Genomic DNA, 56538 nt, shown 5'->3' on the forward strand with positions numbered 1-56538 from the left:
GCGTCATCGGCAACACGGCCGAGGTGCGGCGTTACGCCAATGCGCTCGCCCGCCAGAATATCGTCATCCGCAAGATCAGGAACGACCTGCGCGGCTATGGCTGCTCGTCCGGCAGCGTCATCGTCTATGGCAATCCCAATGCCGGTATCTGCGCCGAAATCGGCGATGCGCTGGCGGAAGCGGAAAGCGAGCGCGACGCCATCATCCGTGACCGCGACGACGCCATGGCGGCCGCGCGTAGCGACGACGGCGACATCAGGCGTCAGCGCATTCTCGCCGCCCTCGATGCCAATGGCTGCAACACCCTGCCGCAGACGGAAACGCAATTGCCGCCGCCTCCGGATGTGACGCGTTATCCCGACGCCTTTCGGCAGAACGGCGACGAACCGGGACAGGCGGGGCTTTCGCCCTACCCCAACGCCGCCGCCGAGGGCGGGCTGCGGACGCTGTGCGTGCGCACCTGCGACGGCTCGTTTTTCCCCATCGCTTCCAATGCCTCACCGCTCGATTTCCGCGCCCAGGCGGAGCAGTGCGAGAAAATGTGCCCGGGGACCGAGACGGAGCTTTATTTCCACTCCATGACGGAGCAGGAAACCGCCGACATGGTGTCTGCGGAAACAGGCAAGCCCTACAAGGATCTGCCAACCGCCTTCGCTTACAGAAACGCGCACGGCAAAGCGCCGGGCTGCGCCTGCAACATGGCCGCCTATCACAAGGAAATGCAAAAGCAGGAAGAGGCCGCCCGGCCGCAGCCCGAAAAACCCTATTCCGGCATCACCACCATTCCATCACCGCAAGGTGACAAGGCTGAGAAACCCGCCGAACAGCAGCAGGCCGCCAAGCCGCCGGAACAGCCCGTTCCCGAACGCGACTATGACCCGAACGACAGCCGCGTCCGCGTCATCGGTCCGAAATTCCTGCCCGACCAGACGGGCCGGATCGACCTGAAGAACCCGGCATTGAAGGGCATTCAGCCGCAGCAATAATGACGGCGCCACCAGCCCTTGCATATTCCAATGCACCAAACGCGATGCGTCACTTCCGTACAGGCCGCGCCCATCCCCGTGGCCTGCTTCGAGCCCTCCGCAGCCATGGATAAACACATTCTTCACCTCATTTGCCGACAAATATTCATATAGAAGTTGTATACGTGAACGCGATTGACTTCGCTGTAAGAGTGCATATTATTAAAAAATCCACTTAAAGTGGATCAGCATCCCATGCAAAATATATATACGCCGTGCGGCTTTAGCCGCGCGCGCCTTTCATGCATCTCCAGACGAACATGTAGCCCACCTCGAACCCGAGTGGACGATCAGAGTTTCATTGACCTATGAAGCCCACAACCATCAGGAGTATAGCCATGACATCCATTCAGATCACCGCAACCGGCGTCAAATTGCTCGATCCTTTCGTCCCGGTCATCGCAACTTTGCCGACAGGCGAAGCGAAGGAATCCTATTCCATCTCGGTTTCCGGCATGGGACAGCTGACCGGCATTTCCTATACCGTGCCGGCGCATACCACGGGAAAAATCAAGGCCCAGCTGCAAATCTCGGCCCTTTCCAGCCAGGATGTGAAGGACCTCAACACGCTTGCGCTCGGAATGCTTGATGCTTCCTACCGCGAGGAGATCAACGAATACGAAAAGACCACGGCCAGCGCCAATCTTTCAGTCTGGACGTGGTTCTTCGGCGGCGGCGGCGCTTCCGCCTCTTATGAAAAGACCAAACAGGAAATGCGCTCCAAGGGCCTGACGGATCAGCAGATCACCATGCTGATGGACGCCTTCCTGGAGCGCGCAAAAAACATGTCGACGGTCGAGATCGAGTTCTATGTGAACAATCAGAGCAACGACTACGCCGTCTCCGGCGACGTCTATCTCTACACGGTTTCCGGCACCATCAGCACTGAAAAAGGCACCTCCCAATACCGCATGCTGGCCGATCAGGCGGCGGCCGGCGGTCCTCCGCCGGCCGGCGGCGGCGCTCCCTCCAGCGGCAAGATCATTCCGCTGAATTGAGGGCTCGCAGGCATGGGCAGCGCAGCCCTTCACCCCCGGGGCGCGCCGCCCCTTTTGAGCATTTCCCGGAAAAGCGGAGCCCGGTTTTCCGTCCGGAAATGCGTGAAAACAAAGAGTTAGAGTGTTTTCGTGATTCGAAGAAAAGCGAAAAACTCTAAAAAACCGGACATCCGTCCTTCACCCCCTTTTCCATGAGGCAAGCGAATGACTTTCGAGGAACTCACGGCGCTCAAGGAGCGGCACTACCATCAGCTGACAGGCATACCCGGTGTCACGGCGATCGGCGTCGGGTTGCTTGAGGACGCCGCCGGCGAACTGACACAGGAGCTTGGCCTGATCCTTTACCACCGCGCGCCGGACCCGTCGCTGAAGGCGGGTCTGATGACGACGCTCGACGGCGCGCCGCTGCAGGTGCGGGAAGGCTCCTTCGACCGCCCGAGCGAGGCGGTGCGAGAACTGCCCGCGCCCGGGACGGCATGGAAGGATCACCCCAGACGCCTCTCCGACAACCCGCGCGAAAAAGTCGTGGAACCGATGGTCGGCGGCATCAGCGGCAGCCCGGATTACTGGTCCTGGACGGATACCGTCGGCACCATCGGGCTGGTCGTGCGGGCCGCCAACGGAACGCCGATGATCATGAGCAATGCGCATGTCATCTGCCGGGACAATGCCCAGGTCGGCGATGACGTCTCGCAGCCGGCGCGCACCTGGTTCGGCGATCTTGCCGCCAATATCGTCGCGTTCCAGAAGGGCAACATCGTCTATCAGGGAACGACCTATGGCGTCGATGCGGCTGTCGCCAGCCCGGCGAATGGCCGGCTCGCCACCATCGGCGCAATCTACAACCTCCCCTCGCCGGTGGGGGCGGCCGTTGCGGCGCTCAACATGAATGTTACGAAATCGGGTGTGACGACCAATATCACCAATGGCGTCGTTTCCGGCTTTTACGACGTGCAGCAGCCGAATATGCGCAACCAGATCGGCATATCGCCGCGCCGCGCCGGCGAGGTCTTCAGCCAGCCGGGCGATAGCGGCAGCGCCGTCATCGACACCGCCGGCAATAATGTCGTCGGATTGTTCTGGGGTGCAAGCGGCGCGATCAGCCTCGCCAGCCCCATTCACCCCATCCTCAATCTTTTTAACTGCACCGTCGTTTGAAGAGACGATGACCATCCTTCCCGGCCCACCTTCCCGGCTTCGTCCGGGAGGGATGGATCCGCCCGGTCAACCGCCCCAGCGGTTACGAAACACCAGTTCCTCCAGCGGCACGCGCTGCCGCCAGCCTTTCACCGCCAGTTCCGGCTCGTTATAGAGCGCATCGACCCGGCCGAGGCAAAGCCAGGCGACGATTTCGATATGGTCGGGAATATCGAGAATGGCGCGAATGTCGCTATCGTGGAAAATGCTGACCCAGCCGACGCCGATGCCTTCGGCGCGCGCCGCGAGCCAGAGATTCTGGATGGCGCAGACTGTGGAGTAGACATCCGTGCGTGGATTATGGGTGCGGCCCAGCACCACCTTGCCGCCGCGCGTCGGATCACAGGTGACGCAGATGCTGAGCGGCGCCTTGCGGATGCCTTCGAGCTTGAGACTGCGATAAAGCGCCTGCTGCTCGCCCGTAAACATCGCCGCCGCCTCCTCATTGGCCCGGCTGAAGGCCACGAAGGCCGCCTGACGGACAGCGCCATCGGTGACGAGGGTAAAATTCCACGGCTGCATGAAACCGACCGAGGGCGCGGAATGGGCCGCCTTCAAAAGACGCTCCACCAGATCCTCCGGCAGCGGGTCCGGCAGAAACTGGTCGCGCACGTCGCGACGGGTCTCGATGGCGCGGTAAATCACCTCGCGTTCCTCACCGGAAAACGGGCGGGCGGGCGAGAGCGCATGATCGAACGAACTGGCGCCGGGCGGATTGCTCACGGACGGATCGGCTGGCATCGTTTATCCCCAACAATGCGAAGGCCGGGCGCAAATGCGCACCCCGCCTCGACAACAACCTGCCGCCGTCCGCGCGGTTCGGTCTATTTCGTCAGGCCGGTCTTCTGACTCGGCTTCATCCGCCCTTTTCGCCTTCCCGAATTGCTCCAGTGGCTTTTTAAAAAGAACGTCCGCCTCACAGCGCTGGGCACGTTCCGGTCTTTCACCGGATTCCCGATTCTCCCGCCGCATGGGCAGGCACCTGACAGGGAAGCTATGGGCAAGAAAGCTTGCGGATGCAAGCTTCTTTGCGGGCGGTGCGACGATGTGACCATGGCACCCCTCACCTCCGTCATTCCGGCCTTGAGCCGGAATGACGGCCCTCCTTTTACCGCATCACTCCACGGGGAAATACCTGACATAAGCGAACTCATCCCCGTCAGGCGACCAGTTGGGCGAATTCATCGTACCCTGCCCGCCGAAAAGTTCGAACAGCGTCTCGGCATTGCCGCCATCCATATCCATCAGCCGCACTCGCACATCGAGATCGCGCGGATGGTCGAAAACGTCGCCGTCATAGGAAACGAACACCACCTTGTCTCCTTTCGGAGACGGGTGCGGAAACCAGTCGCCATAGGGGCTGTCGGTGATGCGCTCGACGGCGGAGCCATCCACCCGCACGCGCCAGATCTGCATTCGCCCGGTGCGGCTGGAATTGAAATAGATCCACTCACCGTCAGGCGAATAATCCGGCCCGTCATTGCGGCCCTCGCCATGGGTCAGCCGCGTCTCGACGCCGCTTGTTATATCCATCGAATAGATATCGAAGACCTGATCGCGAATGCCGCAATAGGCAAAACCTTTCCCATCCGGCGACCAGCCATGCCAGTAAGAGGGAAGATTTTTCGTCATCAGCCGCGGCACGCCGCCCGCCGAGGCCATGAGATAAATGGCGCTCTTGCCGAATTCCACCTTGTCGGAAATGGCGTAAAGCGAACCATCCGGCGAAATGCCGTGATCGTTGTTGCAGAGCGTGGCAAAGCCGGTATCGACCTTTTCCGGCGACGCATTGCCGGCAAGAGACAGGCGATAAAGCAGCCCTTCGCTGTTCAGCAGCAGGTATTTTCCATCCGGCGACCAGTTCGGCGCTTCGAATAGATCGGGCGTCTGCCACACCACCCGCATCTGCCGGGTGCGGATGTTGAAGATTTCGATGGAGCTGCGCATTCTGCCTCCCGGGCGTGTCCGTGTCTCGTTCAAAGCGCCCGACAATGCAGACATTCCGTTTGCATCCGCCATCGCCTCGATTATGATCCTAGGGCGGCAGGCACCGTCCTGCAAATTCAAACCGGAAAAAACGCCAGCGCTCCGGCACCGTCCGTGACCTTTGCCGTTTCTCCCAGATCCGAGGTTCCGCGATGAATACCATCGCCGATCACGGCATCCGCTTCGGCCGGATCGCCGCAATGCTTCCTGTCAAAAATATCGAAAAGGCCCATGATTTTTACGTTGGCGTGCTGGGCTTCGAAAAGACCTTCGAAAACGGCACCCCTGTCGGTTTCATGATCCTCAAACAGGGCAATGCCGAGCTGCACCTGACATTGCAGCCCAGCCACAAGGCAGCGCCCTTCAATGTGGCGCATATGATGGTGAGCGATGTGGACGCGCTGCATGCGCTCTGCAAGAGCCAGGGCTTGCGCATCATCAAGGGCCTGCAGGACAAGGATTACGGTCTAAGGGCCTTTGTGTTTGAAGACCCGGATGGCAACCGCATCGATGTGGGGCAGGTTATTTAAGGCAAGTGAACGGCGCGGCGTGTCCGCGCCGTCTGTTTAAACACGAAGCCCCACTGTGGAACGAGCGCATGCCACTTGTTTCTTCTCCCCACAGGGGGAAGTCCGCGGCAGCGGGATGAGGGGGCGACGGTAGAGATAAATCGAGAGGTTGCCCCCTCATCCGACCCTTCGGGCCACCTTCTCCCCGACGGGGAGAAGAAACGGCGGCAACGCCGGGCAAAACATCCGCTACCAGCGCCTTCCTTCAATCACCGATCCCTGAACCGGTTGGTGATCGGATAACGCCGGTCACGCCCAAAGTTCTTCTTGGTGATCTTCACGCCCGGGGCCGATTGCCGGCGCTTGTATTCGGCGAGATAGAGCAGATGCTCTACCCGGTGCACGGTGGCGACATCATGGCCGCGCGCGAGAATCTCCTCGACCGACATTTCCTTCTCGACGAGGCATTCGAGAATATCGTCCAGCACCGGATAGGGCGGCAGCGAATCCTGGTCGGTCTGGTTGGGGCGCAATTCGGCCGAAGGGGCCTTGGAAATGATATTGGCCGGGATCACCTCGCCGGAAGGGCCGAGCGCGCCGGGCGGCACATGGGCATTGCGCCAGCTGGAAATGGCATAGACCTGCATCTTGTAGAGGTCCTTGATGGGGTTGAAACCGCCATTCATGTCGCCATAAAGCGTGGCATAACCCACCGACATTTCCGACTTGTTGCCCGTCGTCACCACCATGGAGCCGAACTTGTTCGAAACGGCCATCAAAATGGTGCCGCGCGTGCGGCTCTGCAGGTTTTCCTCGGTAATGCCCTCTTCCGTGCCCTCGAAGAGATCGGAAAGCGCCGAAAGGAAACCCTCCACCGGTTCGACGATCGGCACGATATCGTAACGGCAGCCCAGCGCCTTGGCGCAATCGGCCGCGTCCTTCAGCGATTCTTCCGATGTATAACGGTAAGGCAGCATGATGCAGCGCACCCGCTCCTCGCCAAGTGCATCAACGGCTAGGGCGGCACAGATCGCCGAATCGATGCCGCCGGAAAGGCCGAGAACCACGCTCTTGAAGCCGTTCTTGTTGACGTAATCGCGAAAGCCCAGCATGCAGGCGCGGTAATCCGCCTCCTCGCCTTCGGGAATCTTCGAGAAAGGCCCGCTGTCGCAATGCCAGCCATCGGCCGTACGTTTCCAGTCGGTAACGGCAAGTGTGGCCTCGAACTGGCTCATCTGGAAGGCAAGCGTCTTGTCGGCATTAAAGCCGAAGCTCGCGCCGTCGAACACCAGCTCGTCCTGCCCGCCCAGCTGGTTGGCGAAGACGAGAGGCAGGCCGCTTTCGATAACCTGCCGCAACGCCACCTGATGGCGCACATCCAGCTTGCCACGATAATAGGGCGAACCGTTCGGCACCAGCAGGATTTCCGCGCCGCTTTCGGCGAGCGTCTCGCACACGCCCATATCGTTCCAGATTTCCTCGCAGATCGGAATACCGATCCGCACACCCCGGAAATTATAGGGACCGGAAATCGAACCTTCGGAGAAAACACGCTTCTCGTCGAATTCGCCGTAATTCGGCAGGTCGATCTTGTCGCGCAGCGCGATGATCTTGCCGCCATCCAGAAGCGCTACGGAATTGTGCCGGCCCGTCTCACCCTGTCGTGGAAAACCGATGACGACGCCCGGCCCGCCATCGGCGGTTTCCGCCGCCAGCTCTTCCACGGCCTTCAGGCATGCTTTCAGGAAAGCCGGCTTCAGCACCAGATCTTCCGGCGGATAGCCGGATATGAACAGCTCCGTCAGCAGCAGAAGATCGGCGCCCTGCGTCGCCGCATCGGCCCTCGCCTCGCGCGCCCTGGCGAGATTGCCCGCCACGTCGCCAACAGTGGGATTGAACTGCCCAACGGCAATCCGGAGATGGTTCTCTATATCGTGTCTGTCGCTCATGGCTTTTCAATACCGCGCCCTTGCCCGCTCCGCAACGCGGCAATTGCATGGCGGCGTCCGTTACGCTTCGTCCGCGCGCGTTCACGCTAAGGTTATCGCCGCACCCGCCAGACTCTTCAAAGTTCATGTCGCGTTCATCGCGCTTATGTGACAGTTACATGACACTTTTGCGACACCCGATTCACCTCCCCGGATCGGCCGTGCCGCCTGCAATACCGGAGTATGGGTTTGAGAGATTCGGCGCCAAAAACAACGGCTTCCGAAAAGGCTGGTTTCGTCTTTTCGCCTGCATGGACAAGGAGCCTTTCCAAGCTTTCGGGCATCGCCTATCCGCTTGCCAATCTGACGGTCGCGTCCGTCGTGCTGGTCGTGGCGCTAGAGTGGATCGCCCGCGGTTCGCTCAGGGATGTCGGCGCTTTCCTCACCTCCTCCGCCCGCCCCGGCATGACCACCATTGCCGCCGTGCTTGCCCTCCTCGTGGCGCTGGATGCACTTCTTGGCAGGCGTTACCTGTCGCTGATCGCGCTTGCGCCGCTCTGCGCGCTGACGGGGCTGATTTCGGCGCAGAAACAGACCTATCTTTCCGATCCGCTTTACCCCTCCGACCTGCTGTTCGGCCGCCAGATCCTCGAGCTTCTGCCGACCATGCTGAAGGCCCAGCCGCTGACGGCAGCCCTGGTCGCTCTCGGCATCTGCGCCACGATTGCCGCTCTCGCAGCGCTGTGGCTGCTGGCGCGCCGCCATTCACCGGGCTTGAGCTGGCGCGAACGCGCCGCTGGTCTCGCGCTGGCGCTGCCGCTTCTTGCCGGTCTTGCCTCGCTTATGGACTATTCGCATTATTCCTGGGTGCGCGATCGCCTCAACATCATTCCCATGATGTGGGATCAGCAGGAAAACTACCGCCATAACGGCTTCCTGATGGCCTTTGCCTTCAATATTCCGATGGCCAATGTCTCGGCGCCGCAGGGTTACGGCGAAAACACCATTGCCGACCTGACCTCCGAGCCCGCCGCCTTCGCCGCCAACAAGGGCGATTACCCCGATGTCATCATGCTGATGAGCGAATCGCTGTGGGATCCGACGCGGCTGGAAAATGTGAAGCTCTCCGCCGATCCCATGCCGACGATCCGCGCCAAACAGTCCGGCAACGTCTTTTCCCCGGAATTCGGCGGCATGACGGCGAATGTGGAATTCGAGGCGCTGACCGGCTTTTCCAACGCCTTCCTGCCCTATGGCAGCATTCCCTATCAGCAATATATCCGCCGCCCCGTGCCCTCGCTCGCCAGCTTCTTCCGTGGCGAAGGTTATTCCGCCATCGCCATGCACCCGTTCCAGGAATGGTTCTGGAACCGCAAGCAGGTCTATCAGAATTTCGGCTTCGAGGAATTCCGCTCCGAAGAGACGCTGCCCGCCATGGAAAAACGCGGCAACTTCGCCTCCGACGATGCGCTGATGGACCAGATCATGGCGGCGGCCGAGAAGGCGCAGAACCCGCTCTTCCTCTTCGCCGTCACCCTTCAGGGACATGGTCCCTACGAGGCGACCCGTTATGCCGAGAACACCATTGGCGTCGAAGGCGCCCTTTCCGCCTCGGCCTCGCAGGCGCTCGCCACCTATTCTCAAGGCGTGGCGGAAGCCGACGAAGCGCTGCTGAAACTGATGCGCTGGGCGAAGAAGCGCGACCGTGAAACCATCATCGTCCTCTTCGGCGATCACCTGCCGCCGCTCGGCCAGACCTTCGTGGAAAGCGGCTATATGCCCGGCATGGTGGCCAGCCGCCGCGCGCCGCTGGAGGTAATGAAGAAGGAACACGAGACGCCGCTCGTCGTCTGGTCCTCAAAGAAGGGCGTGCGCAAGAATATCGGCACCATCAGCCCGGCGCTTTTGCCCTATCACGTGCTGAAAACGGCGGGCTTCTCCGATCCCTTCTATACCGGCACGCTTGGCGAAGTGCAGCAGGCCTTTTCCGTCATCGACCGGCATATGCTGGTGACGACCGACGGCAAGGCCCTGCCCGACTGGTCGATCGCGCCCAATGCCGTTCCCGACGTGGTGCGCGATTACCGCCTGCTGGAATTCGACATGATGTTCGGCCAGCAATATGGCCGCGAACGCTTCTTCCCCGGTTTCAACTGGCTGCACGAGGGCGCGCCATCGGTCTGATGTTTTTCGGCGGGGACGCCTGAACCGCATGGCGGTGGAAATCGTTTGAATTCCACCGCCATGCGGGTTTATCTCGGGAAACATCCGCATCGCCCCATCAGAACCGGAGACACACCGTGTCAGATATCTCCGACTATATCGTTTCGCATTTCAAGCGTTCCTCTCGCGAAATCGGCGAAGTGGAGCGGCGCATTCTGGAACTGTCGCACCAGAAGAAACTGATTTCACGCGACACCAATGCTGAATTTTCCGCTGGTGCGAGTTTCGGCGACAGGCTGGCCGACAATATCGCCAAGGTCGGCGGCTCCTGGGGTTTTATCCTCGGCTTCTGCTTTTTCCTGATCTTCTGGGCTGTCATCAACACCATCATCCTGACGACCGGCGCTTTCGATCCCTACCCCTTTATCTTCCTCAACCTGCTGCTTTCCATGCTGGCGGCCATTCAGGCGCCGATCATCATGATGTCGCAGAACCGCCAGGCCGCCCGCGACCGTTTCGAGGCCGCCAAGGACTACGAGGTGAACCTGAAGGCCGAGCTTGAGGTTCTTTCCCTGCATGAAAAGATCGATGTGAAGGTGCTGGCCGAACTGGCCGCGCTCCGTCAGGACCTTGCCGCACTGCACCGCCATGTCACCCGCAAGGAAGACTGACGCCGGAAAATTCATCCCCGCTTTTCCCCACTCCGCGACGCGCTGTTAGATTAAACGCAGTCCCGCCGGGTGGACGCCAGACGTGGCGGAAACCGAGGGACGGTTCTGATAGGGACGGTGGCGCGTTCGTGACGACAGGACCATTTCGCAAAGCGCGGTGCACGGCCCTTTGCGAAATACGGCATGGTGAAAGACCCGGCTGCGCAACGCATCCGACCCACACCAACCTCAACCGAAGCGCAGCCGGGCAATCGCCCCACGCACCCTGACCCATCCCCGACCGGCAGCGCCGGGCGGGATGAAGCTGTTGGGAGGTTTAGAGTATTTTCTGGAAAAGTCGACCGAAGTGCGTGGGGCTTACCCCCTCTGCCCTGCCGGGCATCTCCCCCTCAAGGGGGAGATCGGCAGGAGGTGCAAACATCACTTCATTCGCAAATATCGAGATGGGCGAAACCTGCCCGCAGATCGATCTCCCCCTTGAGGGGGAGATGCCCGGCAGGGCAGAGGGGGGTAAGCCCCACGCTCCTCCGTCCACCATGAATCGCACAACCTCCTGAAACCTCACCCCCAGTTACGAATCCGTCAGATTCTTGCGCTACAGATTGACGCAGGCGTTTGTTGCATTGCACTCTTGCGGGCAAGGCTGAAGGGGGAATCACTCCCCATCGTCAAAATGGCATCACGACCATTTCGCGGCGACGCCATGCCGGATGCGACATCCGGTCATTGCAATAATTCTGTTCCGGGGTTTTTCATGCACCAGTTCGATCTGATTGTTGTCGGCAGCGGTCCGGCGGGAAGACGGGCCGCCATTCAGGCCGCCAAGCTCGAAAAGAGGGTTCTGGTCATCGAGAAGGGCAGCCGCGTCGGCGGCGTTTCGGTGCACACCGGCACCATTCCATCGAAGACCCTGCGCGAAACGGCGCTCAACCTCACAGGCTGGCGCGAGCGTGGTTTTTACGGCCGCGCCTATCGCGTCAAGCAGGAGATCGATGCGGAAGATCTCCGCCGCCGCCTGCTCATCACGCTGGATCACGAAGTGGAAGTGCTGGAACACCAGTTCGCCCGCAACCGCGTGCAGCACATTCGCGGCACGGCGAGCTTCATCGACGCCAATACGATGAAGGTGGTGAAGAGCGACGGCGAGATCATGACCGTGACGGGCACCTCCATCCTGCTGACCATCGGCACCCGCCCCTACCGGCCGCCGCATATTCCCTTCGATGGCGAGGCGGTGCTCGACTCGGACGAGATTCTCGAGATCAAGGAACTGCCGCGCTCCATGGTCGTGGTCGGCGCCGGCGTCATCGGCATCGAATATGCCACCATCTTCAGCGCGCTCGACACGCAGGTGACGGTGGTGGAGCCGCGCGAGACCATGCTGGAATTCATCGACAAGGAAATCGTCGAGGATTTCACCTATCAGCTGCGCGACCGCAACATGAAGCTGATCTTCGGCCAGAAGGCGGAAAAAGTGGAGCGCGACGAAAGCGGCAAATGCCTCGTCTCGCTCGGCAATGGCCGCGTGCTGAAGGCCGAGACGGTGCTGTTTGCCGCCGGGCCGCGTCGGCGCCACCGATACGCTCAATCTTTCGGCCTGCGGGCTGGAGGCCGACAGCCGCGGCCGCCTGAAGGTCGATCCCGAAACCTTCCAGACCTCGGTGCCGAACATCTATGCCGCCGGCGACATCATCGGTTTCCCGAGCCTTGCCTCCACCTCCATGGAACAGGGCCGCATCGCCGCCCGCCACGCCGTCGGCGCACCGGCCGGCGAACCGCCGCAATTCTTCCCCTATGGCATCTATGCCGTGCCGGAAATCTCCACCTGCGGCCTGACGGAAGAAGAAGTCATTGAACGCGGCATTCCCTATGAATGCGGCATCGCCCATTTCCGCGAAACCTCGCGCGGCCACATCATGGGTCTCGACAGCGGGCTGTTGAAGATGATCTTCTCGCTCAAAACCCGCCGCCTGCTCGGCGTCCACATCGTCGGCGAAGGCGCGACCGAACTGGTGCATATCGGCCAGGCGGTGCTGAACCTGAAAGGCACGGTGGAGTATTTCGTGGAGAATACGTTCAACTATCCGACCCTTGCCGAAGCCTACAAGATTGCGGGGCTGGATGCGTGGAACCGCATGGGTGAGATCAAGAAGGATTAGGCTTTGCTGCGGGTAAAAAGATCACCTGCAATGTGCGAACCTCTCCTGCCGTCATGCTCGGGCCTGTCCCGAGCATCTGCAACGTTTCGATTTATGAGACGTGATTAGATCCTTGGGACAAGCCCAAGGATGACGCGGCGTCTGGAGCGAGGATGCCGATCACTCGCACCCGGTCCCTTGACGATAGGTGACGCCTACCCTCACCACCGAATACTATACCGCGCACTCACCCCCGGCCGGAAATGATCCGCATAACCCTGATCGAGCGTCCCCCGCACCGTCAGGTGATCGCCCAGTTTCTGCTCCACCGCCACGCCGCTGCTGAACTCGTTGAAACTGTTACGGCTCGCCCCCGTCAGCACAAAGGCCGTGCCGGTCTCGGAGCGGGAAAGGCGCAGCGACTGCGACACATCCAGCCCGTTCCATTGCTGTGCCGTGCCGTCATAACGCACGGTGAAATTGCGGTTCGCCTCGATATCCAGCTCCGGCGTAACGATGCGCTTCTGCTGCGAGGTCACGGAAACGCTGCTCGATCCCGTCAGCGCATTGAAGATGACACCGACATCACGGGCAAGTGAAACGCCTGGCAACTGTTCGGCCAGCAGCGTGACATTACCCCATACCCGCACCGGCGTATCCACCACCTGCCCCGTTTTGGAAGCGCTCATGCCCATTTCCAGCCCCGCGCGAATGGGCGTATCGACCGGCAGTTTCGCACCGATGCGCGCCGTATAGGAACGGTCGGAATTCTTGACCGGCTTCCAGATCAGCCCGGCCTCATCGGCGTGTGCCGCGGTGCCAGCGGCGGTGAAAAAAGACAATAGAAGGGTAAAACCCGCTTGTGGCGACATATCTTGTCCCCTTGCAAATTAAGGGCGCACCGGGAGAACCCGGCAGGCACGGTAAAAGCTTAAGGCCAATGGTTTGGCAGCGATAAGGCCGCACAAGAGCGGCACACAATGCCCGAACGACCGCATGCAGCGGCCGGGGCAAATCATGCTGCGCAGGGTGCCAGATGAACGGGAGATGAACAAGAGCAGATGCAGCAAAAAATCATGCTGCACTGCATTGTGATCGGGACGAAGGTAGGGAAGCCCGCGCGACCGCCCAGAAACCGGACGCCCAAAACAAAAAGGCCGCAGCTTTCGCTACGGCCCCTTGTTCAATCAGCTTGCACTGAAGAAGATTATTCGGCGTCGCCTTCAGCGGCCTTCTTCTTGGCCGGAGCCTTCTTCTTCGGAGCGGCTTCTTCGCCTTCAGCAGCGTCGTCAGCCTTGGCAGCGGCCTTTTTCTTGGCCGGGGCCTTCTTCTTGGTTTCCGTTGCTTCTTCGGCGTCGTCAGCCAGAAGCTCTTCCTTGGAAACGGTCTTGTCCGTTACCGAGATTTCGGAAAGCAGCTTGTCGATAACCTTTTCTTCGAAGATCGGAGCGCGCAGCGAAGCGGAAGCGCCGGGGGTGTTGCGGAAGAAATCGAGGATTTCCTTCTGCTGGCCCGGGAACTGCTGCAGCTGCTGGAACAGCGCACGCTGCATTTCTTCTTCGGTCACTTCAACGCCGGCCTTTTCGCCGATTTCGGAGAGAACGAGGCCGAGACGGACGCGGCGTTCAGCCAGCTTGCGATATTCTTCGCGGGCTTCTTCTTCGGTCGTGTCTTCGTCAGCGAAAGTCTTGCCGGACTGGGCGAGATCGGTGTTGATCTGGCGCCAGATGTTGTCGAACTCGGCGTCAACCAGGCCAGCCGGCGTGTCGAACTTGTACATTTCGTCCAGCTGGTCGAGGATCTGACGCTTGACCTTCTGGCGGGTGACGTTGCCGTACTGGCTTTCGATCTGGCCCTTGACGATTTCCTTCAGCTTTTCAGCCGATTCGAGGCCGAGCTTTTCAGCCAGTTCGTCGTTGATTTCAACGGCAGCAGCGGCAGCAACTTCCTTGACGGTGATGTCGAAGTTGGCGTCCTTGCCTGCGAGGTTCGCAGCCGGGTAGTCGGCCGGGAAGGTCACGGTGATGGTCTTTTCGTCGCCGGCCTTGACGCCAACGAGCTGGTCTTCGAAGCCGGGGATGAAGCGGCCCGAACCGAGAACCAGTTCAGCATCTTCAGCAGCGCCGCCGTCGAAGGCAACGCCGTCAACCTTGCCGAGATAGTTCATGGTGACGCGGTCGCCGTCAGCGGCCTTGCCCTTCTTGGTCTCGTAGGTGCGGGCGCTTTCAGCGATCTTGAGGATCTGCTCGTTGATTTCGTCTTCGGAGACTTCAACGACTTCGCGGGTAACCTTGATGCCGTCATTGGCCTTCAGTTCGATGGCCGGGATGATTTCATAGGCAACGGTGAATTCGAAATCGGATTCGGCCGACAGGATCTTTTCGGCTTCCTGCTCGTCTTCGGTCATGGAGATGGCCGGCTGCGTCGCAGACTTTTCGCCGCGGCTGGAGAGGATCTCGGTCGGCTTTTCACGAACCAGCTCGTTGACGAGGTCAGCCATGATGGACTTGCCGTACATCTTCTTCAGGTGGCCCATCGGCACCTTGCCGGGACGGAAACCGTTGATGCGAACCTTGTCCTTGGCGTCAACCAGGCGCTCGTCCAGACGGGCCTTCATGTCGGCGGCCGGAATAACGACCTTGAGTTCGCGCTTCAGCCCTTCAGCGAGCGTTTCGATAACCTGCATTTTCCTAACCTTCACATCATGGCGGCGGTGCTCAGACAGCCGTTGGTTTACTTTCGAGCACTGCGCCGGAAACATCGTTCCCCGGCCGTGGCTTCCCTTATTTCTTTACACAAGCGCCTGCCGGACACCATTTAGCCTGCACCGGAGAAAAAGACCAAAGGGGAGAAATGAACCCCGAAGCTCCCCGCATCTTATAAAGATGCACTCTGGCGCAAGCGTGGCGCAGCCATGCCTTGCTTGTGGTGCGGGTAGAGAGACTCGAACTCCCACGCCGAAGCGTTGGTACCTAAAACCAATGCGTCTACCAATTCCGCCATACCCGCACGTTGGGCGGCGGTATGTCACAATGTTCAGAAAGGGTCAAGCACGCCTTATCGCCGCCTTTCGTTTCCTCCGGACTTTTCTCATCCCCGCGCCGGTGGCAGAAGCCGGCCGCCCTCTCCGCTTATTCGCCGCCCGCACCGGGGGACAGGGCGCAACAGCCGGGCGGAGGCGATTCCGGGCGGAAAACGGCAAGCCGCATCACATCCGCCTGCCATCGACTTCCCGATCCGCCTCACCCGGCATATCGCATGCAGGCAGGCGCGGAAAACTGGCAATATTTATGCGGCTACATTGACATTATATATAGCGCGCGCCGCAGTCCAATTGCCAGATTGCCGGCCCATGCTCCAAACCAGCGATTCAGGGGCTTCCGCACCCTGCCCCGCCCCTTATCCGGTCATCCCTCACGCCTTCGCACTGCCGAAGCCCCGGACGATCACCAAAAGCACACAAATTGGTCACAAATTATGCATGAATCGCCGCAATCGGCCTGATTTACCGGCTTGCATTGCAATTCGTGCATAGGTGACATCTTGCTTTGTCTGTTTTTGTTTTGATTAAACCGATTATATTCATGGTCATACAGAGATCGAGTTCAGCCCCGGACCAAAGCCTCCCAAGACTGGCCGCAGAGACTGAACAGCACGAAGAGGAAGATGAAAATGAACATTGCACGCTCGCTCACCAACTGGCGCAAGTATCGTCAGACCGTAACCGAACTCGGCCGCATGACCGACCGCGAACTGAGTGACCTCGGCATTGGCCGTCAGGACATCCGCCGCGTCGCCAAGACCGCCGTCGGCTTCTGATTATACGCCCCGCCGCTCCTTGCGGCGGATGCGAGACGACCTACCCAAAAAGGCCTGAGGCTCCCGCCTCCGGCCTTTTTTCGTTTTGGGCGGTTGTTCGGGTAGAAGCGGCACTGCCACAGCCGCTCGCGGGGTCGGCAGATGAAAAATGCATCGATTGCCGACCATTTCCGCGGCGCCCGGATAGCGTCCGAGCCCCTCCCGATGCGCCGTTTCACGCCGGAAAGCCTCTTTAGCGCCACCAAAGGTCGCCAAACCCGTCAAAACCGCCTGAAACACAGGCATTTCCGCTCATATTTTGTCCAGATGATATTCAAAGCCGCAAATTTAGCCGACATACTGCACAAATGCATGGCAGTAGCCTAAATTCTGCACTGCACAACATGGCTCAATGTCTATATATAAACCTCAACAGCCGAGAGCACAGAGAAACGCTGAGCCGGCAGACGAAATCAACAGAGATAGATTGAGGAAACGACCATGAACCCCATCCGCATCGCAAAGAACTGGATCTCCTACCGCCGCACGATCAACGAACTTGGCAGCCTTTCCAACCAGGCTCTGAGCGACATCGGCCTGACCCGTTACGACATCCGTAACGTAGCAGCCCGTTCGTTCCGCTAAGGCGTAAACGATCGTCCCGCTGCCCGACCTCCAGGGCGCGACGATTGAGCGACAGGTAAAAAAGCGGCGCCTCTGGCGCCGTTTTTGATTCTGGCAGGATCTACTGGAAATTCTCGCCAGTCGGCGATTGACGAACATCGGCCCGGCGCACCACGCCATGCGGCACCGCCCCCCTTTCTTGTCGGTGGCTGGTTCGCTACGCTCCTCTCCCGTCATGCCGGTCCCCGGAACAAGCCCGAGGATGATCCGGCATCCAGTCACGGCGCGTCTGCGCTGTGGGAAGAGTCCTTTCAGCCCAAAGACTTGGGCTGGCTGGATTCCGGCTCAAGGCCGGAATGACGGAGGAAGATGGTCCACTACCAAAACGCTGCCAACCATCACAGCAAATTACACATCCAGGACGGAAACGAGATCGCTCGTTACATTCGGGCGGCTCGCGGGCATAAAGACCACATCCTCTCTCACATCCCTATCCTCAAAAACATTTGGCTGCCCCGGCCATGCATGCTAGTGCATCCGCAAACAATGCCGCGTCCTTCGGGACCCGCGCGGAACAATCACTCGAAAGACAGCCGCCGAACGGGAGCCTTTGCCCCGCGGCCGCCCATGGACGCCAGCATGCAAGACAAGACCACTTCTCCCATTCACGTCGTGGGCGGCGGACTGGCCGGTTCGGAAGCCGCATGGCAGATCGCGCAAAGCGGTGTGCCCGTCATCCTGCATGAAATGCGCGGCGTGCGCGGCACGGACGCGCATAAGGGCGATACGCTGGCGGAACTGGTCTGTTCCAATTCCTTCCGCTCAGACGATGCGACGGCCAATGCGGTCGGCGTCATCCATGCCGAAATGCGGCTTGCCGGCTCGCTGATCATGGCCTGCGCCGACAGGCACCAGGTGCCGGCCGGCGGCGCGCTTGCCGTCGATCGCGACGGGTTTTCCGAGGCCGTGACGAAAGAGCTGGAAAGTCACCCCCTGGTGACGATCGTTCGCGAAGAGGTAAATGGCCTGCCGCCGAAGGAATGGGGCAACTCGATCATCGCCACCGGCCCGCTGACCTCGCCGGATCTCGCAGCCGCCATTCAGGCAGAGACGGGTGAAGATGCGCTTGCCTTCTTCGACGCCATTGCCCCCATCGTCCACCGCGACAGCATCAATATGGATATCTGCTGGTACCAGTCGCGTTACGACAAGGTCGGCCCCGGCGGCACCGGCAAGGATTATATCAACTGCCCACTGAACGAGGAGCAGTATAACGCCTTCATCGACGCGCTGATCGCCGGCGACACGGTGGGTTTCAAGGAATGGGAGGGTACGCCCTATTTCGATGGCTGCCTGCCGATCGAGATCATGGCAGAGCGCGGCCGCGAAACGCTGCGCCATGGCCCGATGAAGCCGATGGGCCTGACCAACGCCCATAACCCCACGGTCAAGGCCTATGCCGTCGTGCAGCTTCGACAGGACAATGCGCTCGGCACGCTCTACAACATGGTCGGTTTCCAGACCAAGCTGAAATATGGCGTTCAGGCGGATGTATTCCGCATGATACCGGGCCTCGAAAATGCGGAATTCGCCCGCCTCGGCGGCCTGCACCGCAACACCTATATCGATTCCCCGATCCTGCTCGACCGCTCGCTGAGGCTGAAATCCCGGCCGGACCTGCGTTTCGCCGGCCAGATCACCGGCTGCGAGGGTTACGTGGAAAGCGCCTCCGTCGGCCTCCTCGCCGGCCGCTTCGCCGCCGCCGAACAGAAGGGCGAGACCCCCAGCCTGCCGCCGGCCACCACCGCGCTCGGCTCGCTCCTCAACCACATCACCGGCGGCCACCTTTCCTCCGATGATGAGCCGGGCAAACGCTCCTTCCAGCCGATGAACATCAATTTCGGCCTCTTCCCGGAACTGGCGCCGGGTTCAATCGTCAAGCCGGAAGGCGTGAAGCGTTTCCGCGGCAAGGACAAGACGATCATGAAACGCCAGCTCATTGCCGCGCGGGCGTTGAAGGATTGCGCGGCGTGGCTCGGAACTGACGAAACGGCACCGGAGACCGACAACGTTCAACATCGTTGAGCGAACTATCGCTATGAAAAGCCTGTAGCCCATTCCATCAGCGAACATTCCAGAACGACCAGTCCGACTTGCCCTTCTGATATTTGTAATGTCGGGAGAAATACGGGTTGACTGCCGTCACATACTCGAACTCGATGGTCGTGTCGCTCAGCAACGAAATGATCGGGCGATATTTGTAGCGACCCGAAATCACGATTGCCGTCTCTTCGGCCTTGAAGTTTCCTGCCGTCAATACCTTGTCCCACTTCACATTTTCGGCGTTGCCAAAAAAATTGTGGGGAGGAAATTCGGTCACGGGGACGTCACCCACGAGCTTGGCGCTCCTGAGCGTCAGATCGAGCTTTTCGGGATCGAGCGGCCGACCAGCTTTCATGACAAAGGATTTGACTCCGCTTCTGACGCGCTCCTCGAATTCCGGAAAGCGGGCGGACCAGCGAGCTGTATTGTCCACCAAAGTCACGAAACGGTCATAGCTTAGCCAGCCGCGCCCGAGTTCGATTGCCAGCGCCAGCACCAGAATCAGCACAGGCATCAACAGGGCGAATTCCACGGCGGCCACGCCGGAACGGGAACGCAGCAGCAGGACAGAGAGAGATTTCAGCTGCATCGCGATCACTCCGTCACCCGAACGGCGGTGATCGCCAGCGACACATTTTGTAATTGCGGATTCTTTCCAGAGCCGGAGAAAAGCAGATGGGTGGTGGGAAGAACGAATTTCCACTCATAACCAAGCGCCAGCAGATATTGTCCGGCCGCCGCGCTTGGCGTTTCGAAGCTGTTCTCAATCGGAAATTTCACCGGTGAAGCAGCAAGGTCCGCATCCGCAATGGCGGTAAGCGATATCTTCATATTCTCTTCCGTGGTGGGGAGCAGAAAATTGGACGCAATTATGTCCCTGAAGTCCACCTTACTGACGACCGTTCTGCTGGCCGCGGCCTTGCGAAGATATTCAGCGCCGGCACTGGCGGCCGTCGACATGTTGAGGCTGAAAAAAAGCGCAAGGCTAACTTCGATGGTGCCAAAGATCAGCACGAAATAGATCGGCAAAAGCAAGGCGAATTCGATGGCGCTCGCCGCCCGGATATCGGTAGCGAATGGCCCAAACAGATCGCGCAGACGGCGACGCAATGTCTCAAAGAGAGTCAAGATATGTGACCTCGAATGCAGTGATGATACCGCCCAGACTGTCGCTCGTCCCGGCAGCCGCAATCGACAATTTGTAAAGCGAATAAGTATCGACTGTGACTTTGTAGCTGCGGCGCTCCCAGCGGATTTCATCCGCCTTCTGGCTCATCTGAATGATTTTTTTGCTGGACCCGTTTGCGGACGCAGCACCTGCAGTGAAATCTCGATATCGTTCGAGCCTTCGTAATCTCGGTTACGCCCGTTATACCACACCGAGATTTCATATTTGCCGGGATGCATCTCCACATATTTGAAGATCGAGCTGTTGGCATCGCGTCTTTTTGCCCTTCCCAATGGCTGTCGAGTTCGACGGCATAGCGGGTTGGCGGTATTCGCTCGTTTTTGCTGACAAACGAAGTTTTGTCGCTGTTCTCTTCCTCTTTATCGCACTGCTGCGCCTCCGGCGGCTGGGAGGCCTTTTCCTCCCGCTTTGAGGGTTTGCTGCCGGCGGTCGATGCTTTTTCCTCGGACTTCGAGGCGTCCTTGTCATTTGGCTGCTCTTTGCCGGCGACCGTCGTGTCGGTTTTCTCTTTGGGAGTAGCGATCTGCGGCTCTGAAGTGCACGCTATCCCGGCAGTCGTCGGTTTTTCCTGTTCCTGCTCCCCATAACCCTGCCAGCCATGGTTCTTTCGGCAATCGGCATTGCTCCAGTCCTGGAGCTCGATACCCGGCCCCGTACCGCCATCCCATCCCAGTTCGGCATAGGTATAAACACCCCAGCAGCCGTTCGGTGTTTTGGCTCCTTTGCCGTTTTTCAGTATACGTTCCGTGCCGTTCAGCGATTTTTCGAAGGTGTTGTTGACGATGACCTCACCGTCATGGGGATAGGGCGGAATACCGCCGCAACGATAGGACAGCCGGTAGTCCAGTTTTTCGGTCTGAAACATCTTGCCGAACACGGTCTTGTAGCTGAACTTCGCCTCTATATCCGTCGTCAACCAATCGATCTTGACATCCCGGCTCACCACATCCTGCTTGGTGGAACGGATCATGGCATCGAAGGTGTCCAGTACGTTTTTACGGCGCACGTCGTCCAGCGGCACATTCGTTCGCGTCGGTTTCGTCGAACGCTCGCAGGCCTGTGCAATCACACGTTTGGACTGGCTGTAATAGGCCAAGGCCCGGCCACCTTCGAACAGAAGCCCAAAAAACAAAAGGAAAACCGGCAGAAGCAACGCCGTCATGATCGCGAAGGAGGCCGCGCGGTCCTTCATGAAAAGCGAAAACAGCCCTTCACGAACACCCTTTGTTCTTGTCCACTCAAACATCCTGAAAACACCATCTCATGTCGCTCATCGCGGCGGGAAAGGCGCGCTGTGAAAAGCGGTGCGCCAGGGTTTCTGCCACGCTAAAAAATATCCGGCCTACCGCCGGGTGCTAAAAATTGCCTGTCGATTGGCGACTGCTTTTTTCGCAAGCAGTTCTCGCCGACCTCTCAAAATCCACGGGGTTGTTAGCATGGAAACCGTAAACCAAAGACCAACAAAAACCGGAAAATATGCTGCAAATTCATATACTTAATTCATTTATTAATAAATTAGAACGTATGAATTATTGTGGCCGTGCCGGTCATCGCCGGGCCGTTTTCGGTAATGCAGTTTTCTTCGGGGCGACAAACTTGGGCTCGCCCCTTGTCCCTCCAGCCAAGCTCGGGCAAAACAGCCCTGTTCAATCACAAGACAATGCCAGGAGATAAGATATGGACGTTCGCGCCGCAGTTGCCATTCAGGCCGGAAAGCCGCTTGAGGTCATGACCGTTCAACTCGAAGGGCCGCGCGCCGGCGAAGTGCTGGTTGAGGTCAAGGCGACCGGCATCTGCCATACAGACGATTTCACGCTTTCCGGTGCCGATCCGGAGGGCCTGTTCCCGGCCATTCTCGGCCATGAGGGCGCGGGCGTCGTCGTCGATGTCGGACCCGGCGTTACCTCGGTCAAGAAGGGCGACCATGTCATTCCGCTCTACACGCCGGAATGCCGCGAGTGCTATTCCTGCACCTCGCGCAAGACCAATCTGTGCACCTCCATCCGCGCCACCCAGGGCCAGGGCGTGATGCCGGACGGCACCTCGCGCTTCTCCATCGGCAAGGACAAGATCCATCATTATATGGGCTGCTCGACCTTCTCGAACTATACGGTTCTGCCCGAGATCGCGCTCGCCAAGATCAATCCCGACGCACCTTTCGACAAGGTTTGTTACATCGGCTGCGGCGTGACGACCGGCATCGGTGCGGTCATCAACACCGCCAAGGTCGAGATCGGTTCCACGGCGATCGTCTTCGGTCTCGGCGGCATCGGCCTCAACGTGCTGCAGGGCCTGCGCCTTGCCGGCGCGGACATGATCATCGGCGTGGATATCAACCCCGACCGCAAGGCCTGGGGCGAAAAGTTCGGCATGACCCACTTCGTCAACCCGAAGGAAGTCGGCGACGACATCGTGCCCTATCTCGTCAACATGACGAAGCGTAATGGCGACCTGATCGGCGGCGCGGATTACACATTCGATTGCACCGGCAATACCAAGGTCATGCGTCAGGCGCTGGAAGCCTCGCATCGCGGCTGGGGCAAGTCGGTCATCATCGGCGTTGCCGGCGCCGGCCAGGAAATCTCCACGCGCCCGTTCCAGCTCGTCACCGGCCGCAACTGGATGGGCACCGCCTTTGGTGGCGCACGCGGCCGCACGGATGTGCCGAAGATCGTCGACTGGTACATGGAAGGCAAAATCCAGATCGACCCGATGATCACCCACACCATGCCGCTCGAAGACATCAACAAGGGCTTCGACCTGATGCACAAGGGCGAAAGCATCCGCGGCGTCGTGGTTTATTGATTGGATAAAACAGAGGCGGGCGCGCGCAACCGCGCGCGCCCGCCTTTCATGCAAATGTGATCGCCTCCAACCCGCTGCAGCCATTGCGATTAACGGGACGGTAAATCTATCGTCGTAAGCCGATACTGCGCGGTGGAGTTGAAAATCCCTCCCCGCCCAGAACGACGCCAGACCTGCGGAGAGCGACCCTGAAAATCGTACCGATCGACAACGGAAACCGCGTCGCCGCCGTCGCTCTTCTGGCGAAAGGCTTCCCGGAAAAAAGCGAGGCCTTCTGGTCGCGCGGGTTGTCGCTCGTCAGCGAACATCACGAGCGGCGTGAACTCGGTGCGATCGGGCAATTGCTGATGAAGGGCGACGATGCCGCAGGTGTTCTGCTGACCATCAAAAGCCGCCTGCCGGAGACCGAAAGGATCGTCGTCAACCTGTCGAGCTGGTATGTGGAGCCTTCCTGCCGCTGGTTCGCCCCGCGCATGTTGCAGATGGCCTCCTCCAATGAGGGCGAAATCTTCACCGATCTCACCCCCTCTCCCGAAGCCTGCAAGCTGAATGAGAGGCTGGGCTTTGCGACGGTGACCGATTGCACGCTTTTTTATCCGCTGCCCCTTGCAGCGCTTCGCCCGGCAAGCGCACGGCTGCGCCCGCCAGGCGAGATAAAACCGGAAATACTCTCCGCCGAAACGCACGACATGCTGGAAGACCACGCCCGTCTCGGCTGCATCGTGGCGGTGATGGAGGCGGAGAACCGCCATTACCCGCTGGTCTTCCTGAAAACCACGACCAAAAGATTGCCATCCGCGCGCCTCATCCATTGCGAAGACCGGCAGGTCGCGCAAAGGCACATATCCGCAATCGCCCGCCACCTTCTTGGCCATGGCCGGCTTGCGCTGACCATGGCGGCAACGGGCGCAGAGCGAAAGGCCGGCGGGCTTGCCGCACATAAATTTGCACCGATACAAGTAAAAGGCGCATGGAACCCACGATTTATTAACGAAGCATACTCAGAGTTGGTGTTATTGCCACCGTAGGTATTTTAGTGAGTCGTGCGCGACTTGATGGAATCTTGGCCTTTACAGAAAAAGCGCCGTTCCGGGCAGGTCATTGGGAAACACGCGGGAAATCGGAGAACGAGCATGCTTGCAGCGAAAAAGAGTGAAATCGACGTTGCCGATACCATCTATTCCTATCTCTCCAACCGTTTTCCCGCCTATGCCCCCTTTTCCGCCGACACGCTGCTGCTCGAAGGCGGCGTGATCGATTCGCTCGGCTTTCTGGAGCTGATGATCTTCCTCGGCGAAAGTTTCGGCATCATTCTCGATGACGAGCATTTCACGCCTGAAAATCTTGGCACGCCGGCCGATCTCATCGCCTTCGTCCTCAGGGAACGGAGGAGATGACACCCCATTTCCTGCTGCACCACCTGCTTACCGCACATACGCTAAACGACGATCAGGCCCTCGTCCACAAGGACCGATCGCTGAATTATCGCGAATTTTCCGCAGCGGCGGCCCGTTGCGCGGCGGCATTGCAGGAAGCCGGAGCGCAACGCGGAGACCGCGTCGTCATCTATCTACCGCGCGGCATCGAGGAATGCTGGTCGATCTTTGGCGTGAGCATGGCGTCCGGCGTCTTCGTGCCGGTGAACGCATTGCTGAAGGCGCAGCAGATTCGCCATATCGTCAGGGATTGCGGCGCAAAAATCGTCATCAGCGACGCCGCAATGATGGAAGAGCTGAAAGCGGCACTGGAAGACCTTCCCGAGGTCACGGTCCTGCTGGCGGAAGAGATAGAGGCCCGCGCCGACACACCCGCCCGGCCTTCAGCGGCAATCGGGGAAGACCTGGCCGCCATTCTTTATACCTCCGGCTCCACCGGCTCGCCGAAGGGCGTGATGCTGTCGCACCGCAATCTTCTGGCCGGCGCGCGCATCGTGCGCACCTATCTGGCAATCACCGGCAGCGACCGCATTCTGTCCCTGCTGCCCTTCAGCTTCGATTATGGCCTGAACCAGTTGCTGACGGCGGTGGAACAGGGCGCGGCCACGATCATCTCCACCTTCCGGCTGGGCGATGAGATCGTCCGCGATCTGCGCGACCATGCCATCACGGGTCTCGCCGGCGTGCCGACGATCTGGGCCATCCTGACGAAAGCGGCCCCGTCGCTCACAAAGACGCCTCTGCCGCATCTGCGTTACATCACCAATTCCGGCGGGCGCGTGCCGCAGGAAACCGTAAAAGCGCTGCGCGAGAAGCTGCCGGATACGAAAATCTACCTGATGTATGGCCTCACGGAAGCCTTCCGCTCCACCTTCCTGCCGCCTGAAGAAATCGACCGCCGCCCGACCTCCATCGGCAAGGCCATTCCCGAATGCGAAATCTTCATCGTCACCGCCGAGGGGCAGAGGGCGAAGCCGGGTGAACCCGGCATTCTCGTGCATCGCGGCCCAACCGTCTCGCTGGGTTACTGGAACCGGCCGGAGGAGACGGCAAAGGTGCTGCGCCCTCACCCCTTCATTCCGGCGGCAATGGGCGGCGAGACCGTGTGTTATTCCGGCGATCTGGCGGTGGAGGACGAGGATGGTTTCTTCAGCTTCGTCGCCCGCAACGATGCGATGATCAAATCGTCGGGCTATCGCATCAGCCCGACCGAGGTTGAGGAAAGCCTGATGTCGACAGGCCTTTTCCAGCAGGTCGCCGTCATCGGCCTGCCGGACCCCTTTGCGGGCGAGAAGGTCCATGCGGTGGCGACTGCCGCCAACCAGAATATCGATGTGACGGCGGCACTGAAGAAGGCGGCCGAAATGCTCGCCCCCTTCATGATCCCGCGCGCTATCGAACTGGTGGAACGGCTGCCGGTCACGGCCAATGGCAAGGTGGATTACCGCGCGCTGGTGCGCGAACGGACGGACAATGGCGCCAACGGATAAACCCCAGAGCCACGGCCCGGCTTTTGCAGCCGCGTTATTCGACACAAGCGAGAACGATCTGATGATCGGCGGACTTCCCGTGCGCGATATTGTCGCCGGGACCGGAACGCCTTGCTTCCTCTATGACGCCGCCGCCATGCGCCGCGCCTATCGCGATCTCGAAACCGCGCTCGGCGGCTTTGCCGATATCTATTATTCGGTGAAGGCCAATCCCCTGCCCGCCATCGTCTCGCTTTTCCGGCAGGAAGGTGCGGGTGCGGAAATCGCGTCCGTCGGTGAATACCGCGCCGCCATCAAGGCCGGTGTCGCAACGCAAAATATCATCTTCGCCGGCCCCGGCAAAGGCATGGCCGAGCTGCGCGAAGTGATCGAGGGCGGCATCGGCGAAATCCACATCGAAAGCGCCGAGGAAATTACCCGCATCGAGGCGATCGGCAAGCCGGTCAAAGCCTCGATCCGCATCAATCCGGTGCCGGATGCACAGGCCGGCGCGATGCGCATGGGCGGCAAGGCCACCGCCTTCGGTTTCGATGAGGAAGAGCTGGAAAATGTCCTGCCGCTCTTCAAGGATGCCCGATATATCGATCTCGTCGGCGTCCATATTTACGGCGGCACGCAGATTCTCGATGCCGACATGCTTGTTTCCCAATGGAGACACGGCATTTTCCTTGCCGCGCGCATGGCCGGGATGCTCGGCAAGCCGCTCGAAACCATCGATCTTGGCGGCGGTCTCGGCATTCCCTATTTCGCAGGCGAAACGCCGCTCGATCTTGAAAAAGTCAGCGCCGCCATTCCCGACCTCAAGGCGCTCGTAAAGGCGCATCCGCTGATAACCGACGCCCATGTCATCGTCGAACCCGGCCGTTTCCTCGCCGGTCCCGGCGGCGTCTATGTGGCGGAGGTGAATTCGGTAAAGACCTCGCGCGGCACCACCTTCGTGGTGATGGATGGCGGCATGCACCACCACCTCGCCGCCTCCGGCAATCTCGGCCAGATCGTCAAGCGCAACTATCCCATCGTCGCACCGGCCATGATGCTGGCGGAGCATGAAGAGACGGCAACCATCGTCGGCCCGCTCTGTACGCCGCTCGATACGCTCGCCCGCAATGCGGCGCTGCCGAAGCTCAAGGCCGGCGATCTCCTCGCCATCCTGCAATCGGGCGCCTATGGCGCCAGCGCCAGCCCAGCGGGTTTTCTGAGCCATGCGGCGGCGAAAGAGGTGCTGGTGGAGAATGGGGTGTTTCAGGTGATCGGACGCTGAGGACGTTTGGTAGCGAAAACCGTAGCCGGCTTTCCTAAGGACACACATTTGGCTGCTTACCCCGGAGCTTCCTCCAACCTTCCTCATTCCTGTGCCTGTCACAGGAATGAGGGAGGCGACTAACCCCGAAGCAACCTGTCCCCCACCGCGAATTTCGATTTCAGCAGACACTCGTCATACTCCGCCTCGGCAACGGAATCGAACACGATACCGCCGCCGACATTGAAGACGGCACGGCCGTCATCAAACAGGCTGAGCGTGCGGATCGCCACGGAGAACCGCATCTCACCACTTGGAGACATGAAGCCGATTGCGCCGCAATAGGCGTCGCGCGGCGTCGCTTCCAGCTCGCGCAGGATTTTCATCGCCCACATTTTCGGTGCGCCGGTAACGGAGCCGCAGGGAAACAGGGCGGTGAAGATATCTTCCACCGCCATGTCAGGCAGAAGTTTCGCCCGCACATGGCTGACCATCTGGTGCACGGTCGGATAGGTCTCGATATCGAACAGCCGCGGCACATCAAGGCTGCCGACTTCGGTAATGCGGGAAATATCGTTGCGCAGCAGATCGACGATCATGCGGTTTTCGGCGAGCGTCTTTTCGTCCGCCAGCATCGCCGCGATAATCGCCCGGTCTTCTTCCGCATCGGCTCCGCGCGGTGTCGTTCCCTTCATCGGATGAGTTTCGATGAAACCTTCCCCGTCAACCGAGAAGAACAGTTCCGGTGAGCGCGAGAGGATGACCGGCCCGCCGAGATCGACCAGCGCGCCATATTTCACCGGCTGCCGCTCGATCAGCGACCAGAAGGCCGTCAGCGGATCGCCGCTCCAGCCGGCATGGACCGGCATCGTCAGATTTCCCTGGTAACAGTCGCCGCGACGCAGATGGTCGTGTAACCACGCAAAACGCTGGCAATAGTCTTGAAGGGTCCATGCCGGCACGGGATCGGACAAAAACGCATCCGCATCCGGCAGATTTGCCGGCCGCGCAAACCGTCCCTCATCCGGCTGCGGGTCGGAAAAGACGCCGAAATTGAGAAACGGCACGTTGCGAGGCTCGTCCGCAAATGGCGCGAGCTTCGGCTCGAACAGGAAACCCGCTTCGTAGGACATATAGCCGGCGAGGTATTTCCCGGCCCGGCGCAGCTCTTCCATGCGCTTCAGCGCAGCAAAAAACGACGCCGGTTCATCCGCGACGATGATCTCTTCCGGCTCGGTGAAGGCTGTCACCGTGCCGGTCGTGTCATCCCGGAAAAGAACGTAAGGCGCGTGTGCCAAGGAAAAATCCGTAGAAGGAAGGTTTAGGGTGTTCAAAGCGGCGGATAGAAACCTCTCCTCCGTCATCCTCGGTCCCCGGATCAAGTCCGAGGATGTCCCGAGGATCTGCCGCTCGTTGATTTCTGCTACATTGGTAGATCCTCGGGACAAGCCCGAGGATGACGTCGAGTGTGGGGAAGCTCTGCAACCTAAACCGGGTCTATATCGCCCCGCGCCCACATTTCGATGGTTTCCGCATAAAAATCGGCGAAACGGCCTTCCTCGATAGACTTGCGGATACCCTGCATCAGCTCCTGATAATAGGCAAGATTGTGCCAGGAGAGCAGCATGCCGCCCAGCGCCTCGTTGGCGCGGGTGAGATGGTGCAGATAGGCGCGGGAATAATCGCGCGAGGCCGGGCAGTTGGATTGCTCGTCGAGCGGGCGCATATCCTCGGCGTGGCGGGCATTGCGGATATTGACCTTGCCGCGGCGGGTAAAGGCAAGCCCGTGACGGCCGGAACGGGTCGGCATCACGCAGTCGAACATGTCGATGCCGCGCGCTACCGATTTCAGGATGTCATCGGGCGTGCCGACGCCCATCAGGTAACGCGGCTTTTCGGTGGGCAGCACCGGCAGGGTGATATCGAGCATGCCGAGCATCACATCCTGCGGCTCGCCGACGGCAAGGCCGCCGACCGCATAGCCCTTGAGATCGAGCTGCTTCAGCCCTTCGGCGGAACGAATGCGCAGGTCCGGCTGGTCGCCGCCCTGCACGATGCCGAACATGGCTTTGCCGGGTTGCTCGCCAAAGGCGACGCGGCAGCGCTCGGCCCAGCGCAGCGACATTTCCATGGCGCGCTCGATTTCCTTGCGCTCGGCCGGCAGCGCGATGCATTCGTCAAGCTGCATCTGGATGTCGGAATCGAGCATGCCCTGAATTTCAATGGACCGTTCCGGCGACATGTGGTGCAGCGAACCGTCCACATGGCTCTTGAAGGTCACGCCCTGCTCGTCGAGCTTGCGCAGGCCGGAAAGCGACATCACCTGAAAACCGCCGCTGTCGGTGAGGATCGGATGCGGCCAGCGGATCAGCTCGTGCAGGCCGCCGAGGCGGGCGACACGCTCCGGACCCGGCCGCAGCATCAGGTGATAGGTATTGCCGAGAATGATATCGGCGCCCAGCTCGCGCACCTGATCGAGATACATGGCCTTGACGGTGCCGACCGTGCCGACCGGCATGAAGGCAGGCGTGCGGATGACGCCGCGCGGCATGGCGACTTCGCCGAGGCGCGCGCCGCCGCTCGTGGCTTTCAGGGTGAAGGTGAATTTGTCGTGCATCAGTTTTTCCGGAACAACAGGCTGGAATCGCCATAGGAATAGAAGCGATATCCGGTTTCGATGGCGTGCTTATAAGCGTCACGCATCGTTTCGAGACCGCAGAAAGCCGAAACCAGCATGAACAGCGTCGATTTCGGCAGGTGGAAATTCGTCATCAGAATATCGACCGCGCGAAAGCGGTATCCCGGCGTGATGAAAATGCCGGTGGCGTCGGACCATGGGTGGATAGCGCCATTCTCGTCGGCCGCACTTTCGATCAGGCGCAGCGATGTCGTACCGACACAAACGATCCGTCCGCCGCGCGCCTTTACGGCATTCAGCCGGTCGGCGGTTTCCTGCGACACATGGCCGATCTCGAAATGCATCTTGTGGTCGTCGGTATCGTCGGACTTCACCGGAAGGAAGGTGCCTGCCCCAACGTGAAGCGTCACGAAATGCCGCTCGATACCCACCTTATCAAGAGCTTCGAACAGGTCGGGCGTGAAATGCAGCCCGGCGGTGGGGGCGGCAACAGCTCCCTTTTCGCGGGCGTAGATGGTCTGGTAATCGATCTGGTCCTGCGCATCTTCCGGGCGCTTGGCGGCGATATAGGGCGGCAGGGGAATATGGCCGACGGAGGCAATCGCCTCGTCCAGTACCGGGCCGGAAACGTCGAACAGCAGCGTGATTTCGCCATCCTCGCCCTTTTCCTCGACGGTGGCTTCCAGATGGGCAAGGCCGCAGGCATTGTCGCGCTCATAACCGAACCGGATGCGGTCGCCCTGCTTGATGCGCTTGCCGGGACGCGCGAAGGCCTTCCAGCGGGATTGATCGGTACGCATGTGCAGCGTGGCCGAAACCGCCGTCTCCGGCGCGCCTTCGCGCAGCCTGACACCTTCCAGCTGGGCGGGAATGACGCGGGTGTCGTTGAACACCAGCGCATCGCCGGGCTTCAGGAAGGATGGCAGGTCGAAGACGCGGTGGTCTTCCATACGGTTTTCATTCGGATCGACGACGAGCAGGCGCGCGCTATCGCGCGGGTTCGCCGGGCGAAGGGCGATATTCTCCTCGGGCAGATCGAAATCGAACAGGTCTACACGCATTGCAAAGGCTCTCGAAAATATCAAAACCCGCCCTGCATTGCATGGGGCGGGTGGAAGGTGGTGACAAGACTTCCTCTAACGAGGCGTCATCCTCGGGCTTGTCCCGAGGATCTAACGATCCACAACGTCAACGTGGTTAGATCCTCGGGACAAGCCCGAGGATGACGACGGAGAGGTTCTGATAACCTTCTCAACATTCGAACCGCCCCGCAGTCGCCTGCGGGGCGGCGTGATTCATTATCCCTCAGGCCGCAGAAGCGAGCTTGATGGAAACGATCGAATCCGGATCCTTCACCGGCTCGCCGCGCTTGACCTTGTCAATGGCTTCCATGCCTTCGATGACCTGGCCCCAGACGGTGTACTGCTTGTTGAGCCACGGCGAATCCGTGAAGCAGATGAAGAACTGCGAGTTGGCGGAGTTCGGGTTCTGCGAACGGGCCATGGAGCAGGTGCCGCGCACGTGCGGAATGGCGGAGAATTCGGCCTTCAGGTCCGGCTTGTCGGAGCCGCCCATGCCGGCGCGGGCCGGGTTGAAGCTTTCCGCACCCTTCTTGCCGAACTTCACGTCGCCCGTCTGGGCCATGAAGTCTTCGATGACGCGGTGGAAAACGACGCCATCGTAAGCGCCTTCCGATACGAGTTCCTTGATGCGGGCGACGTGACCCGGAGCAACTTCCGGCAGCAGCTGGATCACGACCTTGCCGGTCGTCGTTTCCATGATGATGGTGTTTTCCGGATCCTTGATCTCGGCCATGATTATTCTCCTCTGTTCGGGCTCTATTGCCCTACCTTACTTCTTGCCGACGGTGACCTTGATCATCCGGTCGGGGTTGGAAACTTCGCCGTTACCGCCGGCGCCACGCTTGATCTTGTCGACGGCTTCCATGCCGGACACGACCTTGCCGACCACGGTATATTGACCGTTCAGGAACGGACCGTCGGCAAACATGATGAAGAACTGAGAATTGGCGGAATTCGGATCCTGCGAGCGGGCCATGCCGACCACGCCGCGCGTAAACGGAACCTTGGAGAATTCAGCCGGAATATCCGGCATGTCGGAACCGCCCGTACCGGCGCGCTGGGCGTTGAAGCTCTTTTCCATGTTGCCATATTGCACATCGCCGGTCTGCGCCATGAAGCCGTCGATGACGCGGTGGAAGGCGACATTGTCATAAGCGCCCTTCTTGGCCAGCGCCTCGATCTGCGCCACGTGCTTGGGCGCGACATCCGGCATCAGCTCGATGACAACGGGGCCGTCCTTCAGCTGCACGGTCAAGAGTTCGGCGGCGGAAGCGAAGGTGCTGGCGGCAAGCGCGCCTGCAAACATGGCGCCGGCAAAGGCAAATCGAACGAGTTTCATCGGATTGGCTCCAGAATGTGGGGCTGAAGTCAGCGCTTCAGCTTGGCGTTGAGGGCTTCAAGCACGGCTTTCGGCACGAAGGCGTCGACATTGCCGCCCATGGCGGCGATCTGCCGGACCAATGTGGCTGTAATGGGTCGCGACGAGGTGCCGGCGGGCAGGAATACGGTCTGGATATCGGGCGCCATCTGGCGGTTCATCCCGGCCATCTGCATTTCATAATCGAGATCGGTGCCGTCGCGCAGGCCGCGCAGCAGAAGGCGCGCGCCGTGCTGGCGGGCGGCATCGACGACAAGATTGTCGAAGGAGACGACTTCCATGCGCGCCGCTTCGCCCGGCAGATGTTCGGCAAGCGCCCGCTTTATCAGCCCTGCCCGCTCCTCGAAGCTGAACAGCGGCGCTTTTCCGGGATGAATGCCAACCGCAACGATGACTTTCGACGCCACGTTCAGCGCCTGAATAAGCACATCCAGATGTCCGTTGGTCATCGGATCGAAGGATCCTGGATAAAAGGCAATCGTCATATCGCTCTCAGGTGGTGGGCGCGTCTCGACGCTTCAGCATATGTGCCGCCTTTTGTCATGGAGAGGCACGCGGCGCAAGACTTTATAACCACCCCTCACAAGCGCGGCTGCGGCGTGAACCCCGGATGAATGGGCCGTTCAGTGCGGTTTCACAGCTATTTTGTTTAAATGCACAACATCGGGAAACCGAAACGCCCCTCACTCGTTAAGCATCCGGAGAATTGAAAATGCTGGCCTTCATGATCGTCCTTTCGATCATCGCATCATTCGCTGCCGAGTATCTTTTTCTCGAATGACGACATCAGCCAGTTTCCTGAACGCCAGATGAACGAGCCATTCAAGGAAGTTTCACAGGCGCGATGCTAATCGATTTTTACGGTTGACGCGGAACATGTCGAGACATGGCGCGTTAAGAAAGAACCAAAGGAACGGACAGATGTTTATAAGAGAAAAACAGTCTACTTCGGCGAAAATCAGCGTCATCAGCACAGCCTGGACAGTACTGGTTATCGCAATGGTAGCAACGACGTTTAGCCTTTATGAACAGAAGCCTGAAAAGCTGGGCCCGGACTATCCGCAGCTGACCGCCCGTTATCAGTATATGAATTATTACTGATAACGGAGAGAATTTTCTCAAAACTCCCGGAGACGATATCATGTTCCCATTTCTGACAATGCTTCTTGCCCTGATCAGCGTTATGTTCGTGACATCGATGGTTTCCGTGGTCGCCGAGATGCGACGTGAGGACGAGGAATTCAAGGCGATGATCCGGCGCGACCGCGCCTTCTGAGCGCGACGGGCCGGGCAGACGGCCGCTTAAAAGTGATTCTTTTCAACCGCCTGGACCTTCCGGGCGGTTTTATTTTGCGCCTCGCGGGGGCAACACGGCGAAGACGATGGTGGAAAATCCCGCCTCCAATCACACAAGCGTTTTCAAAACCCCGTTTTTCCAAGGCAAATTCCCTTCAATTTCCGTTTGGATTGATTTAAGGAACGCCGATACGTTGCGGGCCGGACAGCCGGCGACCGCGATGACGTTCCTGTGAGGTTTGCATAACGATGCTCGATTCCCTGAGAAATGCTTCTCGAACCATGGCAGCCAAGCTGCTGCTTCTCCTGCTTGTTGTCTCTTTTGGCATCTGGGGCGTTTCCGCATCGCTTGTCACCGCCAATTCCCACGCCGTCATGACGGTGGGCGACCAGACGGTCAGCCCCGAGGAATTCCGCCTCGCCTATCAGCGCCAGATTTCCGATCTCAGCCGCCAGTTCGGCACAAGGCTGACGACCGAACAGGCCAAGGCCTTCGGCATCGACCGTCAGGTCTTCAGCCAGCTTGCGGCCGGTGCAGCGCTTGACGAGCTGGCCTCGAAGATGAATCTCGGCCTTTCGGAAAACCGTCTCGCCAACCTCATTGCCGAAGACCCGGCCTTCAAGGCGGTCAACGGCCAGTTCGACCGCAATCTCTTCAGCGAGCGCCTGCGCAATTCCGGTTTCCGCGAGGATGACTATATCAAGGAACGCAGCAAGGTCGCCGTCCGCAGTCAGATCGTCGAAGCCGTCTCGGATGGTTTTGCCGCACCGCAGGTGCTGGTGGATGCGCTGAAGCAATATCGCAACGAGCAGCGCGCCGTCGATTACGTCATTCTTTCGAACGCCGTCATTCCGCCGGTCAAGGCGCCGGGCGACGACGTGCTTGCTCCCTGGTTCGAAACCAACAAGACGAAATATCGCGCGCCCGAGTTCCGCAAGTTTACCTATGTGAAGCTTGAGCCATCCGATATCGCCGATCAGGCCGCCGTCACCGACGCCCAGATCGCCGATTATTATAACAGCCACAAGGACAGCTTCCGCACCGCCGGCCGTCGCACGGTGGAGCAACTGACCTTCCCTGAAAAGGAAATGGCAGAGGCCGCCGCCGAGCAGATCCGCCTCGGCAACACCACCTATGACCAGGTGGTGAAGGATCAGGGCAAGACCGCTTCCGACGTCACGCTCGGCGAATTCACCAAGGATACCATCCCCGACCAGTCGATTGCCGACGCCGCTTTCGCCATCCAGAAGGACGGCGGTGTGTCGCCGGTGGTCCAGGGTTCCTTCGGCCCGGTTCTCCTGCGCGTCACCGGCATCAAGCCGGAAACGACCCGCACGCTGGAAGAGGCGAAGGAAGATATCCGCAAGGACCTCGCCACCGCCGCCGCTGCGGAAGAAATCACCAATGTTCACGACCGTTACGAGGATCTGCGCGCCGGCGGTTCTTCGCTCGCCGATGCGGCAACGCAGCTGAACCTGAAACCCGTCACCATCGCCGCCATCGACGCTTCCGGCCTCGATGAAAAGGGCGATGCGGTTCAGGGCCTGCCTTCCCCGCAGCTCGCGCAGGAGGTCTTCAAGACCGAACCCGGCACGGAAGCGCTGCCGATCAATCTCGGCCGTGAAGGCTACATCTGGTTCGATGTCGACCAGATCATCGCCGCCCGCGACCGCACGCTTGCCGAAGTTCGCGACGATGTCGTGGCCGACTGGACGGCGGAGCAGCAACGCAACGCGCTCGCCGCCAAGGCCGAGGAACTGAAGGCGCGCGTCGAAAAGGGCGACACGCTGGAAGCCGTGGCCGGTGAGCTGAGCCTCGCCGTCGAACAGAAATCCGGCCTGCGCCGCAACAGCGAAGACGCTATTTTCGGCCAGCAGACCATCGCGGCGGTCTTCTCCGGCGCGGAGGGCAAGGTGGGCACGGCGGCCGATGCCGACGGTTCCAGCCGTATCCTCTTCAAGGTCACCTCGGTCGACACCAATGCGCCTGCCGACGCGCTCGCCAATGACGACCAGCAGTTCGCCGCCATTGCCCGCGCGGCCGGCGACGACATGCTGGACCAGATGGTCAACCGCCTGCAGAATGACTATGGTGTCACCATCAATCAGGCCCTCGCCGATCAGGCGATGGTCGGCTTCTAACCCGGGGGGCGACAAGATGGCCGAACTGAAGCCGCTGATCGCCAAGGTCGCAAATGGAGAAAGCCTGAACCGCGAGGAATCGCGGGCGGCTTTCGACATTCTGATGTCGGGCGAAGCCACGCCGTCGCAGATCGGCGGTTTCCTGATGGCGCTGCGCGTGCGCGGGGAAACGGTGGACGAAATCGTCGGCGCCGTCTCCTCCATGCGTTCCCGCATGCTGCCGGTTTCGGCCCCCGCCAATGCCATCGACATCGTCGGCACCGGCGGTGACGGCATCGGCACCTATAATATCTCGACGCTCGCCTCGATCATCGTCGCCGGCACCGGCCTGCCGGTCGCCAAGCACGGCAACCGGGCGCTGAGCTCCAAATCCGGCACGGCGGATGCGCTCTCGGCGCTCGGCGTGAAACTCGATATCGGTCCGGAACTCATCGCCCGCTGCATCAGCGAGGCGGGTCTCGGTTTCATGTTCGCGCAGCTGCACCATTCGGCCATGCGCCATGTCGGCCCAAGCCGCGTCGAACTCGGCACGCGCACGATTTTCAACCTGCTCGGCCCTCTCTCCAACCCGGCCGGAGCCAAGCGGCAATTGCTCGGTGTCTTTTCGCCGCGCTGGCTGGTGCCGCTTGCCGAAGTGCTGCGCGATCTGGGTTCGGAAAGCATCTGGGTCGTGCATGGCGACGGCATGGACGAGGTGACGACCACGGGCGTTACCCATGTCGCGGCACTGGAAAATGGCAAGATCCGCACCTTCGACCTGACGCCGAAGGATTTCGGTGTCGAGCCCGCTTCCATGGAAGATCTGAAGGGCGGCGACGGCATTGCCAATGCGGCGGCGCTGCGCGAGGTTCTGTCCGGCAAGCGCAACGCCTATCGCGACGTGTCGCTGTGCAATGCGGCCGCAGCGCTGGTTATCGCCGGCAAGGCGGAGACACTGTCTCAGGCGATGGCGATCGTCAGCGAAGCGCTGGACAGCGGCAAGGCCGCAGCCGCGCTCGACCGTCTGGTTGCCGTGTCCAACGAGGAAGAATGAGAGCGAGATCATGAGCGACATTCTGAAAAAGATCGAGATTTACAAGCGCGAGGAAATCGCCGCCGCCAAGGCGAAGGTTTCGCTGGCCGATCTGAAGGCCATGGCCGCAGACCAGAGTGCGCCGCGCGGTTTCTACAGGGCGCTCCGGGCAAAGCAGGCCGAAGGCAAGTTCGGCCTGATCGCCGAAATCAAGAAGGCCAGCCCCTCCAAGGGCCTCATCCGTCCGGATTTCGATCCGCCGGCGCTGGCCGTCGCCTATGAAGCCGGTGGCGCCGCCTGTCTTTCGGTGCTGACGGATAGCCCAAGTTTTCAGGGTGCGCCTGAATTCCTGACCGCCGCCCGCAATGCCTGCGCCCTGCCGGCGCTGCGCAAGGATTTCATGTTCGAGACCTATCAGGTCCATGAGGCCCGCGCCTGGGGCGCGGACTGCATTCTCCTCATCATGGCCTCGCTTTCCGACGACGAGGCGAAACGCCTTGAAGATGAGGCTTTCGCGCTCGGCATGGATGTGCTGGTGGAAGTACATGATGAGGAAGAAACGGAACGGGCGCTGAAGCTCGCCTCGCCGCTTCTCGGCATCAACAACCGCAATCTGCGCACCTTCGAAGTCAGCCTCGAAACCAGCGAGAAGCTCGCAGGCCTCGTGCCGGCGGAAAAGCTGCTGGTCGGCGAAAGCGGCATCTTTACCTTCGAGGATTGTAAGCGTCTCGAAAAAAGCGGCATCGGCACCTTCCTCGTCGGCGAAAGCCTGATGCGCAAGGATGATGTGACGGCGGCCACCAAAGCCCTTCTGACCGGCCAATCCGGCATTCTGGCAGCGGAATGATGCAGCGATGAGCGAGGCTGGAAAGCTCACCCATATCGATGCGGGCGGCGAGGCGCATATGGTCGATGTCGGCGACAAGGCCGAGACCGTCCGTGTCGCCGTCGCCGAAGGCTTCGTGAAGATGAAGCCGGAAACGCTCGCGCTCATCCGCGAAGGCAACGCCAGGAAGGGCGATGTCATCGGCACCGCGCGCCTCGCCGGCATCATGGCCGCCAAGCAGACGGCAAACCTCATCCCGCTCTGCCATCCGCTGATGCTGACAAAGGTGGCGGTGGACATTGCCGAAGACGCCGCCCTGCCCGGCCTGCGGGTCGAAGCGCTGGTGAAACTGTCCGGCAAGACCGGCGTGGAGATGGAAGCGCTGACCGCCGTATCCATCGCCTGCCTGACGATCTACGACATGGCCAAGGCCGCCGACAAGGCGATGGAAATCGTCAATATCCGCCTTCTTGAAAAGAGCGGTGGCAAATCCGGCGATTTCCGGCGACAGGAGACTTGAATGAAACCGCTGCTGCCCGTGGATGAGGCCATAACACGCCTTCTGGAAGCAGCGGTTCCGGTGACCGAAAGCGAAACCCTGCCGCTCGCCGAATGCGATGGCCGGGTTCTCTCGGCCGATCTCATTGCACGCCTCACCCAGCCGCCCTTCGATGCCTCGGCCATGGACGGTTATGCGCTGCGCAGCGCCGATGCGACGGCGATCGGCTCGGTCCTCACCGTCATCGGTCAGGCCGCCGCCGGCCATGCCTTTACCGGCACGGTGGGTGAAGGCCAAGCCGTGCGCATCTTCACCGGCGCGCCCGTGCCGCGGGGTGCGGATACCATTCTCATTCAGGAAGATGCCGAAGTGCTGGAGGGTGGCAAAATCCGCACCGCCTTCGACGTCACCGCGGGGCGACATATCCGCCCGCGCGGACAGGATTTTACCGAAGGCGAAGCAGCCCTGAAGGCCGGGCGGGAACTCGGTTTCACCGACCTGACGCTCGCGGCGGCGATGAACCATGCCGCGCTCACTGTCTATCGCAGGCCGCGCATCGCCATACTCGCCACCGGCGACGAGTTGCTGCCGCCGGGAAGCGCGCCGCAGCCCGCGCAGATCATCGCCTCCAACACCTTCGGCGTCGCAGCCCTTGCCCGGCAGGCGGGTGCGGACGTTCTCGATCTCGGCATCATCGCCGATGATGACAGGCTGATCCGCGCCGCCATCGGCAAGGCCGTCGCGGCGAAGGTCGATGTGCTGGTAACGCTCGGCGGCGCCTCCGTCGGCGACCACGACCTCGTGCAGGCTGCTTTGAAAGCGGAAGGCATGCAGCTCGATTTCTGGCGCATCGCCATGCGTCCGGGGAAACCGCTGATGGTCGGGTCCATCGGCACCATGCAGGTTCTGGGCCTGCCCGGAAACCCGGTTGCCAGCCTCGTCTGCGGCCTGCTGTTCCTCGAACCGCTGCTCCGCAGCATCGCTCGCCGCACGCCGCTGCAACGCACGACCACCGCCCGCACCGCCACGCCGTTGAAAGCGAATGATCACCGGCAGGATTACCTCCGCGCCCGTTTCAGCACGGACGAAAACGGCCTGCTGGTGGCGGAAGCCCATGCGAAGCAGGATTCATCGATGATGAAGATATTGGCCCATTCCGACGGGCTGATCGTGCGCCCGCCAAATGCGCCGGCGGCGGCGGCCGGGGCGGAATGCCCGGTCATCAGGCTGAAACCCTGACACGCATGCGATGCGGCCGGACCTGCGGCCGGCAGCATAACTGACCTCTTCCTGAACCCTACCGAATGGTTGCCGCGCCGTCACAAAACGGCGCTGCCGCGTGCCGCATGGCACAGAAACCGAAGATAAGACTGTAACATTCCTGTATCCCGGCACGAATGATCAAAAAAACCGCCTATAGGCAGGATTTCCACGAATTCAAAAACCACCGCGCCTTTCCGCCGCGGGATTATTTCTCTATATTGTTGTGCCAAAATAAATCACACGAATCCCGTTATTGGGATTGACAGAATAAATGCGATGCTGTCACCAAGGCGAATAGTAGAGGGAAAAAATTCCGGAATTCTTCAAAATGAAAATTACTTATATTTATCAATTAAATAAAATAAAAAGTGACAAAAATGAAGTTTCCGGGCACAAAAATTAGTTTCCCATAAATTAAGCTTTCCAAAACGAGCTTCATAATAATAATCATAGTCGATAAGCAGACTCACTGGAGTTTCTTGATGAACACGGCATCCACGCCCAAAACCACGGGGCCCGACATTGCCGGGCAGATTGCCTATGCCATGCGGAGCATGGGTGTTTCGCCGATCCCGCGTAACTACAGCCTCTTTTACGAAGCCTATATCGGTTCGAACCCTGCCCTGACGAAGGATCTGGCCGCACTCGGAAACCGGGTCACGCAGGAGGATCTGGACGAGCTGTCCTCGCGTTACGGGGAAGGCAATCCCGCCCGGTCCATCGATGATGCGCATGAGAAGCTCAGGCGCGAACTGGAGGGTCTTCTGGGCACGCTGAGGCGCGAACAATCCTCCATCGAAAACTACAACAGGATTCTCGGCGAAACGCGCCAGCGCATCGATGACAAGAACGCCGCCAGCAGCAATATTCTGAGGAATGCGATTTTGCTGCTGGCCGAGGCCACCGGCTCGAAGATCATCGACGGCGAAAAGGCCTTCAACGATGTCAACCGCCATGCCGAGGAAATGCATCAGGTGCGCCTGGAGCTGGATGAGTACAAGCGCATCGCCAATACGGATTCGCTGACGCGTCTCTCCAACCGGCGCGCCTTCGACGACCGGCTGGCATCCGTCTATGACAGTTCCATCGGCCTGCAATATACCACGCTCGTCCTGCTCGATATCGATCATTTCAAGCGCATCAACGACACTTTCGGCCATCCGGTCGGCGACAAGATTCTCGCCACCGTCGCCTCGGTCATCCGCGCCAATGTCCGCAAGGATGGTTTTGTCGCCAGAAGCGGCGGCGAGGAATTCGCCATCATTCTGGACGGCAATACGCCGGAAGAGGTGATGGTGATGTGCGAGCGCATCCGCCTGTCGCTGGAAAGCACGCCCTTCCGCAATTCGAGATCGGGCGCCGACTACGGCACGGTGACGATCTCCCTCGGCTTCGCTTCCGCCGCGCAGGCCGCCAACCCGAGCGAGCTTTACGGCCATGCCGACACCGCGCTCTACCATGCCAAGGAAACCGGCCGAAACCGCTCCGTCTATTACGAGGACGGCATGCAGAAGAACTATACAGGCAAGAACTGGCTGATTTATCGGACGTAAGAAGGATGGCGTGCGCGCCACTATCTCCTCCGTCATGCCGGACTTGATCCGGCATCCAGTCACGGCGCGTCTGCGCCGTGAAAAGAGTCTCTTGCGATCAAGGACTTGATCGCGCTAGACCCCGGATCCAGTCCGGGGTGACGGAGTGAGACGCTCCGCTTTCGCCAATGGCGTAAGCCTTGCGAGGATTGCCTCAGCGACCCGATGGTCGCGTCGGTACTGCGCCTCACCACATGGTCTTCGCCGCCCGCGCCGCCCATTCCCTGTCATAGGTCTCCTGATCGAATTCGGCTTTAGCCGCCTTGAGCAGAAGACCGGGTGTCGGAAGCGAGGCCGGATCGACGAAATTATCGGGGTTCCACAGTTCCGAGCGCATCAGCGCCCGGGCGCACTGGAAATAAACTTCATCGATTGTCACCACGATGACGGTGCGCGGATGTTTACCATCCATCTCGAAGCTTTCCAGCAGGTCGGGATCGACGGAGACCACGGCGCGGCCGTTGATGCGCATCGTCGTATTCGAGCCGGGTATCAGGAACATCAGCGCCACGCGCGGATCGCGCACGATGTTCAGAAGCGAATCGACACGGTTATTGCCGCGCCAGTCCGGCAGAAGCACGGTCCTCTCATCGGCCACCCGAACCACGCCGCCCTTGTCGCCGCGCGGCGAACAGTCCATGCCTTCCGGCCCGACCGTCGCCAGCGCCAGGAAGGGCGAAGTCTCGATCATCAGCCGGTATTCGGCCGTCAGCGTGGCTGTCACCTTGGCGATCGATGCCTCGCTCGTGCTGTCATAGATGGCCTTCAATTCCTCAACCGTGCGAATGATCGTCATGTCCGTTCCTATCCCTGCCAATTCCCTCTGTCGCCGCCGAAAGACCGGGGCGTCCTATTCCTCTGCGGCTTCCGCCTTTTCCCGCTCGGCCCGCTCGCGCGCGGTGCGGGCGGCAACGAGGTCGGCAGGCTGGGCGTTGCCACGGATCAGCGAACGGCCGGCATAAATGCCGCCGACGACTTCCATGGCGAAACGTTCCTCGTCGCGGTCGCGGAATTCTTCCACCAGACGCGCGGCGTCTTCCCGCTCCTCGCCCATGGCGCCCAGCACTTCCTCGCTGAAATTCAGCGCCGATTCCAGTGTCTCGCGGATCTGGTAATCGACGCCGGCCTTCAGCAGATCGATCGCGTGGCCGCGGTCGTAAGCGCGGGCGAGAACCGGAACCAGCGGGAATTCGTGCTTGACGATTTCCGCGATCCTGACGGCCGCCTCCTTGTCATCGACACAGATAAGCACGGCACGCGCCGTGCTCGCGCCGGCAGCATGCAGGATTTCCGCCCGCGAACCGTCGCCATAATAGACCTTGAAACCGAATTCCGCCGCATCGCGAACGAAGTCGGCATCCTTGTCGATCAGCGACAGCGTGTAGCCCCGCGCCAGAAGCGGCTGGCTGACGATCTGGCCGAAACGCCCGAAGCCGATCAGCAGAATGCTGCCCTCAACATTTTCAGGCACGTCGAGATCATCGGTATTGGGAACCGCCGCCGGCACCAGCCTGTCATGCAGAATGACCATCAGCGGCGTCAGCACCATGGAGATGATGATGGTCGCCGTCAGGATTGCGTTCGCCTCCCGGTCGAGAATGCCGGCGCTGACGGCGGCCGAATAGAGCACGAAGGCGAATTCGCCGCCCTGCGCCATCAGCACCGCCCGTTCCAGGCTTTCGCGCCGGGTGGTGCCGAGCGCCCGCGCCACGCCATAGATCAGGAAGGCCTTGAGCAGCATGTAGCCCGCGACGCTGATGACCACGAGCTGCCAGTTGGAGGCGATGACGGCAAGATCGATCGCCATGCCGACACCGAGGAAAAACAGGCCGAGCAGGATGCCGCGAAACGGCTCGATATCCGCTTCCAGCTGATGGCGGAAGGAGGATTCCGACAGCAGCACGCCGGCAAGAAAGGCGCCCATGGCCATGGAAAGGCCGCTGACCTGCATCAGAAGCGCCGAACCCAGCACCACCAGCAGTGCCGCGGCCGTCATCACCTCCCGCGCGCCGGAAGCCGCGAGCAGGCGAAAGAACGGGTTGAGAAGATAACGCCCGGCAAGGATGAGCGCGCCGACGGCGGCAAGCGCAATACCGACGGAAGCCCAGCGCTCCGACGCCGTCACATGTTCGCCGCCCGAACCGAGGAAGGCGACAAGCGCGAGCAGCGGCACGATGGCCAGATCCTCGAACAGCAGGATGGCGATGATGCGCTGGCCTTTCAGGCTCGACATGCTGTTGCGCTCCTGCAGCATCTGCATGACGATCGCCGTCGACGTCAGCACGAAACCGGTGCCGGCGACGAAGGACATGATGACGGGAAAACCGAGACCGACCCCGATCAATGTCAGGCCCGCCATGCAGACCAGCACCTGCAGCGCACCCAGCCCGAAAATATCCTGCCGCATCGACCACAGCCGCGACGGCTGCATTTCAAGGCCGATGATGAACAGGAACATCACCACGCCGAGTTCCGCTATATGCAGAATGGCCTGCGAATCGGAGAAAAAACCGAGACCGTAAGGCCCGATCACCAAACCGGCGGCCAGATAGCCGAGCACCGAACCGAGGCCGATGCGCTTGAAGATCGGCGCGGCGACAACGCCTGCCGCCAGCAGTACGACCACCTGGGCCAGATCATTTCCGTTCGCTTCTACAGCCACACGCCACCCCGTTTAAATAGTGAGACAAGAGCTTTGCCCTCGTCCGATTATCGGCAACGCGCAAGAACATTTCCTCCGTCATGCCGGACTTGATCCGGCATCCAGCCACGGCGCGTCTGCGCCGTGAAAGGACTCTCCCGCGATCAAGGACTTGATCGCGCTGGACCCCGGATCAAGTCCGGGGTGACGAAGCGCGAATGCAACAACGTTGCCAAACGCAGCAGTTCTTCAACCCCTTGCCATCATTCTCACGAGGGCGTCTCCCTCGCTGTTTTCTCTACCGGTATCGCGGTTCCCTGCTCAAGCCCTTTTCGGCGAGCTGCCGCTCATAATCCGCAAACAGCGCATCCCCGGTCTCACCCAGTTCCTTCAGATATTTCCAGGTGTAGATGCCGCTATCGTGGCCATCGTCGAAAACGATGCGAACCGCATAATTGCCGGTGGCGACCATGGAACGGATGGTAACATCACGTTTGCCGGGCACCGTGACCTTTTGTCCCGGCCCATGGCCCTGCACCTCGGCCGAGGGCGAAAGCACGCGCAGCATCTCGGCCTGAAGCCGGTAAACGCTTCCATCATCGAAGGAAACGGTCAATTCGCGCCGGTCTTTCGACACAAGCAGCTCGGTCGGCCAGGCATCGCTCATTTTTCACTTCCGTAAGCTTATGATATGCGTCAGAATTACGGACTTGCCTCACGATAGGCAAGCCACTACATCATTTGAAAGGCGCATCGCGCAATGAGGATGGAGACGTGAACAGTTTCCCCGGATCGCTTGAAAAAGCGCAATTCCTGACGGAAAACAACGCACCGATGATTGATCCCTTCGGCCGCGCCATCACCTATCTGCGCGTTTCCGTCACCGACCGTTGCGATTTCCGCTGCACCTATTGCATGTCCGAACACATGACCTTCCTGCCGAAGAAAGACCTTCTGACGCTGGAAGAGCTCGACCGGCTCTGTTCCGTCTTCATAACGCGCGGCGTGCGCAAGCTCAGGCTCACCGGCGGCGAGCCGCTGGTGCGCAAGAACATCATGTCGCTGGTAAGGAACCTCGGCCGCCATATTCGCACCGGCGCGCTGGAAGAATTGACGCTGACCACCAATGGCTCGCAACTTGCCAAATATGCTGATGAGCTGGCCGATTGCGGTGTCAAGCGCATCAACGTCTCGCTGGACACGCTCGACCGCGACAAATTCCGCCATATCACCCGCTGGGGCGATATCGACCGCGTCATGGAGGGGCTCGACGCCGCCCAGGCCGCGGGTATCAGGGTCAAGCTCAACGCGGTGGCGCTGAAGGACTTCAACGACGCCGAAATTCCCGATCTCATGCGTTTCGCCCATGGTCGCGGCATGGACCTGACGGTGATCGAAACCATGCCGATGGGCGAGATCGAGGAAGACCGGACCGACCGCTACCTGCCGCTTTCGCAGTTGCGCGCCGATCTGGAAAAGAGCTTCACGCTCATCGACAGCGATTACCAGACCGGCGGCCCCGCCCGTTACGTGACGGTGAAGGAAACCGGCGGCCGGCTCGGCTTCATCACGCCCATGACGCATAATTTCTGCGAAAGCTGCAACCGCGTCCGCCTCACCTGCACCGGCACGCTTTATATGTGCCTGGGCCAGGATGACGCCGCCGATCTGCGCACCGCGCTGCGCGCCTCCGACAGCGACGCCTATCTTTCCAGCGCCATCGATGAAGCCCTTCTGCGCAAGCCGAAGGGGCATGATTTCATCATCGACCGCACCCACAACCGGCCTGCCGTCTCCCGCCATATGAGCGTGACCGGCGGCTGAGACTGTTTCTCGTCCACCCACCCATATAAACGGTTGAAATGCCGGCTGTGCCGTGCCACGTCTCTTTACATGGAGGAATGCGCGGTGACGCCGGAAAGGCGGCCCAAATCGCCCCGAAGGGGCGGCCGGGAAAACCGCGCATGGTCTGGGATATTTTGGAATGGCATTGACGGACAATACGCGCGGCGCCCTGTTGATGGCGCTCGCCATGGCAAGCTTCACGGCCAATGACGCCCTGACGAAATCCGTCACCCCCTATATCAACACCGGCCAGATCATGTTCGTCCGCGGCATCATGACGGTGGTGCTGATCTACATCGCCGCCCGCCATTTCGGCGCGCTCCGGCCGCTGAAAACCCTCATGCGCCCCATCATCATCCTGCGCTGTCTCTGTGAGGTGACGGCGGCCGTGCTCTATCTGACGGCGCTCGGCCTCATCGAATTTTCCAATGCCTCGGCCATATTGCAGTCCCTGCCCCTGGTGGTGACGCTGGGTGCGGCGCTGTTCCTGCGCGAACCCGTGGGCTGGCGGCGCTGGGTGGCGATAATCGTCGGTTTTATCGGCGTGCTCGTCATCATCAGGCCCGGCCCGGAAGGCTTCACGCCGGGCGCGCTTCTGGTCGTCGCATCGCTCGCCGTCACCGCCGCGCGCGATCTGCTGACCCGGAAAATGTATGCCGATGTGCCCTCGCTCGCCATCACCGTCATCACCGCCTTCGTCAACATGGCGGTGGGCGGCCTGCTGATCGTGCCCTTCGGCGGCTGGCAACCGATGAACTTCATGATCGTATCGCATCTGGCCGCTTCGGCCATTCTGGTGCTCGTCGGCTATCAGGCGATCATACTGTCGATGCGATCAGGCGAAATCTCCTTCGTCGCGCCGTTCCGTTATACCGGCCTGCTCTGGGGCTTCATGATCGGCGTGTTCTTCTTCAACGAAAAGATCGACAATTACACCATCGTCGGCGCCATGATCGTCATCGGTTCGGGCCTTTATACTTTCTATCGCGAAAGCCTGCGCAAGCGCTCGCAGATGGCCAAGCGCGCAGCCGCCACACCCACCGCCGCGACCACGGTACGGCCGGCTTCCGTAACGAAAACTGCCGTTACGGAAGAGGCGGGAGAATGACATGAACAGCGGCCGTTTTCTGGACAGGACCACCCCGCCCCACATCATCACGCTGGTGGTCATCGCCGGCGTGGCGGCGCTGTGCATGAATGTGTTCCTGCCCTCGCTTGCGGCCATGGCGGTTTATTTCGAGACCGACTACGCGGTGATGCAATTTGCCGTTTCGGGTTATCTTGCCGCCACCGCCTGCCTGCAGCTCATCATCGGCCCGCTTTCCGATCTCTTTGGACGCCGCCCGATCATGCTGGCCAGCATCGCCATCATGATCGTCGCAACGCTCGTCTGCATGCTCGCGCCCAACATCACCGTCTTCATGGTCGGGCGCGTCGCGCAGGCGGCCGTCGTTTCCGGCTTCGTGCTGGCGCGCGCCATCGTGCGCGACATGGTGCCGATGGAACAGGCGGCCTCGATGATCGGCTATGTGACCATGGGCATGTCCGTGGTGCCGATGGTGGGGCCGACGGTTGGCGGCCTGCTTAACGACATTTCCGGCTGGCAATCGAGCTTCGCCCTCCTCTCCCTGCTCGGCGTCGGCATTCTGGCGCTCGCCTGGTTCGATCTCGGCGAAACCAACCACAATAAATCGGCGAGCTTTTCGCAGCAGTTTCACGCCTGGCCGGAACTTCTGCGCTCGCCGCTGTTCTGGGGTTACGCGCTGACCTCGACCTTCTCATCGGGCATGTTCTTCTCCTTCCTCGGCGGTGCGCCCTTTGTCGGCAGCGTGCTTTACGGGCTTGCGCCGGCCATGCTCGGCCTGCAATTCTTCTTCATGGCCAGCGGTTACATGCTCGGCAACTTCATCTCCGGCCGTTATGCCAGCGAAATCGGCATTACCCGCATGATGCTGTCGGGCAATGTCATCGCCATTGCGGGCATCGCCACGACCATGCTGCTGATCTCCGCCGGGGCGGAAAGCGCCTATGCGTTTTTCGTGCCGCTTGCATTGATCGGTGTCGGCAACGGCGTAACGCTGCCAAGCGCCAATGCCGGCATGGTCAGCGTCCAGCCGCATCTGGCCGGCTCCGCCTCCGGCCTCGGCGGCGCGATGACCATCGGCGGCGGCGCAGCACTCTCGGTGCTCGCCTCCTCGGTCCTGTCCAGAGAGGACGGAACCTGGCCGCTTCTTCTGGTGATGCTGGCGACCGGCCTTGTCGCCCTCCTCACCACCTATGTCGTAAGGCTGCAGGAAAAGCGGGAATGACGGCCCCTTTCGAAATACCCGGTCTCGTGCTCGCCGGCGGGCTTTCGCGGCGCATGGGCAGCAATAAGGCGATGGTGCAATTGGGCGATGCGCCCCTCATCTCCCATGTCATCAGCCGCATCACCCCGCAGGTCTGCGATGTCACCATCAATGCGGCCAATGGCTGGGCGGAAAGTTTCGGCCTGCCGCTGCTGCCCGATACGCTGAACGGCCATGCCGGACCGCTCGCGGGTATTCTGGCCGGCATGCGCCATTTCCAGCACCGCGGGGATGCGGCGAGCCACTTCCTGACTGCGCCTGCCGACAGCCCGTTTTTTCCGAACGATCTCGTGGCGCGGCTTTACGAACACCTGTCGGACAATGCGATCGTCATCGCCGCCTCCAGCGGCCAGCTTCACCCGGTTTTTGCGCTGTGGCCGCTGGCGCTGGCCGACGATCTCGAGGCGTGGCTGAAGAACGATGCCAACCGGCGCATCCGCGCCTATCTTGCCCGGCATGTCACCATCGGCGTGGCCTTCCCGCCGCTGGAAACGGCAAAGGGCAGCCTCGATCCGTTCTTCAACATCAACACGCCGGATGAACTGGCGCTGGCGCGCAGCTATCTGGAGAACCTGGAATCATGACGGCACAAAAGGTCTTCGGCATCGCCGGCTGGAAAAACTCGGGCAAGACCGGCCTTGCGGTCCGTATCGTCACCGAGCTGACGGCGCGCGGCTACCGCGTCTCCACCATCAAGCACGCCCATCATGATTTCGATATCGACAAGGTCGGGGCGGATAGCTGGCGTCACCGGCAGGCCGGCGCACATGAAGTCACCATCGTTTCCGGCACCCGTTTCGCCATCATGCATGAATTGCGCGGCGAACCGGAACCCTCCTTCGAGGATATTCTCGCCCGCCTCGCCCCCTGCGATCTGGTGCTGATCGAAGGCTACAAATACGAGCCGGTGCCGAAGATCGAAGCACGCCGGCTGGAGGCCGCCAAGACCGAACCGCTTGCACCGCTCGATCCGCATATCGTCGCAATCGCCGCCGATCACGCGGTGACGGACACGGCGCTACCGGTTTTCGATCTCGACGATACCGGCGCCATTGCCAATTTCATCGAGAGGACGGTTGGGCTGGTCAGAGGCTAGACACGTAGCGGCTCGACGTGACTTGGGCTGCATCCCCACATCCGTCATACCGGCCTTGAGCCGGTATCCAGCCAGCCCCAAGTCCTTGGGCTGAGGAGACTCATTCCGCCGCGCAGACGCGCGTCGACTGGATGCCGGATCGGGTCCGGCATGACGGAGGAGAAAACCGCGAGAAACCAATACTCACCAAGCCCGAGGCACCCATTCCAGCACCTTTTCCGCACCCATCACCCCAAAAATGAAAAAGCCGGGCTCTTCACCCGGCTTCATCATTCCTTGAGACGCAATACCTATTCAAGGAAACTGGAGGGGTTCACCGGCGTCGCATCCTTGCGAACTTCGAAGTGAACCTGCGGACGCTTGGCGCTGCCGGTCATGCCCGATGTGGCGATGGTCTGGCCGCGCTGGACCTTCTGGCCGCGCTGCACGTCGAGATTGGCGGCATTGCCGTAAACGGTGACCTTACCGTCGTCATGGCGGACGAGAACCGTGTTGCCGAGCTGCTTCAGGCCGTTGCCCGCATAGATGACCACGCCGTTTTCGGCAGCCTTGATCGGCGTGCCTTCCGGAACGGAGATATTGATGCCATCGTTGCGGCTGCCTTCGACATTGTCGCCGAAATTGTTGATGACCGCGCCACGAACCGGCCAGCGATATTTGCCGATGCCCGTGGATTCCGGTGCGACGGAAGCCATGTCGGCCTTCTTCTCGATGTCGCTGACACTGGCGGTGGCCGGTGTGGCGGGCGCAGTCGGAGCCGCGGCAGCAGCCGGTGCCTTGTAGGGCTCAGGCTTGGCCGATGCGGTTTCGACCGGCTTGGCCGCTTCCTTGGCGGGAACGGAAGCCGTCTTGATGGCATCCGTCGAAGCGCCCGGCATGTTGAGCGTCTGGCCGACGCGGATGCTTTCGTTGCTGAGACCGTTTGCCGCCTTGAGGGCAGCGACCGACACGCCGTTTTCGCGGGCGATCTTCGCCAGGCTGTCGCCCGGCTGAACCTTGTAACCACCGGTCGGCGGCAGCGGCTTGCCGCCGGGAGGCGTCAGCTTGCCGGCCTCGGAGGAAACCTTGTCACGGGCGGCGGCCTGCGACGGCAGCACGGCCACATTCCCCTCGGGGCTACGCAGCGGTGTCGGCTGGTCGCCGTTGCGGTTAAGGGCGATATCGCCGGCCGCGTCCTTGGCGGCGTTGCGGATCTGACCGAACTTCGGAATGAGGATCGACTGGCCGGCCTGCGCCGAGGATGCGCTCTTCAGACCGTTGACGCGCAGCAGTTCCTTTTCCGGAACGCCGTAGCGGTTGGAGAGGGTCGCGATGCTTTCACCGGGACGCAGGGTCACGGAGGAAGCGCCATCGGTGTGCCAGCCGTTCTTGTCGGAACGAACGGTTGCGGTCGTCAGATTGTCGGTGACGGGAGCGGCAGCCTGCCGGGCGGGCGCTGCAAGAGATGGCGCGGCCTTGGGCTGAGCGGACGGGAAAGGCTGGGCCATGGCTTCGTTGCGGGTCGACGGATCGCGGCTTGCCACCGCCGTCGGCGCCGACAGCTCGGAGCGCTGCACCGGAGAGGCCGAAGCCGAGCGGGCCGTGGAAAGCTGAACGCCGCCATAACCACCCGATTGCGGGTAGGAATTGCCCGCCATGTTCTGGTTGGCATAACCGCCCTGCGGTGCGGCAGAGGCATAACCGCCATTCATGTCGCCCTGCGGAACCGGGGCCTGCCCGTAAGCACCGCCGCCCTGACGGGCAGGAATTGACGCCGTGGTCATCTGGTCCGGTCCACTGGAAAAGAGGCCGCTGAACCGCGTTGCATCCGAGCTACAGCCCGTTGCGACGCTTGCCAGCAATGCCGCTGCGAACATTTTTGCGACTGATTTTCCGATTTTAGACGAATGTCTCATACGCATGACTCGATCTACACTGACGCCAACCCGCCGCATCGAGACCGATCCGGCACAAATTTCACTTCTTGCAAGGCCCATTTCCCGAGGTGGGGAAAACCATGCGTCGATGTTTATGATTAAAGCGCGTTAGTGTTACCACGCCGTTAAAACGTTAAGCCGTTCGGCGCTTTTTTGACACTTCGATAACCATGACGAAAACCGGATGCGTCATGTTGATACAATAATGATATTGAAAATCAGATAGTTGCGGCAATTCAGAACATTAGGAGACAAAAATAGAATGTCTCCAAAATTTTCATTTTGTCACAAATGACGCGCAATATGGGTGCTGAGCGGCAGGTAAGGCGCCTCGAACAGCTCTTCCTTCTCGAAGCGGCTGCCGGTCTTGGAGAAGCGCGTCATCACGCAACGCTCATCTTCAAGGATGATCGGCGCGATCATCATGCCGCCCGAAACGATCTGCTCGGCAAAGAAGCGGGGCATGGTGGTGAAGGCGGCGGTGGAGACGATGCGGTCGAAGGTGCCCTCGCCCACCAGACCGTTGCTGCCATCCGCCTGGCGGATGACGACATTGCGGATGGAAAGATCGTCTAGACAGTTCTGCGCCTGCTGCACCAGCGTCTTGTAACGCTCCAGCGAAAAGACGCGCTCAACCCGGCGCGCGATGATCGCGGTCATGAAACCGCTGCCCGTGCCGATTTCCAGCACGCGCTGGCCGGGTTTCAGTTGCAGCCGGGCAAGGATCTTCACCGCCATGTCGGCGCCCTCCATGAAGGCGCCGCAGTCTATCGGGATTGTGCGGCTGGAATAGGCGTCCGCCGCAAATTGCGGCGGCACGAATTTGGAACGCGGCGTCTGCTCAACCGCCGTCAGAAGGTCGAGATCGGAAATCCCCTCGCCCCTTAAGCGGAGAACGAGAGCGGCAAAACCTTCCTTTTCGACCATTGCGGATTTCAATCGGCGACTCTGAATCCAAGTGCTTGCGCAACCCGATCCTTCACCGTGTAGTCCGTCAGGTCAAGCTTAAGCGGTGTGACGGAAATCTTGCCATGTTTCAAAGCGTGGATATCGGTCCCTTCGCGGAAGGTGCCGAGACGCTCGCCGAAGCGCAGCCAGTAATAGGGAAAACCGCGGCCATCCTGGCGTTCTTCCACCGTCAGGCCGAAATCGAGCTTGCCCTGCCCCGTCACGGAAACGCCCTGCACATCCTTGGGCGCGCAATTGGGGAAATTGAGATTGAGGAACGTGCCATCAGGCAGATCGACATTCATCAGCTTGCGCAGGAGGTCCGGCGCATAGGTCTCGGCGACTTCCCACGGCACGACGCGGCCATCGACATGGCTGAAGGCCTGGCTGAGCGCGAAGGAACGCACGCCCTGCAGCGTGCCCTCGATGGCGCCGGCAATGGTGCCGGAATAGGTCACGTCATCGGCCATGTTGGCGCCGGCATTGACGCCGGAGAGCACGATATCCGGCTTTTCCGGCAGGACTTCGCGAATGCCCATGATGACGCAATCGGTCGGCGTGCCGCGCAGCGCGAAATGCTTGTCGGAAACTTTTCGCAGACGCAGCGGTTCAGACAGGGTCAGCGAATGCGCGAGACCGCTCTGGTCGGTCTCCGGCGCGACGATCCAGACATCGTCGGACAGCGTGCGGGCGATACGCTCCAGCACGGCCAGACCTTCGGCGTGGATGCCGTCGTCATTCGTCAGCAAAATCCGCATGTTTTCCTCCGCTGCTGTATCCCACTATGAGGACACAATGATTTCTCTCACAGAAGCACCCCCACGACCGTCATTCCGGCCTTGAGCCGGAATCCAGTCGACGCGCGTCTGCGCGGCGGGAAGAGTCTTTTTCAGCCCAAGGACTTGGGCTGGCTGGATTCCGGCTCAAGGCCGGAATGACGGCCGCGTCTTTAGCAGACGAACAGTCAGGCCGCCTTCTCGATGCGCTTCAGACCGCCCATATAGGGCAGAAGCACGTCTGGAATTGTGACGGAACCGTCCTCGTTCAGATAATTTTCGAGAACCGCGATCAGGCAGCGGCCGACGGCCGTGCCGGAGCCGTTCAGCGTGTGCACGAACTTCGTCGCCTTGTCGTCCTTGCCGCGATAACGCGCATTCATGCGCCGCGCCTGGAAATCGCCGCAGACCGAGCAGGACGAAATTTCGCGATAGGTGTTCTGGCCGGGCAGCCACACTTCCAGATCGTAGGTCTTGCGGGCGCTGAAGCCCATGTCGCCGGTGCAGAGCGTCATGGTGCGGAAATGCAGGCCAAGGCGCTTCAGCACCTCTTCGGCGCAGGCCGTCATGCGCTCGTGTTCCGCAACGGCGCTTTCCGCATCGGTGATGGAGACGAGTTCGCACTTCCAGAACTGGTGCTGGCGCAGCATGCCGCGCGTGTCGCGCCCGGCCGAGCCCGCTTCCGAACGGAAGGACGGCGTCAGCGCGGTGAAACGCAGCGGCAGCTTCTCCTGATCGAGAATTTCGCCGGAGACAAGGTTGGTCAGCGTTACTTCCGCCGTCGGGATCAGCCAGCGGCCATCCGTGGTCCTGAACAGGTCCTCGGTAAATTTCGGCAATTGGCCGGTGCCGAACATCGCCTCGTCGCGCACCATCAGCGGCGAGGACACTTCGGTATAACCGTGTTCGCCGGTGTGGAGGTCGATCATGAACTGGCCGAGCGCCCGTTCCAGACGCGCGAGCTGGCTGGTCAGCACGGTGAAGCGCGCACCGGAAAGCTTGGCGGCGCGCTCGAAATCCATGTAGCCGAGCGCTTCGCCGATATCGAAGTGTTCCCTCGCCTCATGGTTCCAGCCGGGCTTCTGGCCGACCACGCGGGCCACCACATTATCATGCTCGTCATTGCCGTCGGGCACGTCGTCGAAGGGCATGTTGGGCAGGCGCGACAGGGCATCGTTGAGCTCGGCGGTGACCTGACGGTCCTCCTCCTCCGCGCGCGGCATGTTGTCCTTGAGATCGGCGACTTCGGCTTTAAGCTTTTCGGCAAGCTCCATGTTCTTCTGCGCCATGGCGGCGCCGATTTCCTTGGAGGCGGCGTTGCGGCGCGACTGCATGTCCTGCAGGGACTGGATGACGGAACGGCGCTTTTCATCCAGCGCGATCAGGCCGCTGGCGGCGGGCTCAGCACCTCGGCGTGCAAGCGCCGCATCGAAAGCTTCGGGGTTTTCGCGTATCCATTTAATGTCGTGCATCGTCGTTCCAGACCGTTGTTGCATCGTCGTGTTTTACAGCAAAACGCCGGGCATGAGCCCGGCGCGAGGAAATGTCGTGAGCGGCGAGACCTTCAAGAATATCAGGTCTCCTCCAGCTCCGTGCTTGCGGATTCTGCCGCACGTTTCCTCTCCACGAGTCGAGCCATGTAGATGGAAATCTCGTAGAGAATGATCGCAGGCAGCGCAAGACCGATCTGGGACATGGGATCCGGCGGCGTCAGCACGGCGGCGACCACGAAGGCGAGGACGATCGCGAACTTGCGCTTTTCCCGCAGCCAGTCGCTGGTCAAAAGCCCGACGCGCGCCAGAAGCGTGGTGACGACAGGCAGCTGGAACACCAGACCGAAGGAGAGAACCAGCGTCATGATGAGGCTCAGATATTCCGACACCTTCGGCATCAGCGAAATCGCCACCTCGCCGTCCTCGGGCAATTGCTGCATGGCGAGGAAGAACCACATGACCATGGGCGTGAAGAAGAAATAGACGAGCGCCGCACCGATGAGGAAAAGGATCGGCGACGCGATGAGGAACGGCAGGAAGGCTGCCCGTTCGTTCTTATAGAGACCGGGCGCCACGAATTTATAGAGCTGCGAGGCGACCACCGGAAACGAGATCACCATCGCGCCGAACATGGCGACCTTGATCTGCGTGAAGAAGAATTCCTGCGGCGCGGTATAGATCAGCGACGATTTCGTGACATCGAGGCCCGCCCAGAGAACCGCCCATTTGTAAGGAATGACGAGCAGGTTGAACAGGTGCTTGGCAACGGCGAAACAGGCGATGAAGGCGACGAAGAACGCGCCGAGCGCCCAGATCAGCCGCGTGCGCAACTCCATGAGATGTTCGATAAGCGGCTGCGGCTTATCCTCGATATCCCCGCTCATGCTTCATCCTTTTTGGGCTTTGCGGCCTTGGTTTTTGCCGTTTTCGCCGGCTTGGTCTCGGCCACGACCGCCTTGTCTGCGGCAGGCTTTCTGACGGCAGCCTTTTTGGCGACGGCCTTCACGGTGGGATTGGAAACAGCGGGCTTCGAAACGGCGGGCTCACTGGTTTTCGCGGCGGTTTTCGTGGCCGGAGCGGTTTCGGGCGTTGCCGCTGCGGCCTTGCTGCGGGCGGCGCGTTTGGGCTTGGCGGCAACCGCTTCGGCCTCCACGGTCGCAATCGATTTCGCCCGCGCGCGCTTCGGCTTCTCCTCCGTAGCGACGGCTGCGGCAACCGGCGCGGCGGATGCGGCGACAACAGGCGGCGCATCCGGCAGCTTCATCTCCGGCTCGGGCACGCTGACCAGCGGCGCAACCGGCTCGCTTGTGACGGGCGCAGGGGTGGAAGACAGGCCGTCCGGCGGGGTGGTCGCCTTCTGCAGATCGGACTTGATCTCGTTGCCAAGCTGGCGAAGCGGGTTCATCGCATCGCGCAGCGAGTTGGTGGGGTTAAGATTGCGGACATCGGAGATGGTCTGGCGCACATCGTCCATGTCGGCCTCTTTGAGGGCCTCATCGAACTGGGTGCGGAAATCCCCCGCCATCTTGCGAAGGCCGGCCATCGTCTTGCCGAAAGCGCGGATCATGGGCGGCAAGTCCTTCGGCCCGACGACCACGATCAATACGACCGCAATCACCAGAAGCTCGCTCCAGCCGATATCTAACATCAATATGCTCCCGAGACCCTAGCGCATCGGTCCCAAAAATCGGAATCGATTTTCGACCGGAACGATGCGCAACATACAAGTGGTAGAGCGTCCTTGTGCATCCGAAAGAACGCACGGCGCTCTAGCGCCAGTCCCACACCAAGCGGCGACAGGCCGCTTACTTGATCTCGTCAGCCTTGTGGTCGACGGTCTTCGTGTTGGCATCGGCCGGCGGCGGCGTCTGGTCTTCGTCAGCCATGCCCTTCTTGAAGCTCTTGATGCCCTTTGCGACATCGCCCATCAATTCCGGGATCTTGCCGCGTCCGAAGAGGACGAGAACGATCACCAGCACGATGAGCCAATGCCACACACTAAAAGAACCCATAACTGAAACTCCTGAATTTCGCTTTCAGACGATGTAAGACGTTTGAAAGGCTTTTTCAAACGACAAATCGTCGCTTCAACAGCGAGTGCGCATAAAGTTTTCGTGGCTCCGCCAACAGGATGGCGATATCAGTCGTCGCCATCGCCGCCGCCCGGCGCAAGCAGGCCCAGTTCCTCGAGATCGAGCTGCGTGATCGGGTCTTCGTCCTCCCGCAATTCGTCGCTCATCATCGGCAGAGGAACGCCGAAATTGGAGGGAATGCGGCCCGAAAGCAGCCCCGCGCCCTTAAGCTCCTCGAGGCCCGGCAGATCGCGCAATTCCTCAAGGCCGAAATGGTCGAGAAACTCCACCGTGGTGCCGATCGTCACCGGCCTGCCGGGTGTGCGCCTGCGGCCGCGGAACCTGACCCAGCCCGCCTCCATCAGCACGTCAAGC

The 56538-nt window shown here is 60.5% G+C and carries 53 protein-coding genes, 1 tRNA gene, 1 pseudogene and 1 riboswitch (2 of these 56 only partly in view); of the genes and pseudogenes, 29 read left to right on the plus strand and 26 right to left on the minus strand.

What is annotated here, in order from left to right; translation table 11 throughout:
* The 3 genes from O3W47_RS24050 to O3W47_RS24060 all read left to right on the plus strand — a co-directional run.
* On the plus strand, positions 1 to 986 hold the 3' portion of the coding sequence (locus tag O3W47_RS24050) for a DUF2865 domain-containing protein (RefSeq protein WP_269314744.1). It extends 118 nt beyond the left edge of the window; 986 of the gene's 1104 nt are visible here — the last part of the coding sequence; its start codon lies off the left edge, out of view; its stop codon occupies positions 984 to 986.
* 377 nt (positions 987 to 1363) lie between these two features.
* Positions 1364 to 2023 (plus strand): hypothetical protein, encoded by a 660-nt coding sequence (locus tag O3W47_RS24055; protein ID WP_080816920.1) that lies wholly within the window; start codon positions 1364 to 1366, stop codon positions 2021 to 2023.
* Between the two features lie 204 nt (positions 2024 to 2227).
* Positions 2228 to 3181, plus strand: a complete 954-nt coding sequence (locus O3W47_RS24060; protein ID WP_269314745.1) for a hypothetical protein — start codon at positions 2228 to 2230, stop codon at positions 3179 to 3181.
* Between the two features lie 66 nt (positions 3182 to 3247).
* On the opposite strand, the gene bluB is transcribed toward O3W47_RS24060, so the two are convergent.
* Both bluB and O3W47_RS24070 read right to left on the minus strand, forming a co-directional pair.
* On the minus strand, positions 3248 to 3961 hold the full coding sequence (bluB, locus tag O3W47_RS24065) for a 5,6-dimethylbenzimidazole synthase (RefSeq protein WP_269314746.1): 714 nt from the start codon (positions 3959 to 3961) through the stop codon (positions 3248 to 3250).
* A gap of 77 nt (positions 3962 to 4038) precedes the next feature.
* Positions 4039 to 4221, minus strand: a riboswitch (cobalamin riboswitch).
* Between the two features lie 115 nt (positions 4222 to 4336).
* Entirely contained in the window at positions 4337 to 5167 is an 831-nt protein-coding gene (locus O3W47_RS24070; RefSeq protein WP_269314747.1) for a TolB family protein, read from the minus strand.
* Between the two features lie 191 nt (positions 5168 to 5358).
* Between O3W47_RS24070 and O3W47_RS24075 the strand changes: the two genes are divergently transcribed.
* A complete protein-coding gene (locus tag O3W47_RS24075) occupies positions 5359 to 5736 on the plus strand; it encodes a glyoxalase superfamily protein (protein WP_137453173.1) in 378 nt (125 codons plus the stop codon).
* 248 nt (positions 5737 to 5984) lie between these two features.
* Here O3W47_RS24075 and O3W47_RS24080 read toward each other — a convergent pair whose 3' ends face one another.
* Positions 5985 to 7664, minus strand: a complete 1680-nt coding sequence (locus tag O3W47_RS24080; protein ID WP_080816915.1) for an NAD+ synthase — start codon at positions 7662 to 7664, stop codon at positions 5985 to 5987.
* Between the two features lie 222 nt (positions 7665 to 7886).
* Here O3W47_RS24080 and O3W47_RS24085 point away from each other — a divergent pair, with 222 nt between their 5' ends.
* The 3 genes and pseudogenes from O3W47_RS24085 (at position 7887) to sthA (ending at position 12636) form a co-directional block, all read left to right on the plus strand.
* Positions 7887 to 9827 carry an LTA synthase family protein gene (locus tag O3W47_RS24085; RefSeq protein WP_269314748.1) on the plus strand — a complete coding sequence of 647 codons (1941 nt, stop codon included), beginning with the start codon at positions 7887 to 7889 and terminating at the stop codon, positions 9825 to 9827.
* Between the two features lie 116 nt (positions 9828 to 9943).
* Entirely contained in the window at positions 9944 to 10477 is a 534-nt protein-coding gene (locus O3W47_RS24090) for a DUF1003 domain-containing protein (RefSeq protein WP_078053054.1), read from the plus strand.
* A gap of 754 nt (positions 10478 to 11231) precedes the next feature.
* Positions 11232 to 12636 (plus strand): annotated as a pseudogene (sthA, locus tag O3W47_RS24095) (Si-specific NAD(P)(+) transhydrogenase).
* 200 nt (positions 12637 to 12836) lie between these two features.
* Here sthA and O3W47_RS24100 read toward each other — a convergent pair.
* The 3 genes from O3W47_RS24100 to O3W47_RS24110 form a co-directional block, all read right to left on the minus strand.
* Entirely contained in the window at positions 12837 to 13487 is a 651-nt protein-coding gene (locus O3W47_RS24100) for a hypothetical protein (protein ID WP_078053056.1), read from the minus strand.
* A 335-nt stretch (positions 13488 to 13822) separates the two neighbouring features.
* Entirely contained in the window at positions 13823 to 15301 is a 1479-nt protein-coding gene (gene tig / locus O3W47_RS24105) for a trigger factor (protein ID WP_127756907.1), read from the minus strand.
* Positions 15302 to 15541: 240 nt separating this feature from the next.
* Positions 15542 to 15624, minus strand: a tRNA-Leu gene (locus tag O3W47_RS24110).
* Positions 15625 to 16287: 663 nt separating this feature from the next.
* On the opposite strand from O3W47_RS24110, the gene O3W47_RS24115 reads away from it, so the two are divergent.
* The 4 genes from O3W47_RS24115 (at position 16288) to trmFO (ending at position 19122) form a co-directional block, all read left to right on the plus strand.
* The gene (locus O3W47_RS24115; protein WP_004433052.1) at positions 16288 to 16434 is read left to right on the plus strand and encodes a DUF1127 domain-containing protein; all 147 of its coding nucleotides are present in this window, start codon (positions 16288 to 16290) and stop codon (positions 16432 to 16434) included.
* A 141-nt stretch (positions 16435 to 16575) separates the two neighbouring features.
* Positions 16576 to 16800: a hypothetical protein gene (locus tag O3W47_RS24120; protein WP_269314749.1), complete on the plus strand. Its 225-nt coding sequence runs from the start codon at positions 16576 to 16578 to the stop codon at positions 16798 to 16800.
* Between the two features lie 114 nt (positions 16801 to 16914).
* Complete coding sequence (locus O3W47_RS24125) at positions 16915 to 17058, plus strand: DUF1127 domain-containing protein (RefSeq protein ID WP_003495735.1); 144 nt, start codon at positions 16915 to 16917, stop codon at positions 17056 to 17058.
* Positions 17059 to 17664: 606 nt separating this feature from the next.
* Positions 17665 to 19122: a methylenetetrahydrofolate--tRNA-(uracil(54)-C(5))-methyltransferase (FADH(2)-oxidizing) TrmFO gene (trmFO, locus tag O3W47_RS24130; RefSeq protein WP_164865423.1), complete on the plus strand. Its 1458-nt coding sequence runs from the start codon at positions 17665 to 17667 to the stop codon at positions 19120 to 19122.
* Positions 19123 to 19159: 37 nt separating this feature from the next.
* Here trmFO and O3W47_RS24135 read toward each other — a convergent pair whose 3' ends face one another.
* Genes O3W47_RS24135 through O3W47_RS24145 form a run of 3 tightly spaced genes read right to left on the minus strand, consistent with a single transcriptional unit; the run spans position 19160 to position 21575 of the window.
* Positions 19160 to 19729, minus strand: coding sequence for a TadE/TadG family type IV pilus assembly protein (locus O3W47_RS24135; protein ID WP_269314750.1), 570 nt, complete (start codon positions 19727 to 19729; stop codon positions 19160 to 19162).
* Between the two features lie 5 nt (positions 19730 to 19734).
* Positions 19735 to 20400 (minus strand): TadE/TadG family type IV pilus assembly protein, encoded by a 666-nt coding sequence (locus O3W47_RS24140; protein ID WP_269314751.1) that lies wholly within the window; start codon positions 20398 to 20400, stop codon positions 19735 to 19737.
* Positions 20397 to 21575 (minus strand): pilus assembly protein, encoded by a 1179-nt coding sequence (locus O3W47_RS24145; protein ID WP_269314752.1) that lies wholly within the window; start codon positions 21573 to 21575, stop codon positions 20397 to 20399. Before O3W47_RS24145 ends, O3W47_RS24140 begins: the two co-directional genes overlap by 4 nt.
* A 431-nt stretch (positions 21576 to 22006) precedes the next feature.
* On the opposite strand from O3W47_RS24145, the gene O3W47_RS24150 reads away from it, so the two are divergent.
* From O3W47_RS24150 to O3W47_RS24170, 5 genes are all read left to right on the plus strand, one after another.
* The gene (locus O3W47_RS24150) at positions 22007 to 23134 is read left to right on the plus strand and encodes an S-(hydroxymethyl)glutathione dehydrogenase/class III alcohol dehydrogenase (protein ID WP_003525152.1); all 1128 of its coding nucleotides are present in this window, start codon (positions 22007 to 22009) and stop codon (positions 23132 to 23134) included.
* A 287-nt stretch (positions 23135 to 23421) separates the two neighbouring features.
* Entirely contained in the window at positions 23422 to 24162 is a 741-nt protein-coding gene (locus O3W47_RS24155; RefSeq protein ID WP_262535412.1) for a hypothetical protein, read from the plus strand.
* A 105-nt stretch (positions 24163 to 24267) separates the two neighbouring features.
* A complete protein-coding gene (locus O3W47_RS24160) occupies positions 24268 to 24531 on the plus strand; it encodes an acyl carrier protein (RefSeq protein WP_080816906.1) in 264 nt (87 codons plus the stop codon).
* Complete coding sequence (locus O3W47_RS24165; RefSeq protein WP_262535414.1) at positions 24528 to 26060, plus strand: AMP-binding protein; 1533 nt, start codon at positions 24528 to 24530, stop codon at positions 26058 to 26060. The genes O3W47_RS24160 and O3W47_RS24165 overlap by 4 nt, the downstream gene beginning before the upstream one ends.
* Positions 26044 to 27321, plus strand: a complete 1278-nt coding sequence (locus O3W47_RS24170) for a type III PLP-dependent enzyme (RefSeq protein ID WP_269314753.1) — start codon at positions 26044 to 26046, stop codon at positions 27319 to 27321. Before O3W47_RS24165 ends, O3W47_RS24170 begins: the two co-directional genes overlap by 17 nt.
* A gap of 119 nt (positions 27322 to 27440) precedes the next feature.
* Here O3W47_RS24170 and O3W47_RS24175 read toward each other — a convergent pair whose 3' ends face one another.
* The 6 genes from O3W47_RS24175 to coaD form a co-directional block, all read right to left on the minus strand.
* Positions 27441 to 28598 (minus strand): aminodeoxychorismate synthase component I, encoded by a 1158-nt coding sequence (locus tag O3W47_RS24175; protein ID WP_269314754.1) that lies wholly within the window; start codon positions 28596 to 28598, stop codon positions 27441 to 27443.
* A gap of 188 nt (positions 28599 to 28786) precedes the next feature.
* Entirely contained in the window at positions 28787 to 29917 is a 1131-nt protein-coding gene (gene tgt / locus O3W47_RS24180) for a tRNA guanosine(34) transglycosylase Tgt (protein ID WP_003525145.1), read from the minus strand.
* Positions 29917 to 30999 (minus strand): tRNA preQ1(34) S-adenosylmethionine ribosyltransferase-isomerase QueA, encoded by a 1083-nt coding sequence (gene queA, locus O3W47_RS24185; protein ID WP_269314755.1) that lies wholly within the window; start codon positions 30997 to 30999, stop codon positions 29917 to 29919. The genes tgt and queA overlap by 1 nt, the downstream gene beginning before the upstream one ends.
* Before the next feature lie 244 nt (positions 31000 to 31243).
* On the minus strand, positions 31244 to 31753 hold the full coding sequence (locus O3W47_RS24190; RefSeq protein ID WP_020810245.1) for a peptidylprolyl isomerase: 510 nt from the start codon (positions 31751 to 31753) through the stop codon (positions 31244 to 31246).
* 36 nt (positions 31754 to 31789) lie between these two features.
* The gene (locus O3W47_RS24195; protein WP_269314756.1) at positions 31790 to 32359 is read right to left on the minus strand and encodes a peptidylprolyl isomerase; all 570 of its coding nucleotides are present in this window, start codon (positions 32357 to 32359) and stop codon (positions 31790 to 31792) included.
* A gap of 29 nt (positions 32360 to 32388) precedes the next feature.
* Positions 32389 to 32883 carry a pantetheine-phosphate adenylyltransferase gene (coaD, locus tag O3W47_RS24200; RefSeq protein ID WP_059760169.1) on the minus strand — a complete coding sequence of 165 codons (495 nt, stop codon included), beginning with the start codon at positions 32881 to 32883 and terminating at the stop codon, positions 32389 to 32391.
* 436 nt (positions 32884 to 33319) lie between these two features.
* Between coaD and O3W47_RS24205 the strand changes: the two genes are divergently transcribed.
* The 8 genes from O3W47_RS24205 (at position 33320) to O3W47_RS24240 (ending at position 40989) form a co-directional block, all read left to right on the plus strand.
* A complete protein-coding gene (locus tag O3W47_RS24205) occupies positions 33320 to 33499 on the plus strand; it encodes a hypothetical protein (protein ID WP_003522749.1) in 180 nt (59 codons plus the stop codon).
* Between the two features lie 40 nt (positions 33500 to 33539).
* Positions 33540 to 33674 carry a hypothetical protein gene (locus tag O3W47_RS24210; protein WP_269314757.1) on the plus strand — a complete coding sequence of 45 codons (135 nt, stop codon included), beginning with the start codon at positions 33540 to 33542 and terminating at the stop codon, positions 33672 to 33674.
* A 269-nt stretch (positions 33675 to 33943) separates the two neighbouring features.
* Positions 33944 to 35836, plus strand: a complete 1893-nt coding sequence (locus O3W47_RS24215; RefSeq protein WP_269314758.1) for a peptidylprolyl isomerase — start codon at positions 33944 to 33946, stop codon at positions 35834 to 35836.
* A 16-nt stretch (positions 35837 to 35852) separates the two neighbouring features.
* A complete protein-coding gene (gene trpD, locus O3W47_RS24220; protein WP_269314759.1) occupies positions 35853 to 36869 on the plus strand; it encodes an anthranilate phosphoribosyltransferase in 1017 nt (338 codons plus the stop codon).
* 10 nt (positions 36870 to 36879) lie between these two features.
* Positions 36880 to 37695 carry an indole-3-glycerol phosphate synthase TrpC gene (gene trpC, locus O3W47_RS24225; RefSeq protein ID WP_269314760.1) on the plus strand — a complete coding sequence of 272 codons (816 nt, stop codon included), beginning with the start codon at positions 36880 to 36882 and terminating at the stop codon, positions 37693 to 37695.
* Positions 37696 to 37702: 7 nt separating this feature from the next.
* Entirely contained in the window at positions 37703 to 38194 is a 492-nt protein-coding gene (moaC, locus tag O3W47_RS24230) for a cyclic pyranopterin monophosphate synthase MoaC (protein ID WP_003522743.1), read from the plus strand.
* Positions 38195 to 39412 (plus strand): molybdopterin molybdotransferase MoeA, encoded by a 1218-nt coding sequence (locus O3W47_RS24235; RefSeq protein ID WP_269314761.1) that lies wholly within the window; start codon positions 38195 to 38197, stop codon positions 39410 to 39412.
* 506 nt (positions 39413 to 39918) lie between these two features.
* Positions 39919 to 40989, plus strand: coding sequence for a GGDEF domain-containing protein (locus O3W47_RS24240; protein ID WP_127756920.1), 1071 nt, complete (start codon positions 39919 to 39921; stop codon positions 40987 to 40989).
* A 226-nt stretch (positions 40990 to 41215) separates the two neighbouring features.
* On the opposite strand, the gene O3W47_RS24245 is transcribed toward O3W47_RS24240, so the two are convergent.
* The 3 genes from O3W47_RS24245 to O3W47_RS24255 all read right to left on the minus strand — a co-directional run bounded on the left by O3W47_RS24245 (position 41216) and on the right by O3W47_RS24255 (position 44336).
* A complete protein-coding gene (locus O3W47_RS24245; protein WP_080816895.1) occupies positions 41216 to 41824 on the minus strand; it encodes a pyridoxamine 5'-phosphate oxidase family protein in 609 nt (202 codons plus the stop codon).
* Positions 41825 to 41878: 54 nt separating this feature from the next.
* The gene (locus O3W47_RS24250) at positions 41879 to 43690 is read right to left on the minus strand and encodes a monovalent cation:proton antiporter-2 (CPA2) family protein (RefSeq protein ID WP_080816894.1); all 1812 of its coding nucleotides are present in this window, start codon (positions 43688 to 43690) and stop codon (positions 41879 to 41881) included.
* A 277-nt stretch (positions 43691 to 43967) separates the two neighbouring features.
* Positions 43968 to 44336 carry a gamma-butyrobetaine hydroxylase-like domain-containing protein gene (locus O3W47_RS24255; RefSeq protein WP_003522738.1) on the minus strand — a complete coding sequence of 123 codons (369 nt, stop codon included), beginning with the start codon at positions 44334 to 44336 and terminating at the stop codon, positions 43968 to 43970.
* 107 nt (positions 44337 to 44443) lie between these two features.
* Here O3W47_RS24255 and moaA point away from each other — a divergent pair, with 107 nt between their 5' ends.
* The 5 genes from moaA to mobB all read left to right on the plus strand — a co-directional run bounded on the left by moaA (position 44444) and on the right by mobB (position 48958).
* The gene (gene moaA / locus O3W47_RS24260) at positions 44444 to 45493 is read left to right on the plus strand and encodes a GTP 3',8-cyclase MoaA (protein WP_137453158.1); all 1050 of its coding nucleotides are present in this window, start codon (positions 44444 to 44446) and stop codon (positions 45491 to 45493) included.
* A gap of 160 nt (positions 45494 to 45653) precedes the next feature.
* Positions 45654 to 46622, plus strand: a complete 969-nt coding sequence (locus O3W47_RS24265; protein WP_003522736.1) for a DMT family transporter — start codon at positions 45654 to 45656, stop codon at positions 46620 to 46622.
* Position 46623: 1 nt separating this feature from the next.
* Positions 46624 to 47823, plus strand: a complete 1200-nt coding sequence (locus O3W47_RS24270; protein WP_269314762.1) for a multidrug effflux MFS transporter — start codon at positions 46624 to 46626, stop codon at positions 47821 to 47823.
* A complete protein-coding gene (gene mobA / locus O3W47_RS24275; RefSeq protein WP_262535438.1) occupies positions 47820 to 48446 on the plus strand; it encodes a molybdenum cofactor guanylyltransferase MobA in 627 nt (208 codons plus the stop codon). Before O3W47_RS24270 ends, mobA begins: the two co-directional genes overlap by 4 nt.
* Complete coding sequence (gene mobB, locus O3W47_RS24280; protein WP_262535440.1) at positions 48443 to 48958, plus strand: molybdopterin-guanine dinucleotide biosynthesis protein B; 516 nt, start codon at positions 48443 to 48445, stop codon at positions 48956 to 48958. Before mobA ends, mobB begins: the two co-directional genes overlap by 4 nt.
* A 290-nt stretch (positions 48959 to 49248) precedes the next feature.
* Here the strand turns inward: mobB and O3W47_RS24285 are convergent, their stop codons facing one another.
* From O3W47_RS24285 to scpB, 8 genes are all read right to left on the minus strand, one after another.
* Complete coding sequence (locus tag O3W47_RS24285; protein ID WP_269314763.1) at positions 49249 to 50814, minus strand: peptidoglycan DD-metalloendopeptidase family protein; 1566 nt, start codon at positions 50812 to 50814, stop codon at positions 49249 to 49251.
* A gap of 345 nt (positions 50815 to 51159) precedes the next feature.
* On the minus strand, positions 51160 to 51801 hold the full coding sequence (locus tag O3W47_RS24290; RefSeq protein ID WP_078053081.1) for a protein-L-isoaspartate(D-aspartate) O-methyltransferase: 642 nt from the start codon (positions 51799 to 51801) through the stop codon (positions 51160 to 51162).
* A gap of 8 nt (positions 51802 to 51809) precedes the next feature.
* Positions 51810 to 52580 (minus strand): 5'/3'-nucleotidase SurE, encoded by a 771-nt coding sequence (gene surE / locus O3W47_RS24295; protein WP_269314764.1) that lies wholly within the window; start codon positions 52578 to 52580, stop codon positions 51810 to 51812.
* 206 nt (positions 52581 to 52786) lie between these two features.
* On the minus strand, positions 52787 to 54070 hold the full coding sequence (gene serS, locus O3W47_RS24300) for a serine--tRNA ligase (protein ID WP_059760200.1): 1284 nt from the start codon (positions 54068 to 54070) through the stop codon (positions 52787 to 52789).
* A gap of 101 nt (positions 54071 to 54171) precedes the next feature.
* Positions 54172 to 54975, minus strand: coding sequence for a twin-arginine translocase subunit TatC (gene tatC, locus O3W47_RS24305; RefSeq protein ID WP_065655994.1), 804 nt, complete (start codon positions 54973 to 54975; stop codon positions 54172 to 54174).
* A complete protein-coding gene (tatB, locus tag O3W47_RS24310) occupies positions 54972 to 55739 on the minus strand; it encodes a Sec-independent protein translocase protein TatB (RefSeq protein ID WP_269314765.1) in 768 nt (255 codons plus the stop codon). The genes tatC and tatB overlap by 4 nt, the downstream gene beginning before the upstream one ends.
* A 157-nt stretch (positions 55740 to 55896) precedes the next feature.
* Positions 55897 to 56103, minus strand: coding sequence for a twin-arginine translocase TatA/TatE family subunit (locus tag O3W47_RS24315; protein WP_003509722.1), 207 nt, complete (start codon positions 56101 to 56103; stop codon positions 55897 to 55899).
* Between the two features lie 128 nt (positions 56104 to 56231).
* Positions 56232 to 56538, minus strand: partial view of an SMC-Scp complex subunit ScpB gene (scpB, locus tag O3W47_RS24320; RefSeq protein WP_137003629.1) — the final stretch only. Its footprint extends 428 nt past the window's final position; 307 of the gene's 735 nt are visible here — the last part of the coding sequence; its start codon lies beyond the right edge, outside the window; its stop codon occupies positions 56232 to 56234.

It is taken from the genome of Agrobacterium sp. LMR679, from assembly GCF_027157905.1.
Lineage (GTDB): Bacteria > Pseudomonadota > Alphaproteobacteria > Rhizobiales > Rhizobiaceae > Agrobacterium > Agrobacterium leguminum.

Excerpts from the sequence above, each read along its gene's own strand:
- O3W47_RS24055 (WP_080816920.1), top strand. The coding sequence starts at position 1,364 with ATGACATCCATTCAGATCACCGCAACCGGCGTCAAATTGCTCGATCCT.
- O3W47_RS24060 (WP_269314745.1), top strand. The coding sequence starts at position 2,228 with ATGACTTTCGAGGAACTCACGGCGCTCAAGGAGCGGCACTACCATCAG.
- bluB (WP_269314746.1), bottom strand. The coding sequence starts at position 3,961 with ATGCCAGCCGATCCGTCCGTGAGCAATCCGCCCGGCGCCAGTTCGTTC.
- O3W47_RS24070 (WP_269314747.1), bottom strand. The coding sequence starts at position 5,167 with ATGCGCAGCTCCATCGAAATCTTCAACATCCGCACCCGGCAGATGCGG.
- O3W47_RS24075 (WP_137453173.1), top strand. The coding sequence starts at position 5,359 with ATGAATACCATCGCCGATCACGGCATCCGCTTCGGCCGGATCGCCGCA.
- O3W47_RS24080 (WP_080816915.1), bottom strand. The coding sequence starts at position 7,664 with ATGAGCGACAGACACGATATAGAGAACCATCTCCGGATTGCCGTTGGG.
- O3W47_RS24085 (WP_269314748.1), top strand. The coding sequence starts at position 7,887 with ATGGGTTTGAGAGATTCGGCGCCAAAAACAACGGCTTCCGAAAAGGCT.
- O3W47_RS24100 (WP_078053056.1), bottom strand. The coding sequence starts at position 13,487 with ATGTCGCCACAAGCGGGTTTTACCCTTCTATTGTCTTTTTTCACCGCC.
- tig (WP_127756907.1), bottom strand. The coding sequence starts at position 15,301 with ATGCAGGTTATCGAAACGCTCGCTGAAGGGCTGAAGCGCGAACTCAAG.
- O3W47_RS24115 (WP_004433052.1), top strand. The coding sequence starts at position 16,288 with ATGAACATTGCACGCTCGCTCACCAACTGGCGCAAGTATCGTCAGACC.
- O3W47_RS24120 (WP_269314749.1), top strand. The coding sequence starts at position 16,576 with ATGAAAAATGCATCGATTGCCGACCATTTCCGCGGCGCCCGGATAGCG.
- O3W47_RS24125 (WP_003495735.1), top strand. The coding sequence starts at position 16,915 with ATGAACCCCATCCGCATCGCAAAGAACTGGATCTCCTACCGCCGCACG.
- trmFO (WP_164865423.1), top strand. The coding sequence starts at position 17,665 with ATGGACGCCAGCATGCAAGACAAGACCACTTCTCCCATTCACGTCGTG.
- O3W47_RS24135 (WP_269314750.1), bottom strand. The coding sequence starts at position 19,729 with ATGCAGCTGAAATCTCTCTCTGTCCTGCTGCTGCGTTCCCGTTCCGGC.
- O3W47_RS24140 (WP_269314751.1), bottom strand. The coding sequence starts at position 20,400 with ATGAAATCCGCTGGGAGCGCCGCAGCTACAAAGTCACAGTCGATACTT.
- O3W47_RS24145 (WP_269314752.1), bottom strand. The coding sequence starts at position 21,575 with ATGTTTGAGTGGACAAGAACAAAGGGTGTTCGTGAAGGGCTGTTTTCG.
- O3W47_RS24150 (WP_003525152.1), top strand. The coding sequence starts at position 22,007 with ATGGACGTTCGCGCCGCAGTTGCCATTCAGGCCGGAAAGCCGCTTGAG.
- O3W47_RS24160 (WP_080816906.1), top strand. The coding sequence starts at position 24,268 with ATGCTTGCAGCGAAAAAGAGTGAAATCGACGTTGCCGATACCATCTAT.
- O3W47_RS24165 (WP_262535414.1), top strand. The coding sequence starts at position 24,528 with ATGACACCCCATTTCCTGCTGCACCACCTGCTTACCGCACATACGCTA.
- O3W47_RS24170 (WP_269314753.1), top strand. The coding sequence starts at position 26,044 with ATGGCGCCAACGGATAAACCCCAGAGCCACGGCCCGGCTTTTGCAGCC.
- tgt (WP_003525145.1), bottom strand. The coding sequence starts at position 29,917 with ATGCACGACAAATTCACCTTCACCCTGAAAGCCACGAGCGGCGGCGCG.
- queA (WP_269314755.1), bottom strand. The coding sequence starts at position 30,999 with ATGCGTGTAGACCTGTTCGATTTCGATCTGCCCGAGGAGAATATCGCC.
- O3W47_RS24190 (WP_020810245.1), bottom strand. The coding sequence starts at position 31,753 with ATGGCCGAGATCAAGGATCCGGAAAACACCATCATCATGGAAACGACG.
- O3W47_RS24195 (WP_269314756.1), bottom strand. The coding sequence starts at position 32,359 with ATGAAACTCGTTCGATTTGCCTTTGCCGGCGCCATGTTTGCAGGCGCG.
- coaD (WP_059760169.1), bottom strand. The coding sequence starts at position 32,883 with ATGACGATTGCCTTTTATCCAGGATCCTTCGATCCGATGACCAACGGA.
- O3W47_RS24205 (WP_003522749.1), top strand. The coding sequence starts at position 33,320 with ATGTTTATAAGAGAAAAACAGTCTACTTCGGCGAAAATCAGCGTCATC.
- O3W47_RS24210 (WP_269314757.1), top strand. The coding sequence starts at position 33,540 with ATGTTCCCATTTCTGACAATGCTTCTTGCCCTGATCAGCGTTATGTTC.
- O3W47_RS24215 (WP_269314758.1), top strand. The coding sequence starts at position 33,944 with ATGCTCGATTCCCTGAGAAATGCTTCTCGAACCATGGCAGCCAAGCTG.
- trpD (WP_269314759.1), top strand. The coding sequence starts at position 35,853 with ATGGCCGAACTGAAGCCGCTGATCGCCAAGGTCGCAAATGGAGAAAGC.
- trpC (WP_269314760.1), top strand. The coding sequence starts at position 36,880 with ATGAGCGACATTCTGAAAAAGATCGAGATTTACAAGCGCGAGGAAATC.
- moaC (WP_003522743.1), top strand. The coding sequence starts at position 37,703 with ATGAGCGAGGCTGGAAAGCTCACCCATATCGATGCGGGCGGCGAGGCG.
- O3W47_RS24235 (WP_269314761.1), top strand. The coding sequence starts at position 38,195 with ATGAAACCGCTGCTGCCCGTGGATGAGGCCATAACACGCCTTCTGGAA.
- O3W47_RS24240 (WP_127756920.1), top strand. The coding sequence starts at position 39,919 with ATGAACACGGCATCCACGCCCAAAACCACGGGGCCCGACATTGCCGGG.
- O3W47_RS24245 (WP_080816895.1), bottom strand. The coding sequence starts at position 41,824 with ATGACGATCATTCGCACGGTTGAGGAATTGAAGGCCATCTATGACAGC.
- O3W47_RS24255 (WP_003522738.1), bottom strand. The coding sequence starts at position 44,336 with ATGAGCGATGCCTGGCCGACCGAGCTGCTTGTGTCGAAAGACCGGCGC.
- O3W47_RS24265 (WP_003522736.1), top strand. The coding sequence starts at position 45,654 with ATGGCATTGACGGACAATACGCGCGGCGCCCTGTTGATGGCGCTCGCC.
- O3W47_RS24270 (WP_269314762.1), top strand. The coding sequence starts at position 46,624 with ATGAACAGCGGCCGTTTTCTGGACAGGACCACCCCGCCCCACATCATC.
- mobA (WP_262535438.1), top strand. The coding sequence starts at position 47,820 with ATGACGGCCCCTTTCGAAATACCCGGTCTCGTGCTCGCCGGCGGGCTT.
- mobB (WP_262535440.1), top strand. The coding sequence starts at position 48,443 with ATGACGGCACAAAAGGTCTTCGGCATCGCCGGCTGGAAAAACTCGGGC.
- O3W47_RS24285 (WP_269314763.1), bottom strand. The coding sequence starts at position 50,814 with ATGTTCGCAGCGGCATTGCTGGCAAGCGTCGCAACGGGCTGTAGCTCG.
- O3W47_RS24290 (WP_078053081.1), bottom strand. The coding sequence starts at position 51,801 with ATGGTCGAAAAGGAAGGTTTTGCCGCTCTCGTTCTCCGCTTAAGGGGC.
- surE (WP_269314764.1), bottom strand. The coding sequence starts at position 52,580 with ATGCGGATTTTGCTGACGAATGACGACGGCATCCACGCCGAAGGTCTG.
- serS (WP_059760200.1), bottom strand. The coding sequence starts at position 54,070 with ATGCACGACATTAAATGGATACGCGAAAACCCCGAAGCTTTCGATGCG.
- tatC (WP_065655994.1), bottom strand. The coding sequence starts at position 54,975 with ATGAGCGGGGATATCGAGGATAAGCCGCAGCCGCTTATCGAACATCTC.
- tatB (WP_269314765.1), bottom strand. The coding sequence starts at position 55,739 with ATGTTAGATATCGGCTGGAGCGAGCTTCTGGTGATTGCGGTCGTATTG.
- O3W47_RS24315 (WP_003509722.1), bottom strand. The coding sequence starts at position 56,103 with ATGGGTTCTTTTAGTGTGTGGCATTGGCTCATCGTGCTGGTGATCGTT.